The 44,826-nt window shown below is 40.2% G+C and carries 37 protein-coding genes and 1 pseudogene (1 of these 38 cut by a window edge); 23 read left to right on the top strand and 15 right to left on the bottom strand.

Annotation, left to right across the window (positions count from 1 at the left end):
* Nucleotides 1–517: pseudogene (locus tag V7K56_RS21835) on the bottom strand (hypothetical protein); the annotation flags it as partial.
* A gap of 453 nt (nucleotides 518–970) precedes the next feature.
* Here V7K56_RS21835 and V7K56_RS21830 point away from each other — a divergent pair.
* From V7K56_RS21830 to V7K56_RS21780, 11 genes are all read left to right on the top strand, one after another.
* Nucleotides 971–1,108 (top strand): hypothetical protein, encoded by a 138-nt coding sequence (locus tag V7K56_RS21830; protein ID WP_334913497.1) that lies wholly within the window; start codon nucleotides 971–973, stop codon nucleotides 1,106–1,108.
* Between the two features lie 223 nt (nucleotides 1,109–1,331).
* On the top strand, nucleotides 1,332–2,423 hold the full coding sequence (locus tag V7K56_RS21825; protein WP_334913495.1) for a DUF4350 domain-containing protein: 1,092 nt from the start codon (nucleotides 1,332–1,334) through the stop codon (nucleotides 2,421–2,423).
* Nucleotides 2,424–2,497: 74 nt separating this feature from the next.
* On the top strand, nucleotides 2,498–3,448 hold the full coding sequence (locus tag V7K56_RS21820) for an AAA family ATPase (RefSeq protein WP_334913493.1): 951 nt from the start codon (nucleotides 2,498–2,500) through the stop codon (nucleotides 3,446–3,448).
* A gap of 438 nt (nucleotides 3,449–3,886) precedes the next feature.
* Nucleotides 3,887–4,597, top strand: coding sequence for a response regulator transcription factor (locus V7K56_RS21815; RefSeq protein WP_334913491.1), 711 nt, complete (start codon nucleotides 3,887–3,889; stop codon nucleotides 4,595–4,597).
* Between the two features lie 172 nt (nucleotides 4,598–4,769).
* Nucleotides 4,770–6,662 carry a CHASE2 domain-containing protein gene (locus V7K56_RS21810; RefSeq protein WP_334913489.1) on the top strand — a complete coding sequence of 631 codons (1,893 nt, stop codon included), beginning with the start codon at nucleotides 4,770–4,772 and terminating at the stop codon, nucleotides 6,660–6,662.
* An 84-nt stretch (nucleotides 6,663–6,746) separates the two neighbouring features.
* Nucleotides 6,747–7,478: a DUF928 domain-containing protein gene (locus tag V7K56_RS21805; RefSeq protein WP_334913487.1), complete on the top strand. Its 732-nt coding sequence runs from the start codon at nucleotides 6,747–6,749 to the stop codon at nucleotides 7,476–7,478.
* A gap of 23 nt (nucleotides 7,479–7,501) precedes the next feature.
* Nucleotides 7,502–11,425, top strand: coding sequence for a two-partner secretion domain-containing protein (locus V7K56_RS21800; protein ID WP_334913485.1), 3,924 nt, complete (start codon nucleotides 7,502–7,504; stop codon nucleotides 11,423–11,425).
* Between the two features lie 747 nt (nucleotides 11,426–12,172).
* A complete protein-coding gene (gene pip / locus V7K56_RS21795) occupies nucleotides 12,173–13,111 on the top strand; it encodes a prolyl aminopeptidase (RefSeq protein ID WP_334913483.1) in 939 nt (312 codons plus the stop codon).
* A gap of 193 nt (nucleotides 13,112–13,304) precedes the next feature.
* Complete coding sequence (locus V7K56_RS21790) at nucleotides 13,305–14,120, top strand: class I SAM-dependent methyltransferase (protein WP_334913481.1); 816 nt, start codon at nucleotides 13,305–13,307, stop codon at nucleotides 14,118–14,120.
* 146 nt (nucleotides 14,121–14,266) lie between these two features.
* Nucleotides 14,267–14,893 (top strand): DUF4232 domain-containing protein, encoded by a 627-nt coding sequence (locus V7K56_RS21785; RefSeq protein WP_334913479.1) that lies wholly within the window; start codon nucleotides 14,267–14,269, stop codon nucleotides 14,891–14,893.
* A gap of 102 nt (nucleotides 14,894–14,995) precedes the next feature.
* Nucleotides 14,996–15,787 carry a GH25 family lysozyme gene (locus tag V7K56_RS21780; RefSeq protein WP_334913477.1) on the top strand — a complete coding sequence of 264 codons (792 nt, stop codon included), beginning with the start codon at nucleotides 14,996–14,998 and terminating at the stop codon, nucleotides 15,785–15,787.
* Nucleotides 15,788–15,882: 95 nt separating this feature from the next.
* Here V7K56_RS21780 and V7K56_RS21775 read toward each other — a convergent pair whose 3' ends face one another.
* The 5 genes from V7K56_RS21775 to dpdE form a co-directional block, all read right to left on the bottom strand.
* Nucleotides 15,883–16,323 carry an NUDIX hydrolase gene (locus V7K56_RS21775; protein ID WP_334913475.1) on the bottom strand — a complete coding sequence of 147 codons (441 nt, stop codon included), beginning with the start codon at nucleotides 16,321–16,323 and terminating at the stop codon, nucleotides 15,883–15,885.
* Between the two features lie 390 nt (nucleotides 16,324–16,713).
* Nucleotides 16,714–16,914: a hypothetical protein gene (locus V7K56_RS21770; RefSeq protein ID WP_334913473.1), complete on the bottom strand. Its 201-nt coding sequence runs from the start codon at nucleotides 16,912–16,914 to the stop codon at nucleotides 16,714–16,716.
* 91 nt (nucleotides 16,915–17,005) lie between these two features.
* A complete protein-coding gene (locus V7K56_RS21765) occupies nucleotides 17,006–17,602 on the bottom strand; it encodes a transposase (protein ID WP_334913471.1) in 597 nt (198 codons plus the stop codon).
* A complete protein-coding gene (locus tag V7K56_RS21760; RefSeq protein WP_334913469.1) occupies nucleotides 17,560–17,952 on the bottom strand; it encodes a helix-turn-helix domain-containing protein in 393 nt (130 codons plus the stop codon). Before V7K56_RS21760 ends, V7K56_RS21765 begins: the two co-directional genes overlap by 43 nt.
* Before the next feature lie 643 nt (nucleotides 17,953–18,595).
* Complete coding sequence (gene dpdE / locus V7K56_RS21755; RefSeq protein WP_334913467.1) at nucleotides 18,596–21,907, bottom strand: protein DpdE; 3,312 nt, start codon at nucleotides 21,905–21,907, stop codon at nucleotides 18,596–18,598.
* Nucleotides 21,908–22,404: 497 nt separating this feature from the next.
* Here dpdE and V7K56_RS21750 point away from each other — a divergent pair, with 497 nt between their 5' ends.
* The 9 genes from V7K56_RS21750 to V7K56_RS21710 all read left to right on the top strand — a co-directional run bounded on the left by V7K56_RS21750 (nucleotide 22,405) and on the right by V7K56_RS21710 (nucleotide 29,252).
* A complete protein-coding gene (locus V7K56_RS21750; RefSeq protein WP_334913465.1) occupies nucleotides 22,405–22,566 on the top strand; it encodes a hypothetical protein in 162 nt (53 codons plus the stop codon).
* Nucleotides 22,567–22,628: 62 nt separating this feature from the next.
* Nucleotides 22,629–22,883 (top strand): RNA-binding S4 domain-containing protein, encoded by a 255-nt coding sequence (locus V7K56_RS21745; protein ID WP_334913463.1) that lies wholly within the window; start codon nucleotides 22,629–22,631, stop codon nucleotides 22,881–22,883.
* A 47-nt stretch (nucleotides 22,884–22,930) separates the two neighbouring features.
* Nucleotides 22,931–23,347, top strand: a complete 417-nt coding sequence (arfB, locus tag V7K56_RS21740) for an alternative ribosome rescue aminoacyl-tRNA hydrolase ArfB (RefSeq protein WP_334913461.1) — start codon at nucleotides 22,931–22,933, stop codon at nucleotides 23,345–23,347.
* A gap of 49 nt (nucleotides 23,348–23,396) precedes the next feature.
* On the top strand, nucleotides 23,397–23,573 hold the full coding sequence (locus tag V7K56_RS21735) for a hypothetical protein (RefSeq protein ID WP_334913459.1): 177 nt from the start codon (nucleotides 23,397–23,399) through the stop codon (nucleotides 23,571–23,573).
* Nucleotides 23,574–24,259: 686 nt separating this feature from the next.
* Nucleotides 24,260–25,144, top strand: coding sequence for a lipid kinase (locus V7K56_RS21730; protein WP_334913457.1), 885 nt, complete (start codon nucleotides 24,260–24,262; stop codon nucleotides 25,142–25,144).
* Between the two features lie 115 nt (nucleotides 25,145–25,259).
* Nucleotides 25,260–25,865: an exopolysaccharide biosynthesis protein gene (locus tag V7K56_RS21725; RefSeq protein ID WP_334913455.1), complete on the top strand. Its 606-nt coding sequence runs from the start codon at nucleotides 25,260–25,262 to the stop codon at nucleotides 25,863–25,865.
* A 693-nt stretch (nucleotides 25,866–26,558) separates the two neighbouring features.
* Nucleotides 26,559–27,116, top strand: a complete 558-nt coding sequence (locus V7K56_RS21720) for a hypothetical protein (RefSeq protein ID WP_334913453.1) — start codon at nucleotides 26,559–26,561, stop codon at nucleotides 27,114–27,116.
* Between the two features lie 361 nt (nucleotides 27,117–27,477).
* Nucleotides 27,478–28,299, top strand: coding sequence for a hypothetical protein (locus V7K56_RS21715; RefSeq protein WP_334913450.1), 822 nt, complete (start codon nucleotides 27,478–27,480; stop codon nucleotides 28,297–28,299).
* A gap of 176 nt (nucleotides 28,300–28,475) precedes the next feature.
* Nucleotides 28,476–29,252: an SDR family NAD(P)-dependent oxidoreductase gene (locus tag V7K56_RS21710; RefSeq protein ID WP_334913448.1), complete on the top strand. Its 777-nt coding sequence runs from the start codon at nucleotides 28,476–28,478 to the stop codon at nucleotides 29,250–29,252.
* 129 nt (nucleotides 29,253–29,381) lie between these two features.
* Here V7K56_RS21710 and V7K56_RS21705 read toward each other — a convergent pair whose 3' ends face one another.
* Nucleotides 29,382–30,161: a photosystem II S4 domain protein gene (locus V7K56_RS21705; RefSeq protein WP_334913446.1), complete on the bottom strand. Its 780-nt coding sequence runs from the start codon at nucleotides 30,159–30,161 to the stop codon at nucleotides 29,382–29,384.
* A 500-nt stretch (nucleotides 30,162–30,661) separates the two neighbouring features.
* On the opposite strand from V7K56_RS21705, the gene V7K56_RS21700 reads away from it, so the two are divergent.
* Nucleotides 30,662–31,381 (top strand): HNH endonuclease, encoded by a 720-nt coding sequence (locus V7K56_RS21700; RefSeq protein WP_334913444.1) that lies wholly within the window; start codon nucleotides 30,662–30,664, stop codon nucleotides 31,379–31,381.
* A 150-nt stretch (nucleotides 31,382–31,531) separates the two neighbouring features.
* Here V7K56_RS21700 and V7K56_RS21695 read toward each other — a convergent pair whose 3' ends face one another.
* The 3 genes from V7K56_RS21695 to V7K56_RS21685 form a co-directional block, all read right to left on the bottom strand.
* Nucleotides 31,532–32,056, bottom strand: coding sequence for a GNAT family N-acetyltransferase (locus V7K56_RS21695; protein WP_334913442.1), 525 nt, complete (start codon nucleotides 32,054–32,056; stop codon nucleotides 31,532–31,534).
* 3 nt (nucleotides 32,057–32,059) lie between these two features.
* Nucleotides 32,060–32,566, bottom strand: a complete 507-nt coding sequence (locus V7K56_RS21690; RefSeq protein WP_334913440.1) for a hypothetical protein — start codon at nucleotides 32,564–32,566, stop codon at nucleotides 32,060–32,062.
* A 250-nt stretch (nucleotides 32,567–32,816) separates the two neighbouring features.
* Complete coding sequence (locus V7K56_RS21685; RefSeq protein ID WP_334913438.1) at nucleotides 32,817–33,194, bottom strand: hypothetical protein; 378 nt, start codon at nucleotides 33,192–33,194, stop codon at nucleotides 32,817–32,819.
* A 337-nt stretch (nucleotides 33,195–33,531) separates the two neighbouring features.
* Between V7K56_RS21685 and V7K56_RS37190 the strand changes: the two genes are divergently transcribed.
* Nucleotides 33,532–33,654 carry a hypothetical protein gene (locus tag V7K56_RS37190; RefSeq protein ID WP_442940136.1) on the top strand — a complete coding sequence of 41 codons (123 nt, stop codon included), beginning with the start codon at nucleotides 33,532–33,534 and terminating at the stop codon, nucleotides 33,652–33,654.
* Nucleotides 33,655–33,800: 146 nt separating this feature from the next.
* Here V7K56_RS37190 and V7K56_RS21680 read toward each other — a convergent pair whose 3' ends face one another.
* From V7K56_RS21680 to V7K56_RS21665, 4 genes are all read right to left on the bottom strand, one after another.
* Entirely contained in the window at nucleotides 33,801–36,089 is a 2,289-nt protein-coding gene (locus V7K56_RS21680; RefSeq protein ID WP_334913436.1) for a TolC family protein, read from the bottom strand.
* 103 nt (nucleotides 36,090–36,192) lie between these two features.
* Nucleotides 36,193–37,755, bottom strand: coding sequence for a circadian clock protein KaiC (kaiC, locus tag V7K56_RS21675; protein WP_334913434.1), 1,563 nt, complete (start codon nucleotides 37,753–37,755; stop codon nucleotides 36,193–36,195).
* A gap of 76 nt (nucleotides 37,756–37,831) precedes the next feature.
* On the bottom strand, nucleotides 37,832–38,146 hold the full coding sequence (kaiB, locus tag V7K56_RS21670) for a circadian clock protein KaiB (protein WP_334913505.1): 315 nt from the start codon (nucleotides 38,144–38,146) through the stop codon (nucleotides 37,832–37,834).
* Between the two features lie 173 nt (nucleotides 38,147–38,319).
* Nucleotides 38,320–38,901 (bottom strand): KaiA family protein, encoded by a 582-nt coding sequence (locus tag V7K56_RS21665; RefSeq protein ID WP_334913432.1) that lies wholly within the window; start codon nucleotides 38,899–38,901, stop codon nucleotides 38,320–38,322.
* A gap of 663 nt (nucleotides 38,902–39,564) precedes the next feature.
* Between V7K56_RS21665 and V7K56_RS21660 the strand changes: the two genes are divergently transcribed.
* Nucleotides 39,565–42,801 (top strand): ATP-binding response regulator, encoded by a 3,237-nt coding sequence (locus tag V7K56_RS21660; RefSeq protein ID WP_334913430.1) that lies wholly within the window; start codon nucleotides 39,565–39,567, stop codon nucleotides 42,799–42,801.
* Nucleotides 42,802–42,983: 182 nt separating this feature from the next.
* Here the strand turns inward: V7K56_RS21660 and V7K56_RS21655 are convergent, their stop codons facing one another.
* On the bottom strand, nucleotides 42,984–44,826 hold the 3' portion of the coding sequence (locus V7K56_RS21655; RefSeq protein WP_334913428.1) for an ArnT family glycosyltransferase. 131 nt of this gene lie beyond the right edge of the window; 1,843 of the gene's 1,974 nt are visible here — the last part of the coding sequence; its start codon lies off the right edge, out of view — the gene reads right to left on this strand; the stop codon is at nucleotides 42,984–42,986.

Below are 44,826 nucleotides of genomic sequence, written 5' to 3'. Positions count from 1 at the left end.
AGCGCCAACTCGCACCACCAGCACCAACGTTAGTGCAACCTTCGGCTTGCATTGCATCCTCTGAGACATTGTCAGGCTTGTAGAATCGCCAACGACCTTGATTATCCGGTCCTGACTCTGCTCTGAGTTCCCGTCTATATGCTCCATAACGAGAATCATCGTAGCGAGAATCACGACTACGGGAATCATTATCCACATCTACCTTAATTTTCTGACGAGGACAGCGCCAACTCGCACCACCAGCACCAACGTTAGTGCAACCTTCGGCTTGCATTGCATCCTCTGAGACATTGTCAGGCTTGTAGAATCGCCAACGATCTCGATCATCCGGCCCTGACTCTGCTCTGAGTTCCCGTGTTTGTGATATCAGAAAAGGAGTAGTAGTGGGTTTAATTTCTTGAGCCAAAACTGAAGAATCTTCCGTCTTAATGGAAGCAGTACTCAAGAGAATGCCACAAACAGCAAAAGTCGCTAATCGATGCAATCTACTTATCTTGGCGAAATTCAACATCAACATAAGTTACTCTGAATTGTTTTAAATATTATGCGATCTTCGAGTCAGGTAGAAGGCAAAGGGCAGTTTACAGAGAAGTGTCCTAGACAAGGGAAGGAAAAATTTTTAATCTATGCTTTTTTACTGTACATTGGACTGATTTGAAGAACACCAAATCTGCAATCTAGTGTTCCTCAATTAGAGAGGATCTCTAAATTGCTTCATGTTAGTAGTGCCCCAAAGAAAAAGCCTTTTGTCTTCTTCAAGAATTTCAATAATAATAGCAGTATGAGCTGCACTTTAGTTGAATTTTCTCAAAAATACAATTAGTGGGACTTAGACAAAAAGTAAGCCTAAAAAAGGCTCAAGTGTATATACAGAGAGACTTTGATATTGTTTAATCTCGTTTATTGATATATTTGGGTTTCAAGCTAGTATCAACTAGCTGTTTAACTTCTTTCTTAATGACCTCTTTGTTTGATTAAAGCGATCGCCTGTCATTTACCAATTGTCACTTGTCTTGGTGAGTTTATGCGGGTGCGTCATTCTTATGGTTTTTTGCAAGCGATCGCCATAACACAGACAATTGCAGATAATACCTCACAATATATTTAGATTGCAGTGCGATTAGCCGTAGATATTGATTGGCGATATTCAGTTCGTGAAGCCCTAAAACTCTCAAGCAACGTTCTGTTTGACAATCCCACCGCTACCCAAATATTTAGAAGCATTCATCAAACAGGTGATCGCTGCAAGAAACTAAAGCAAGTATATTTTGACTTTACCTAAAAAATAAGTAAGTATTAACAGTGATATTCAAAGGCAATGAAAGTCGAAAATGAAACGTCCAAATCGCCTTGCTTGGATAGGAGCGATCGCACTCGCTGCGGTCGTTTTACTTAGTCTGTTCGCGGCTCCCAATAATACTAAACTTAATGCTGGCTCTACTTATAACCGTAACTCTGATGGCTATGGAGCTTGGTACGCTTTTATGCAACAACAAGGAATTTCTATTAAGCGTTGGCAAAAGCCTTTTAGTGATATTCAGCCAGAGAACAGCCTAGTTACCTTGCTACAGGTAAACGGCTATCCCAGAGAGGCGACACTGGATAGTCAAGAGCAGGAATGGGTAGAAAAAGGGAATACTTTGGTAATTTTGGGTGCGAAGGCGCGGGTTACAAAAGCGGAGTTTAGTACTATGCAAAAATCTCCTGAAGGTGATATTAAAATTGATACACGTAGACGATATAAAAAAGCTAACTTTCAGCAAGTTAATTTAGGCGATCGCTTCGGTGCTGTTGTCTGGGAAAAAAATTACAAAAAAGGAAAGGTGATTTTTTCTACTACTCCTTATTTAGCTGCCAACGCCTACCAAGATTATTTAAGTAATTTCAAGTATTTAGCTAGTTTGGTTCCTGAAAAAAGTAACACAGTCTTTGTCGATGAATACATCCACGGCTATAAAGATGCCGATGTCAGGAAGAAAGAAAGCGAAGGAGATTTATCTAGTTTTATTGCTAAAACTCCTTTATTTACAATATTGATCCAGGTAGGTATCCTGCTATTAGTGCTAGTTTGGGCGCAGAATCGCCGCTTTGGTAAGCCAGTAGCTTTAGATACATCAGTTGTAGATAATAGCGAGGCATACATCCAAGCTTTAGCTGGAGTGTTGCAGAAAGCTGATACCACTGACTTTGTTGTTGAAATGGTGGGTAAACAAGAACAACTACAACTCCAAAAAGCCTTGGGATTAGGACAAGTACTTTTAGAACGTCAAGCCTTGATCGATTTCTGGATGGAAAAAACAGGCGCAAGTGCAGCAGAACTAGATGCAGTTTTGAAGCTACAATCTCGCAAACAACCCATCAGTGAACGAGACCTGTTAAGCTGGTTGGGGAAATGGCGAACCATTAGGGAAATTAAAAATTAAAAATTAAAAATTAAAAATTAATTTTTTGAAATTATTCATAGTATTTCTGAGTTGGTTATTTATCAATAAAAAATATGAGTGAAACACATCCTATCTTAATTCGTCTTGGTCAAGGTCTTAATCAAGTAATTGTCGGACAATCTAGTTTAATACAGCAACTTTTAGTAGCACTGCTAGCGGGTGGACACGTAATTTTAGAAGGAGTTCCCGGAACTGGTAAAACCCTATTAGTAAAAGTGTTAGCGCAGTTAATTCAAGGGGAGTTTCGCCGGATTCAATTAACACCAGATGTTTTACCTTCAGATATAACTGGTACAAATATTTTTGACTTGAATAGCCGCAATTTCACTTTGAAGAAAGGGCCAATATTTACTGAAGTATTGCTAGCGGACGAAATCAACCGTACTCCGCCCAAGACACAAGCAGCGCTGCTAGAAGCGATGGAAGAGATGCAGGTAACACTGGATGGTGAAAGTTTGCCTTTACCAGATTTATTTTGGGTAATTGCAACACAAAATCCCCTGGAATTTGAGGGTACTTATCCTTTACCAGAGGCACAGTTAGACAGATTTTTATTTAAGCTGGTGGTAGATTACCCCGATCAAGCTGCTGAAAAGCAAATGTTACTCAATCGTCAGGCGGGTTTTGCAGCACGACGTTTGGATATTAGCCGTTTGAAACCAATCGCAACAGTAGCCGACATTTTGCAAGCACGACAAGCAGTCAAAGAAGTTAAAGTATCAGAAGCGATCATTGATTATTTGTTGGCGTTGGTGACAATATCGCGTCAATATCCTGATTTGACTTTGGGTGCATCACCTCGCGCTACCGGTGCTTGGTTGCAGACATCTCAAGCCCTAGCGTGGTTAGCAGGAAGGGATTTTGTAACGCCAGATGATGTAAAAGCAGTTGCATCACCGTTGCTACGTCATCGTCTCATATTGAAACCAGAAGCGATGCTGGATGGTTTACAAATGGATGCGGTAATTGCGTCGGTAATTAATCAAGTACCAGTTCCGAGGTGAAAAAATTGAACCTCTTGCGTGAATGTAAAATTTGCCCACCCTGCGGGAAGCGAGCTACATCCCCCAACCCCTTCTCCTAATTTTGAGAGAAGGGGAGCCAATTTCAAAGTCTCTCTCCCAAGTTTGGGAGAGGGATTTAGGGTGAGGGCTAATTAGTTATAATTCCGAATCCAAAATCAGATCGCACCTCTAGATTTGCACTTTTCTGCATAGCTTGAAAATTCATCTCCAATTAAAATAAGCGCATACTTCAATGAGTTGGGGTTAAAAGATGCAAGATATGACCGAAAACGCTTTCGTATACAAGCCCCTGAATTTATGGGGATCATTAATTTTGAATTTTGAATTCGGAGCAAAGCGACGTGACTCTCAAGCTAAACGTCAAAGACGAAGGAAATTTTCATAAAGCTTAAGGAAACTTTGAATTTGGATGAAAATATGGTAGGAATAAATTTAAAAGAACATCAAGTTTTTGGATATTTACCAGTGGAAAAAAAACTGGGTATTCTTGTTGTAGATGACCACCAATTAATTTTAACTGGCACGCTCGATGTCTTAAGTAGACAGTATCCCGAAGCTGCTATTATTAAGGCTCAGACGGCAAAAGAGACACTTTTTCAACTTCAATATCATCACTTTGATCTGATTGTGATGGATTTATCAATTCCCGATGGCCAAGGGGAGACAGCAGAAATTGATACCGGAATTAAGCTGTTGCAAACTTTGCTCCAAGAATATCCCCATCAGAATTTCATGGTGCAAACTAGTTATGTGAAAGCGTTAATTCGGATCAAACACGAGATTGATAATCATCAAGCTGGATTTGCGATCGCAGATAAAGGATTACCTGAAGATGAAATGCTCATGCGGGTTAATTTGGCCCTTCATGGTGCAACTCACACCAAAGACATCAAAACGGGAATCGAACTCAAACCAGAATGGTTGGAGGTGTTGCGATTGGCTTTTGAAGAGAGTTTGACAGATAAAGCGATCGCTGATCGAATGTATAAATCAGAACGAGCAGTACGTACTTACTGGACGAAGATTCAGGATGTGTTGGGAGTGTATCCTGAAGACTGCAAGCAAAGTGGTAAGAATATGCGAATCCAAACCGAAATTCGTTCCCGTGATGAAGGTTTAATTGATTAATCCGGGAAAATTTAATTCGGGAAAAAACAAGATGATATTATGTCTGTTTGATTACTTATTAAACTCGAAAAACCCCAAAGAATTAAAGCTACGCTTTGTCTTATCAAATGAAGCATCTGGCGTGTGGGGGTGCAATGACTGTGAGCATTATAAATAATTATTCGGACATTATATGAGCAGGAGAATTTGGAATCGCATTCGCCAAGAATTTGGATTGTGGTTACAGGCTGCACCTCCTGGAATCATCGTACTGTTTATGGTGATATTGATACGTATAACTGGAGGAATGCAATCTTGGGAATGGATGCTTTTCGATAAAATGTTATGTCTGCGTCCGGGAGAAAAACTTGATGAACGTGTAGTAATTGTGGGTATTGATGAAAAGGATATTGAATGGATAAAGCAATATCCCATTCCAGATGAGAAGATTGCAGAGTTACTCACCAAGCTAGAAACTTATAAACCGCTAGCTATTGGGCTAGATATATTCAAAAACGTTCCTGTTGAACCTGGTGGTAAACAACTCGCGCAGGTGTTACAGCAGAATACTAATATTATCGGTATTCAAAAAATATTACCACCTGAACAAACTTCTCCACCCCAGAATTTGCCATCCGAACGAGTTGGGTTTGTCGATTTACCTAATGATGAAGATAGCAAAAATCGACGTTATTTGTTATTTACAACAGACCCTAATAATCCTGACAATATCAACGAAGATAAATATTCTTTAGCACTGCGGTTAGTTATTAAGTACTTCCAAGCGAAAGGAATTGAATCGGAAACAGGAAAAAATGACCCGAATACAATCAGATTTCGAGAAATTGAATTACCCCGAATCACCCATAATTTTGGCGGTTACGTTCATGTTAATGATGGCGGATTGTCAATTTTGATGAACTTCCGCAATACTTCCAAGCCTTTTCATGTTGTCTCGTTACGTCAGATTTTAAATGGAAAAGTAGATGCAGAGTTGCTGCGCGATCGCATTGTATTAGTTGGCAACCGCAACACAAGTACTGGCGATATTTTTTATACATCTGCATTGTCAAACTTAGAATTAAACGGTCAAATTTATGGCATTGAATATCACGCTCATGCGATCAGTCAAATTCTTAGTAATGTAATTGACAATCGTCCAATGTTGTATAGTTGGGGAGATATAGAAGAGTACGTATGGATCTTTATTTGGGGTTTTCTGCCGATTTTTCTCGGACGGCTTACTCAATCTGTTTGGACAAATCTATTTAGTGTTGGTGTAGCGGGAGTGAGTCTGTTTAGCTGCGGGTATGTGATGCTGTGGGTTTGGGGTATATGGATTCCGGTAGCACCTAGTTTGCTAATCTTAGGTGTGAATGGGCTTGGCTTGAGTGCTTTTGCGTTTTACCAGCATGATAAATTCTTGCGATCGCAAATTAACGAACGTCAAAATACAATTCAACACACTTTTACCGTAATTCATAATGGCCCTTTGCAAACTCTTGCTTATGGATTAAAGCATCTGCGTGCTAATGACATTCCCTCCGAACAACTGGTTGGGCAATTTGAAAAACTTGATCGCGAAATTCGGGACCTTGGCGAATTTCTCAAACTCGAAGCATTAACCACAGAAGAGAGTTTGCGTTTAGGTAGCGGATTAATACTCGAATTGAAACGACCTTTGCACGATTTATTATATGAAGTGTATTCAAGTACGTTAGAACGTAAAGATTTTGAACATTTTCAAACATTAAAAGTAAAAATTCGCAATTTTGAACCAATTGATGATAAATATTTAACTATAGAACACAAACGGGGAATATGTCTGTTTTTGGAAGAAGCTCTATGTAATGTTGGTAAACACGCTCAAGGAGTTAAGCGCGTTCAAGCATCGGGTGTTTATAGTACAACAAATAAATACAATTTATCTGTGAAAGATAACGGTTCGGGCATTAAATCAAAACTAGAAAATAAAGGCACAAAACATTTTAAAATGCTTGCTAAACAATTAGGAGGAGAGTTTCGCCGTGAATCGCTTTCTCCACGTGGAACTATATGCGAACTTAGTTGGACACCTATGAAGTAATTTTCAGAAAGAATAAGGCGTTAGTCGCCATAATTCTGAATTTTTCAAAACTTTTAAATAAGCATACTATCAACAGCATTTACCATGAGTCATCAACATTTAGTATTTTGGCAAAATAAGCATAGACTTACAAGCTTGGTTGTAGGAGCAGTTTTCCTGATAACCGCAGTTCCAGCATTTGCTCAGTTTAAACCACGCGATCGCAAACCAGCCAGCGGAAATACCCGTGGGGGTGGTTCGCGTGGATGTTCAACTAGCGGCATACCACTGACACAGCTTGCACCTCAGACATTTATCGGTAAAACTGCTTCTAAACGTCCAATGTTAGCTTGGTATATGTCAAGTTCCCAAAATGCGCGATTCCAACTGTATGAATTTGATTCAGCTAACACCGTTAAAAAAATTGGACAAGTTAAAGAAATACCCACAACAGTCGGGATTAACAAACTAAAACTTCCCCTCGAATACCCCGAACTCACAGTAGGTAAAACATATTTATGGCAAATTGCAATTGACTGCGAAAACGACACGATTATTAGACGTGCAGAATTTACCGTTATCAATCCTCAATCACTTACTAAAAATCGATTTACTAGCATTCCAGAAAGCATAAATTATTATGCTGAAAACGATTTGTGGTATGAAGCCCTAGAAGAAGCATTAAAAGCAACTGGTAATGGTAAACTGGGGCAAACTGGGGCAACTTTAGTTAAAGAACTTGCACAGTCCGAAATGCTTATCGGTGATCGTGTAGATCAAAAAAATATTCAGCAACGAATTGAATATCTCCAGAAAATTGCTAGCGAAAAAATATAGAAATAGCACGGAGAATAGAAATAGTGAAAACTTTGTGGTTTGCTGTCACAAGATGGCTGGGATGCGTGGGAGGTATTGCAATTTATACTCATCCTGCTTTTGCTCAGTTAACTCCCGATAATAGCCTGGGAAAGGAGCGATCGCAAGTCATTCCTATTAATACAAATAATGACTGCATTGAGGGCGGTGCGGCTCGTGGTGCTAACCTATTTCACAGTTTTCAAGATTTTAACGTAGGTGAGGGTCAAGGTGTTTATTTCGCAAATCCAGAGGGAATAACCAATATCTTTTCTCGCGTTACTGGTGGTAACTCATCAAATATTTTCGGGAGATTGGGAGTATTAGGTGGTGCGAATTTGTTTTTGCTCAATCCCAATGGCATTTTATTTGGTAAAAATGCCAGTTTAGATGTACAAGGTTCGTTTGTGGGCACAACAGCGAACGGAATTCAGTTTGGAAATCAGGGGGTTTTTAGTGCGACGAATCCCGAAGCGCCGCCATTGTTAACGATTAATCCTTCGGCGTTGTTGTTTAATCAAATTAATCAAAATGCATCGATTCAAAATAATTCTGTAGCATCAGCAGATATAGACCCAGCAGGCTTTAATGCAGTTGGTTTGCGCGTTCCCGATGGTAAGAGTTTGCTGCTTGTTGGCGGTAATGTCAGCATGGATGGCGGGCAATTAAATGCTTACGGTGGGAGAGTTGAGTTAGGAGGATTAGCGGAATCTGGAAATATAAATCTTCTCTTTGATGGAGATAATTTGAAGTTGGGATTTCCTGAGAACGTGACTCGTGCAGATGTATCACTGACCAATCAAGCGTTTGTGTATGTAGAAGCTGCTGGTGGAGGAGATATTGCAATCAATGCCCGAAATTTCGAGTTATTTGAAGGAAGTGAGCTTTCTGCTGGTATCGGGCGAGGTCTGGGAACTCCTGAAACTATCGCGGGGGATATTACCCTCAATGCAACAGGGGAAATCAAAGTTGCTGATTCCGGGAGTAAGATTAGCAATCTTGTGCGTGGAGATTCAAAAGGCAATAGCGGTAATATTTTCATAGATTCTGGCTCATTCTTATTACGAGACGGCGCTCGACTTAATGCCTCAACTTTTGGACAAGGGAATGCAGGGAATGTGACGGTGATTGCAAAAGATGTTGTTTCCCTTGTAGGTGGTGACATCTTCAATAATGTGGAATCTGGAAGTGTAGGTAATACTGAAAATATCGACATTACTACTGGTTCGCTTTTCGTAACTAATGGCGCTCAACTGCAAAGCCTTACTCTCGGACGAGGGAATGCAGGAAATATAACGATTCAAGCTAGGGATGCAGCCACTTTTGATGGAGTAGATAGTAATGGATTTCCTAGTGCTTCATTTAGTAGTGTAGGATCTGGTGCAGTAGGCAATGGTGGGAAGATTAATATCACTGCTAGTTCATTGTCCCTGACTAACAATGGGAAATTAGACGTTGGTGTAGACGGAGCTTTTGGCACAATTCCTGCTGGTCAAGGTAAAGGTGGTGCTGTAGATATCAATGTGCGTGATGCATTCACAATAGGAACAAATAGCGGAATCTTTGGGAGTTTGGGTACTGGTGCAATCGGGCGTGGTGGAGATATCAAGGTTGAAGCTGGAAATATTTTTGTAAAAGATGGCGGGGAAATAGTTTCTAATACTTTTGGTAAAGGTGATTCAGGTAATATTTCGATTACAGCCCGTGACGCAATTTCTCTAGATACTGCATCATATATTGTCAACAATGTCCAGAGTAGTGATGCTGTAGGTAATGCTGGGAATATCGATATTACTACTGGTTCGCTTTCCGTAACTAATGGCACTCAAATTAATTCCTTTACTCGCGGACAAGGTAATGCGGGAGATATCACAATTCAAGCGAAAGATGCAGTTACTTTTGATGGAGTCGGAAGCAATGGATTTTCCAGTGGTTCACTTAGCAATGTACAAGCTGGCGGGGTGGGCAATGGTGGGAAGATTAAGATCACTGCTGGTTCATTATCCCTGACTAATAATGGACAATTAGGGGTTGGTGTGGGCGAAGCTTTAGATACAATTCCTGCTGGTGAAGGTAAAGGTGGTACTGTAGATATCAATGTGCGTGATGCATTCACAATATCTGGAACAAATGGCGGAATCTTTGGGAGTTTGGGTACTGGTGCTGTAGGACGTGGTGGAGATATCAAAGTTGAAGCCGGAAATATTTTTATTAAAAATGATGGGCAAATAATTTCTAGCACCTTTGGTGAAGGTGATGCAGGCAAAATTTCCATCACAGCCCGTGACACAGTTTCTCTGTTTGGACAAGGCAGAAGTAGTATTCAAAATGACGTTGATTCTGGAGGAGTAGGCAATAGTGGAGGTATTAGCATCAACACAGGTTCATTATTTCTCAGTGATTTAGCTGTTATTACCTCAAATGTTGATGGACGCGGGAATTCTGGAGGAGTAAATATTATAGCCCGCAATTTAGTTTCTTTAGATGAAGCAGGTGAGCTTTCTCGCGCTGGACAACCTGGAACTTTGATTCTTAGCCGAGTTAATGATGGGGGTGAAGGCAATAGTGGTGACATTAACATCAAAACAGGCTCTTTACGTGCATCAAATTCTCAAATCACTACCAGCACACGGAGTAAAGGTAATTCCGGTAACGTAATTATAGAGGCACGAGATGAAGTAGCTTTGTTACGAAGCAGTGAGATTTTTACTGAAGTGACTTGTGCTTGCGAAACCGAAAGTGGCAAGGGAGGCGATGGCAGAGGAGGAGATATTAGGATTACGACAGGCTCCTTGCTGCTAAATGCTGGTTCTAACTTGCGTGCGGATACTGAAGCTAAAGGCAATGCAGGTAATATCATCATCAATGCGCGAGATAGCATTACATTTAGTGGTAGTTCTGAAGAATTTACTAGTGGTGCTTTTAGCCAAGTCGAGCCTGAAGGTGTTGGCCGAGGTGGCGATATCATCATCAATACAGGTAATCTATCTCTCTCTGGCGATCAAGAAATAAACACCAGAACTCAGGGACAAGGAGATGCGGGGAATATATTGATTAACGCAAACTCTATCTCTCTTGCAGGTTCTGATGTCTTCATTAGCAGTGGCGCTAGTCAAGACGAACGGCTGACAGGGACTTCAGGTAAAGGTGGAGATATTAACATCACCACAAATTCCCTACTTGTAACTGACGGGGCAAAGCTATCAGCTAACACGGAAATTCAAGATGCTGCTGGGAACATTAATATCAATGCATCCCGGCTTACCCTTGATAATCGAGGCTCTATAACTTCTGAATCGATCGCTGATGGCAATGGTGGTAATATTAAACTCAATCTCAGGGACTTTTTGCTGATGCGTCACGGTAGCCAAATTTCCACCACCGCAGGCAACGCACAAGCTGGTGGCAATGGCGGCAACATCAATATAGACTCAAAATTCATCGCCGCCAGCCCTGAAGAAAACTCTGACATCAGCGCGAATGCATACACTGGTTCCGGTGGAAAAGTCCAAATTAACTCGCAAGGGATCTTCGGTATCGAAGCGCGTCCAAAGCCAACCAAAAAAAGCGATATTACTGCAAGTTCTGAATTAGGTGTTTCAGGTATAACAAATATTAACGCACCCGATAACAGTTACATTCTAAACAGCTTCACTGGTGCATTTCCAAATGTCATTGACACCAATGCACTCATCGCCAATAGTTGCATTTCACGCAGTTCAAAACAAAAAGGTACATTCTTCATCACAGGTTCTGGTGCTTTACGTAATAGTCCGGGGGATGGATTAATTTCAATCTATTCTACAGGTGAAGTGCGTAATGTTGAAACAATATCGCAGACTTGGAAAAAAGGCGATGCAATAGTTGAACCACAAGGACTTTATCGACTTGCTGATGGACGCTTGGTACTCAGTCGAGAATGTCAGTGAAGCAATTTTTAAATGAAAGGGTAGTTAAACCTTGTCTATGTTGAGAACCGTAGTTTTTGCCCTCACCCTAAATCCCTCTCCTTACTTGGGCTACGGTGTACACACAAGTATGACCAGCATAGGTTTCAACTTTTCTAGTAGTTTCGTAGGGTGCGTTACAGCAGATTGCAAGTAAGTGAAGCAGCGCAGTCTTGGGGGTTTCCCCCATGAGCGACTGCTGAACCCGCAGGGTGAGGTACAAAATTCAGGACTGATTCATTAAGAGATAAAGAGTTTCTACCTCCTGCCCCCTGCCTCAAAATCTGTAACTTTGTACTTGATGCGAATGAAAACTGCTGTATGGAGACGCCGAAATAACAAATGCGTTCACCGAAATAACAAATGCGTTCGCCAAAATAACAAATGCGTTCGCCAAAATAACAAATGAGTTCGCCGAAATAACAAATGCGTTCGCCAAAATAACAAATGAGTTCGCCGAAATAACAAATGAGTTCGCCGAAATAACAAATGCATACGCCAAAATAACAAATGAGTTCACCGAAATAACAAATGCATACGCCAAAATAACAAATGCGTTGTAGCCCTACTTGGGAGAGGGACTTCTTTCCGGCTCCCCTTCTCCCAATATTGGGAGAAGGGGCTGGGGGATGAGGGTTTTTCTGTTCATACACCTGACATGAAGAGATTGAAGTTGTTTCACCAAGATATAGCGATCGCTATGACAACATTACTGATAAAATATGCAAAATGCGAGAACTTTACCCAGCGATCAAGCCTTACTTAGAAGGTAGTTTACAAGTTTCCGACCTTCATACTATCCATTTTGAAGAGTCAGGAAACCCGCAAGGTCAACCCATCGTTTTGCTGCATGGGGGTCCTGGTGGTGGATGTCCAGCTTTTTATCGGCAATATTTCCACCCAGAAAAATGGCGGTTAGTCATGTTTGACCAGCGCGGTTGTGGTCAAAGTACTCCCCATGCTGAATTACGAGAAAACACCACTTGGGATTTAGTCAGTGATATCGAAAAACTGCGCCAACATTTAGGTATAGAAAAGTGGGCGGTTTTCGGTGGTAGTTGGGGTAGCACTTTATCATTAGCCTACAGTCAAACCCATCCCTCTCAATGCACAGGATTAATTCTGCGTGGGATCTTCATGCTGAGGCAAAAAGAGTTGCGCTGGTTCTACCAAGAGGGTGCTAGCTATATTTTCCCTGATGCTTGGGAAGAATATCTCAAGCCGATTCCTGTAGATGAACGTAACGATCTGATCGCAGCATATTACAAACGTTTGACCAATCCAGATTTAGAAATTCAACTAACAGCAGCGCGTGCTTGGTCAATTTGGGAAGCTAGTACCAGTAGACTTTTCTTAGACCCAGAACTCATGCAAAAGTTTGGCGAGAGTGAATTTGCTTCCGCTTTCGCTCGGATTGAATGCCATTACTTTATGAATAAGGGATTTTTGGAAACAGAAGATCAATTACTCTTAAATGTAGACCGCATCCGCCATATTCCGGCTGTAATTGTTCAGGGACGCTATGATGTAGTCTGCCCAATGATATCAGCTTGGGAATTACATCGTGCTTGGCCAGAAGCCGAATTTATAGTGGTTCCTGATGCCGGACATTCAATGAGTGAACCAGGAATTTGCAGTGCTTTGATTGAAGCAACAGATAATATTTAATTCGGTTGAATACTTAGCTTGGGGGATAGGGAGTTTGCCAAAGAAGCGGATGTAAGACTAAACCCACGACAAGGCAATCCCAATTTTTTGAAGGTCTTGCAAATAATATCGCGACAATCGATATTGAATTGGTCTTTGATCCACGAGACTAAATAAAATGAAGTTAGTACTCAAAAGCTGATAAAAATAGCTTATGCAAGACTCTAAACAAGAAATAAATGCCAGAGCTTCTATAGATTTAGAACAGCGAAAGAATTGGTATTCTCCCGTAGCTGATATTTATTACAACGCCAGACCACAATATCCAAAGGAATTAATCGAGCGGTCTGTCGTTTTAGCCCAACTTGACTCAAATGCATCGATTCTTGAGGTCGGTTGTGGCCCAGGAAATGCGACGGTAGCTTTTGCTCAATTTGGTTTTTCAATGACGTGTATTGAGCCAAACCAGGATTTTTGTCGTTTGGCACAACGCAACTGTGCAACCTATCCAAACGTTGCAATCCACAACACCTCATTTGAGGAGTGGGAACTGGAAGCAAAACAGTTCAATGCTGTTCTATCTGCTAATGCCTTTCACTGGATACCGTCAGAAATTCGGTATGCCAAGGCAGCGAAGGCATTACACGACAACGGGTTTCTCATCCTGCTATGGAATCTGAGACCTGAACTGAAATATGAAGTTTACCAAGCGATCGAGGAAGTGTATCAAGTTTATGCTCCTTCACTTGTCCGGTATGAAGGTGCAGAAACTCAAGCGGAAATTTTGAGAGGGTTTGAACAAGACATTCTAGACTCTGGTTATTTTAAGGAGTTGGTGACTGAGCAAATCGCGTGTGAGGTGACGTACAGCATTGATGACTTTTTTAAGCTATTAAGTACCATGAGCAGACTGGAGCCAAAGGTGAAGGAGTTGCTATTTACAGGATTGCGGGAAAAGCTGAGGAACTTTGGAGACAGTGTACACCTCTCGTTTCTTTCTGCTGTTCACGTTGCCCGAAAAGATGGATAAGCTGTTGAATTCGTTATGTAATGAGGCAGCAAAACAAGTCATTGGAGCGGACGTACATAACCCTTGTGAAATTGGAAACTTATACTGTATATGAAGCATCAGTATAAGTAGTTCACTATAAAAAAAGAGATATGCGAATTCTATTTATGGAAAGCAGTCTGTTATTGCTCCTGACTGCGATAACAACTGGCTGTGTCGGTTCTTCCTCTGTTACCAAACAGACACAAGCCTTGCCAACAATCACTGAACAGCCGACGAAAGAAGCTGTGTTGACCTCAACACCTACACCGACTGAAAAAACTACAGAGAATTCTACCCCTGAAGCCACTACTACCACAAATCCGACGCGCTGTGAAACTAGCCAATTGTCAGTGCGCCGAGTCTCTGAAGATGCTGGCGTTGGGAATGTTGCAATTACTTACGCCTTTACTAATAACGGCTCATCCCCTTGCAACCTCTACGGTTATCCAGGATTAGGACTACTGGATGCAAAAGATCAACCTTTGCAGGAAATTAAAGTTATTCGTTCCCAGGACACTTACTTTTCGAGTAAGCAACTTCGACAACAAGTAACTCTAGCTCCTGGAAAACAAGCCTCATTTCAGATAGCATACAACCACATTAGTTCCCCAGAGAAAAACTGCCCAATGTCTAGTAAAATTCAAATCACACCTCCTAATGCTTACGAGCACTTTACCCTTACAGAACAAATCAAGCCTTGTACAGGCAAAGTTAGAGTGACTCCAGTACGAGCCACTAACACTCAACCCTAGTAACTTTCTGTAATTTACTCAAAAACCCAGAAAAAGCATAAATATAATCAAAGCCTCTGATAAGTTCAGGATTGTACTAATCAAAAAGGTTAAAAAAATTTTATGGAAGGAATTGATGTTGCCGATCAAGACGGCAGAGTAGATTGGACGGCAGTAAAAAACTCTGGTAAAACTTTTGCGTTTGTCAAAGCCACAGAAGGAGTTAGTATAAAAGATTCTGCTTTTGCTTATCACTGGCAAACCATGAAAGCTGTTGGTATTATTCGGGGTGCTTATCATTTTTTTCACCCTCATACATCTGACCCGGTTCAGCAAGCGAAGGAATTCTTAAAAACTTTGGGAAAATTAGAACCGGGAGACTTACCACCAGTCATAGATGTAGAGGTAACTGACAAAGTAAATAGTCAAACTGTAATTAGTGCAGCCAAACAGTGGTTGGCAGAGGTAGAAAAAGCCCTTCTACAACAAACAAAAAAACCAATTAAACCAATTATTTATACCTTCCCTAGTTTCTGGACAGAACTTGGTGATCCATATGATTTTGCTAATTATCCGTTATGGATTGCCCACTACGGAACTAGGAACCCAACGATTCCTGATGCTTGGCAGGGACAATATTTAATCCATCAATATGAAGGTGATATATCTGGTGTAACTGGTGTTAGTGGTCGAGCCGATTTGAATAGATTTAATGGATTGCAGCTTGGAGATTCTGGGCTAAGAGTAAAACAATTACAACAGCAATTAAAAGATATTGGATTATATACTGATGCCATTGATGGGCGTTTTTCTGAGTCAGTTAAGAATGCAATTATTAGTTTCCAAACATCTAAAAAATTGCAGGCTGATGGAATTGTTGGTATAAAAACTTGGGTAGCTTTACTATGGATTTAAGTAAGTAGGTGTGAATAAACAAAGGTTTGTAGTCAATGGCTCCAAACCTTTAATTAATTTTGTATTGTATAATATAGTTTAATTTACTGTGGCAATTACTTATATTGTAATGCACAAAATTGAGATTTTACCTGGAAAAAACCTTTAAGAATTCGTTTAAGTGAATTAAACTTAACCCGCCTGATAGCTTTATTCACTTCTACCCACTGCCGTTTTCTTTTAGTTGCTTCTGGATAATCTTCACTCAGCATATCAACTGATAGTAAATACATCTTGACACAGTAAATTTTGCCTTGTTTGCGGTACTTGTAAGTTCCCAGTTCATTTGCATCTACTTGCCCAATTATCCCTGCTTCTTCCCACGCCTCTTTAGCTGCTGAATCAGGCGGACTCATGCCATTAGGAATATCTCCTTTCGGAATCACCCAGTGTTGAAAGTCACGGGTTGTGATTAGCAAGATTTCGACTTTACCATTGTTCACTCTGTAAGGAATTACCCCAGACTGTATAAACACTTTACTGGCTTTTCGACTCATGTAATTTACATCCTGTACGTCCTAGCTTTTTTGTACAATGTTTACTTCAAAAATTCTAGAGCTGATATCGAATAAATTTTGGTTAATCTTAAGTTATGAAAAGGTTAAAAAATTGATTTTTACCTATAAGAGTTAATTATTCAAAAAATTTCCAGTATAAGTGTTTAAGCGGGTGATGATGGTTTTTATGCCGCAGTTACACTATTAGACAATGTTTGAAAATTCGTATTGTCAGTATAAAAAGTTTTAGATCCCCTTAAATCCCCCTAATAAAGCTATACATTAGTCATATCTTTACTTAACAACTGGAGTATAGACTAAGTAATGCAAAACTACCCAGCAGGGCTGAGTTAGTCAGAGACTTAGCAAAAATATGAATAATCTCCGACATTAAACAGCTACAGATGGTTCTTTACGCGGTGGTTTTGCTGTCTTTTTAACTATTGGAAATGGGTTTTTACGTAGACAAGTTTTCCCTGGTGTCCAACCCGGAGACTTTCTGCAAGGTTTGGGTGGACGGGTAGGAGTACCAATCACTGCTAAAACTCCTCTTATAGCTTGAGCAACTCGTCCAGGGGTCAATTTGTACAAAAATATGCATCAATGCTGCGTGCCAGGTTATAATCGTCCTGCTGAACTTGAAGCAATTTTTTATGACTTCTATTTACAGCAGTTACCGGTGTTATGAGGTACAGTAACAGCAATTAGTAAACCAGTTTTTTAAATGTTTAGGATTCATTAAGTTGAGTGCAACAGAAATGACTGTATCAACCATTTGTGTTGTAGTTGGAGCAAAACTGCGTAAAAAAGATTTGAGTTGTGACCACCATAATTCAATTGGATTAAAATCGGGAGAGTATGGGGACAAACAAATAACTTTTGCACCTACAGCTTCAATCATTGGTTGAATTGATGCTAGTTTATGAGCGGGTAAATTATCCATAACTACTACCGCTCCTGACCATAATTGAGGTACTAAAAACTTCTCAATAAATACATCAAAGGCTTTACTATCCATTGAGTTATTCATGGTCATTAATGCCAGAACTTTTTTAATACTAACTGCTCCAATTACTGTTACCTTCGACCCGCGATAAAATGGTTTTAGCTCATATACTCTTGTTCCCGGTTCTGAACGTGCATGAGTTCTTCCTAAACCCAGTATTACTCCTGTCTCATCTAAAAATATTAAGTTATCTGGATCTATATCTCTTACCTTTACCCAATATTCTGCTCTTAACTTTTGGACTCTTGGAGTTGCTGCTTGACTACTCCGCAATGTTTTTTTTTACGATTTAATCCCAATTTTTGTAAGCAGCGGCACATTCCAGTCCGACTCACCCAATTTCCAGTCTTAACTGCAAATAATTCACATAACTCTACTATTGTTGCATCATAATTCTCTACAACCAGTTCTCTTAACTCTGCTTCAGCATTTGTGAGATGACTAAAATGCGGCTTACCTCGCTTTATGGGTTCTAGATTTCCATCAACTTTTTGTTGCTTTACCAGCTTTTGGACTAGACTTTTGCTAACAGCAAATCTGATTGCCACTTGACGAATTGATATTTTTTCCTGAATATGTGCTGCAACTATTTTTTCTCGGAGATCGATTGAATATGCTTTCATGAAAAGATAATATTTTTCTTCTTACTAACTGTACCTCATAACAACGGGAAGTGCTGTATGTTGACCGTTTGTAAAGGCTAAGTAGAAAGTCATACCAAACTGTTTAAAACCTTCACTGTCAAGAGGGGCAGATGTGCCAGCCATGTAAGCAACAAAATTGGGGCTTAGAAGTGCCAAGGCTTGGTTAATATTTCGGCTGTCGAAAGCTTTATAGAACTTAAGAACGATATCTTTATTTTGTTCAGTTGGACTTATTTCTCTACACATACAGCCTGACAAATAGCTTATTTAATAATTTATCATCCTATTGTTGAGTAAACTGTACCAATTTAAAAAAATTGTACACGCTCAAAAAACTTTGAGCCATTCTTGTGAAAGAAAGATGAACTGCATTGGCTCACAAAAATATTGAAATCGCTCGGCTGTAGCAACCTAAGAAATCCCGCGCTGAATTTTATGATTTTAGGGCAATAGCTTGCATTTTTCCCTCTGCTGCAATTAGCTAGACAATGTTTGTTACAGCAATGTCATCAATAACACCAGAACAAAAATATCCCTGACTTTTTAAAAAAGTCGGGGATATCAAGCTCTCAATCTTTGGAAATTAAATAGGATTACCAAAGCTATTTAATTGCACACAATATCACTCAAATTGCACAAGCGATCGCCCCGATACAACAATAAAACCCACAGAATCAAGCTTCAGAAGCGGCTGACGAATTCCCTCTAGAATGGCTGCATTTAAAGCAGTTTCTATCTTCAACTCTTCAGCTAATGCATTATCCCAACTTTGCTGATTTAAACGTAGACGTAATTGTTCTACTCTATTGGCTAATTTCTTTTTAGCGACTTGAGCACAACTTTGACATAAATCAATAAAATCGGGACGATTGGAAAGTAATTCTGAAGAAGTGTTACGCACTTGATAGCAAAAATTTTGCCATTTACTAGGATCGACAAAATCGTCAATAATTCCTAAGCGCTCTTTTGCTAAGTTGTAATCTCGTCCTTGATTATTGTTTTTATCTTTATATGGACGTTGCAGAATACTTAAGAGCGCTTTATCCTCAACAACCCGTATTGGCTCTTTGCGACCATCAACATAGATAGTTTCTATAATTGGTGGAAATAGAGCATCAACACGTCGCTGCAAGTTTTTGAATTGAGAATTATCTAGTTTGTTATCTAGTAAAACTTGTTTGGCAATTCTTAAATTTGCCTCGACTACATAATTACATTGAAAACCGAACCACTCCTTTCCTTCTTTCGCATCCCAAGAAGCATCAGTGCGCCACATCGCAAAGGCTTCACCTCGGTCATCCCAGTTTACATAGTTCAAGAGTGTTTCGACAAATCCTTCCCCAACTCGAAAGAGTTTAATCCCAGTATTCTGGTTTGCCACTCTGCGATTATAAGTACCAAATTGGTCTAGATAACTCTCAGCAAAACGGTCTTTTAACTCATTTATCGGAACCAATGTCCGCGTTGTTGGTTGATAACGTCGCATCTCTGATGAATCTGGATTATTCAGTCCTTTAAATCCCAGCGCGTCACAAATCCAGCCTTCAATTGCTCGTTTCATTTCTAGATGACAAGCATCGTAATTATCTAGGTCTTGAAAATACTCGGTAGCAATTTCATCGTTGGCATCAATTTCATCTAGAGCATTTTGTTCGCTAATTTTGGCTATTTCCGCTTCAATTTGCTCTTGAATTGGTGAAACCATCTCTAACAATCCAGCTGCACCTGATTGAAACAAAACTGTTTCTAATTCTGCGAGTTTCTCATCGACATAAAACTGGAGACTGGCAATTGATTGTTGGAAAATACCAAACCCATCTTTTAATATTTTATACCAAGCATTGTGAGGGCTATCTTCCAAGTAAGGGCCAATCAAGGCACTAGATTGGATGCCAATTTTGCTGCCAATGCGGTCAAGTCTGCCAATTCTCTGTTCTAATTGATTAGGCGACCAAGGAAGGTCAAAATGGATTAACCAATCGGCAAACTGGAGGTTCCGTCCTTCTTCTCCAGAGCGATCGCATACTAAAATAAAGCAGTTTGGGTTATTCTTAAACCTATTTAAGCCTTCCTCAACTTTGTCTGGCGATTCTCCAAATTGATGGCTGGCTATTGTCTGGGCACCAAAGGTATTAGATAAATACCGGACAATTTCGCCACCAGTTTGCACAAAATTGGTAAATACAACAAATTTGGGCAGAATGTCGCCAGTAATTGGTCTCTTAATTCTCTGCTGTATTCTCGTGATGAATTCGTTTTGATTCTTCCGAACGTTTGCGGGAATTTTGAAGTATGTACCTAGCTGATTCAGCAGTACTGTTTTCAAATTTTCCGTCCGTTGTCCATCCTCTTGAGGTTGACGAACAATTTTTAGTAAAGATTGGAGAATTTCTTCTTCCCCTGAAAATTTGGGGGTTGTAGTTAATAGGCGAACATCATCTTCTTTAAACTCTTGGATGAGTTTAGCATGAGGTTTCGCAGTTAAACGCGCCGTAATTACCTGCTCTAAAATGCCTAACCAAGTCCCAGCAGCGAGAAATAACAGCAGAAAAATTCGCTGATATTGCTTTTCATTAGGAGCAACACTTTGCCATTGATTCAGGAGTTCGTGGATATCAAGCGATCGCTCGTCTAAATCATACTCTTCTTTTGGCGTAAAGTTGCGGTCAAATATCACATCTTCCACCGCAGCGCGACGGTTGCGAAGCATTCGCCGATGTAGTCGATAGATATCGCTAACATGGATGCGAATCGCTTGGATGATTTGCTCTTGCTTGGTAGAATTTGCTTGTAAACAATTTTCTAAATCATCCGCCAGCTTCAATAAATACTTATCCTCAACAAACAGGTTTCGTAGTTGCTGCAAGTTGCTTTTGAGAACCTCTGATTCTGCACCTTCTTTAAAAGAAAGCAGAAGTTTACCAACTTGTTGACGGCTTTCAACTTTGGTGCGGAAACTTGCTAAATCGCCCAGTTTATAGGTTGTCGGGTCGAGTAAGTGCAACATGGCCAGAAAATCCTGCTCGTGATTGAGAACCGGAGTGGCAGATAATAAAAGTAAGCGATCGCTTTTATGAGCCAGTTCTTTGCAAGTCTGAAACTGCTGGCGCACTGTTGCATCCTTAGAGGTCGCCATTGCCGCAATATGATGGGCTTCATCTAAAATTAAGCAACCTATCCTTGCTTTCAGGTTGATTTTATGGATATTTTCAACCGCCAGCACTGCTACCCGTTTGGGAAAATGGGAGATGTAAAACTTGTTTTCTAACTCAGTTTGCCATTGTTTGAGCAAATATTGCGGAACTATTACCACTGCACCTTTTTTCGGTTCATCGAGAAGAAATTGACGCAGAATCGCACCCGCTTCGATGGTTTTTCCAAGTCCCACCTCGTCTGCTAGCAAGTAGCGTTGAATTGGGTCTTCCAGTACCCGCCGCACTACTTCAACTTGGTGAGGATAAAGATTAATATTTGCCGAAATCAGTCCCGTCATCCCGCGACTCACAGCGCGTTGCTGAATCAAGGATTTCACGAAAGCCAATCTTTTATCGTGGAAATAGGGCGTTTCGTGACCCTTCATCGCCAGAGTTTGGATAGGGTCTGTGTTTGGGAGATTACAACGAACGTAAATGTCTTCTTCAAATGCGATCGCAGTTTTCTTATCTGGTAAATCAATTTGATACATTTCTGTATCATCATCCCAGATGAAAACTCTGCCAACTATCCATTTATCCTGAGTTTGGGACTTAATATAGCATCGAGCTTGGGGTTCCAGCTTGACTTGAGAAAGAGAATTTAAAGGTAAAGTTTTTTGGAGACGTTGCCCTATAGAGCAGAAATACTCAACGATTGCATTGGTATCAGATATTTCCGTAACTTTTCCGATACCCAAAGAGTTATTCTGGGACTGTACCAATAAACCAAGCTTAATCATAGATCCAGTCCCCTGAACATACTAAAAGAACCTTCCAGACTAGTTTTTAGCCCATATCTGGCAGTTTTGTCGATCAACATTATAGATAATAAACTGGTATTACAGTTTTTGTGAGAGCGATATCTACCACTGGCTATTCAGCCTCGCTCCACCACAGCCAACTATTAACAATTTAAAATTCAAAATTCAAAATTCAAAATCCAAGACATTTTGAGTTGGGGATTTAAACCCCGACTCAAAATATGCTACGACAAGACGTAGCGCAAAGTCTGAGTCGAGGTTTCCTCGGCTCAGAACTTTGTAAGAGAGGGGTCTTAAACCCCTGAATGTACGATAAAATTAGCAATTTTCAGGTAAATACACCACACAGTAGAGGTACAGCATTGCTGTGCTTCTACAACATATACGGTTCAATTAAATGAAAACTGGTGTAAATTTACATTTATCAGTAAAGTTTTTGCGTAAAAGCATAACGTTGTTAAGCGCAGGGCGACACAATGGCATTGTTTGCCGACGCATTGGCATTGTCAGCCGACACAATGGCATTGTCAGCCGACACAATGGCATTGTTTGCCGACGCATTGGCATTGCAGGGTATGACCAAATTTAATTTGCTACGAATTAATGAAATGCTGTACTTAACTGATTATGTGGTGTAACAGATTTACGCTTTGGCTTGAGAAGACCACGATACAATTAAGATTGTATATATTTATTTACTATGAAGAAAATTAGAGACAACACAATTAAGTTAAATCAATTTTTAAAGTTGATGGGTATAGTGCCAACTGGAGGTCAAGCCAAGCTGATGATTCAAGGTGGCGATGTCCAAGTAAACGGTATGCTAGAAACTCGACGAGGACGGCGACTAGTACCAGGCGATAAAGTAACAATCCAAGGACAGACTTTAGAAGTGAATTTGAACAACAATGAAGACCCAAATGTAATGATAGATTTAACAGAACAAACCGAGTAAAGAAAATTTATCCCAAAGTTACAAGTTTCTCTTTTGCTTTGTGAGTAATGCTGCAAATTTCCAACAAAGTTATCATCCCACAGACTGAGATTGAAATTACTGCGATTCGCTCCCAAGGAGCAGGAGGTCAAAATGTAAATAAGGTATCTACCGCGATCCACTTGCGCTTTGATATTGCAGCTTCATCATTACCCGATTATTATAAACAACAGCTTTTAAAGCTCAACGATCGACGCATTAATCAAGAAGGAGTAGTTGTAATTAAAGCTCAGGAACACCGAAGCCAAGAGAACAATCGTGAGTCAGCTTTGAAACGACTTCAAGAACTCATTCAAAGCGCAGTTGTCGTGACAATCAAACGCAAACCCACTAAACCAACTCGCAGTTCTCAAAGAAAGCGCCTTGACCACAAAAGTAAACGCGCACAGGTTAAATCTAACAGAAGGCAGGTGACAGATTGTTGATTTATCTGTTATTCGTAGAAAATGCACATATTATTCAATATCAAAAAAGATGAATAAAACATTACTAAATATATTGGTGTTTGCGCTTTTAATCTTGTTTATCATCTCTCCCTTTGCCGCCCTTGCTAGTTTAATGCTTGTAGTGTTAGTTGCGGCATTTTTATTTTTAATAGGGGACACGTTTCAAGCAATTATTGGTGGCGACACTGACCCGAAAAAGTCATAAAAGCAAAATTCAAAATAAAGATAGGGATTTCTACGAAAAAGCCGCTTCCAAAGCAATACTTCTTGGTTAAGGGGAAAAGGGGAAGGTGGGGGCCCCTCTAAGGATAAGGGACGGGGGAAAGGGGAAAGAAAAAACCTTTAACCCAAACCTAGTATCCTTTTTCCAAAACCCGATTCCGAATTAAAAATGCACAAAGCGAGAAGTATTGGCTTCTAAGGTGCGATCGCTTTAGCAGAGACAGTTTTCTATCTGTCACAGCAGGAATTAATATACAGCAGTTTTCTTTTGCATGAAGTACAAAGTTACGGGTTTTGAAGCAGGAGGCAGGAGACAGAAGGCAGGAGGTAGAAACTATTTTTATTTGATGTTGAGTCTTGCATTTTGTACCTCATTTACTTGCAAACTGCTGTATATAATAAATAATTTCCTTTTTTATAAATAAAAATACCTAAAATTCATTTATGTGGGGAGTAATAATTATATTTGCTGAAGATAAACACACTGAAGAATAGTAGGTTAAACTAAAGAAAAAGAAAAATTAAAAATTATTAGTCACAATATAATAAATATTAGGAAAACGAATTATTGATAACTTTCATAACAGTCTAAACATTTTTTATAGTCAACTTCAAGCAGAATACATAGATGCGGATAATTGGACATATCAACTACAAAAGGTACTACCCATGAGTTCCCGCGCACTGCTGTTAGTAAATCGTCATGCTCGCCAAGGGCAAAAGGGTCTGTCAGAAGCGATTCAATATCTAAAAACACTTGGCTTTGATTTAATTGAGGAGTCTACAGAAGATCCCAAACATCTTGCTGAAGTTATACTTCGCTATAAGCATCAAGTTGACTTGGTAATTATTGGCGGAGGAGATGGTACTCTAAATGCCGCAGTAGATGCTTTAATTGAGACTCAGTTACCTTTGGGAATCTTGCCTCTAGGAACTGCTAACGATTTAGCGAGAACTTTGGGAATCCCAAATTCCCTCAACGAAGCTTGCAAAATTATTGCAGATGGATATTTACACCACATCGACTTGGGTTGTGTGAATGACAAACACTTTTTTAACGTTGCCAGTATGGGATTGAGTGTAAAAATTACCGAACGACTTACCAAAGAAGTCAAGCGCCGTTGGGGAATATTTGCTTATGCTGCCACTGCATTGCAAGTGATTTTGGAAGCTAGACCTTTTACAGCGGAGATTGCGATCAACGGTGAATTAATTCGCGTCAAAACAGTGCAAATTGCTGTTGGTAACGGTCGCTATTACGGTGGTGGTATGGCAGTGGCTCACGATGCCACAATAGACGATCAAAGACTAGACCTTTATAGCTTGGAGATTGAACACTGGTGGCAGGTTATATTATTACTACCCGCAATGCGACGAGGGCGACATATACATTGGCAGACTGTACGCTCCCATCAAGGTCAAGCAATAGAGGTACATACTCGCAAACCTCACCCTATTAATACAGATGGTGAAATCACTACCTACACACCTGCTCATTTTCGCGTTATACCTAAAGCTATAGCTGTTTTTGTACCCCTAGAAAGCAGGAGTTAGGAGTCATCAATTTTAGATTTTCCTTCAATTCAAAATCTAAAACTGGCAGTGTTAGAAGTTATTCTCCCTCATCTCTCTTTACTACAAAGTGGGAACTCGCATCAACTCACACCAAATGCATCTGAGATTTTCTCAAGATATAAAGTCCCTGTTGCAACGCCTAGCTGAACAACCTCTAACTCTAGGTGATATTCTGACAGAAACCTCAGAACGGGGCTTTAGTCTAGTAATTACATTATTAGTTTTGCCTTTTTTATTTCCTATGCCACCGGGATTAACTGGCCCATTTGGTGGTGCTTGTTTACTGCTGTCAGTGCAAATGCTTTTAGGAAAGCGATCGCCTTGGCTACCAAAAAGAATCGCTAACTACAAATTTCCTCGTTCCTTCGCCCAGTTACTTTTGCAAAATTTGGGACGGCTTACCAAAGTTTTCCAGAAAATCGCCCGTCCTCGATTAGCAAAAATAGCTTATAATCCTTTAGTTTGGCGAATTAATGGATTTTGTATCTCTTTATTAACAGTATTACTAATATTACCAATTCCGTTTACAAATCCTATCCCTACTATCGGTATTTTACTTTTGACTGTTGCCACCATCGAATCTGACGGTTTATTAATTTGCATCAGCTACGGCATAACTGCCCTGATTACTTTGCTGTTTGGATTTATTGGTTATGCAGTGTGGTTAGCTCCTAGTTTGCTGCCATCGATATTGAAATAATAAAAGCCTCCAGCTTTTGGCTGAAGGCTGTAAATTCTTAAGGTGCATCTACCATTTATTAATCCGCTTTATTTATTGCCATATCCGGGAAAATTAGAATTTTAAGTAAATTTATTTTGTTTCTGGATAAAAAAGTATCAGCGATAAAAAAAAGCCTTCAACTAAAAGCTGAAGACTGTGATTTAATTAAGGTGCATCTACTATTTATATATCCGCTTTAGTTATTGCTGCATCAGGAAGAATTGAAAAAAATGGATGATTGTGGAATTGATTTCGTTAGCTACAACAGTAGTACTAGTACGCTACGGCGTAAATAGAGCAACCATTTAAAATCCTTAAAGAGCTTATTCCATAATACTTTTGACTTTTGACTTTTGACTTTTGAACGCCAGTTGCTTGGCTGTCAGCAGAGCCGGACGCCAGTCGCTCATGGGGAAACCCCCAAGACCGCGCTGGCTCCCCAACGCACTGGCTCCTTTTGACTTCCGCCTTGCGGTACTAGCCTCAATGAGGATCGCCTACGGTATTTGACTAGGTAATCATAGATTAACTTCACATTAATTTTACAATTATCCCCATTTTACTCTGAATACACAAAGTTTCTGTTAATATCTCTGATTTGATATCCGTAATAGTACGAATTTAGTTTATTAGTTGGGTATATGACTATGAAAGTTAGACACACCCAACTTGATGAAGCGATCGCAATTTCTATTAGCCCTTGCTAGTCTTAGTATTGTCGGGGGAAGCTTTTTTCTGAGAACAACTTTTAGCAGTACTAGTGAACCTAAAATTATAACTGATACATCACGCTATAAAGAAATTCGTAATCAACTATGGTCTGATAATGACCAAGTAAAACATTTTCCTAATGAGATTCCCCCTGATGCTAAAGACGTTCGTATTGCTTACTCTCCCCAAGTTTTGCAAGGAAGTAGTTTTTTTCAAATTAGGTTAAAAGAGCCACCAAAGAAGATAGAAAAATTACTTTCACAATATAAAAATATTGCCAAGCACAAATATAGAGGTGGTAACACAAACGACCACATAAATCAACCTAACGGTGTGCCGACAACTTTCTTCTACACTAGTGACTCTCATACAGAATCTTTTCCAGCTACTTATGAAATATTGGTATTAAATACAGATGACAAAGGTAGACCTGGCTTTAAGTGGAATCATGGAGATAGCTACGGCGTTGCTATTAATAGTTCCACCTCAGAAATTATCTATTGGTCTGAAAAATGGTAATTAGCAATTCAAAGTGAATTTGAATCGCCATGAGCAAAATCATTATTTAAAACATTCTACTTAATAGACTTCTTGGATAAATTAAAAGCCCTCATCCTAAATTGCGAAAAGGGGTTGGGGAATATACCAAGATCCCGTAGGCAAATTTTGCATTTGTGCAAGAGTCTAATAGAAAATACTTATATCTCACACAGAAATTTATTTTACTGGTACAGTTAGTAGTGTTGTATTTTATTCACACTATATTAAGTAATAAAGTAATAAAGGGTACCAGATGAAAGGTATAGTCAAGAATCTCCTTGATGAACGAATCAAATCGATGATTAGATCGTCCGACCTGTATCAAGTTTTATATAATAGAATGCATTCCAGAAAGCTAGCCCTTACAGGCAAAAGACTTGATATTTGTGCCAATGAAGTTGCTATCTATCTACTTCAATGTGGTAAAAAAAAATATGTATTACGTGATAAAGTTTGTCTTGAAATTGGAAGTGGATGGTTACTTACTCATTCGTTAGTATTTTACCTTCTTGGAGCAAAAAAGGTTTATGCAACGGATGTTTGTCCATTATTACAACCCGAAAACATTTTCAAAGCCGTGTGTAATTCTGTAGATTGGAGTATCTTAGATAGTCTATCTACATTTGAAGAGCGAGATATTATCCACTTACGTTTAAAAAAACTACTTTCATTAAAAAGCTTATCTGTAGAAGTCTTACAAGACTTGGGTATAGAATACATTGCTCCAATTAATTTGTCTGAACAAGTGCTGAATTATGACAAAATAGATTTTATATTCTCCAAATCTGTGTTGGAGCATGTCCCAGTTGATGATGTTGTGCCACTTTTAGAAAATCTTGTAAGTAGCCTCTCAGAGGATGGCTTCATGTTTCATCTCATTGATTTACTAGATCACAGAGATAGAAAAAAAAGACCATTTGAATTCTTTATTTATCAACAGGAAGCCTACTCGAGAGAATTACAATCAAGGTGGGGAAATCGAATTCGGCGAAGCCAATGGAAGCAGATATTTTCTAGCCTTAAGCATTTGGACTCTAAATTTGTATTTGAGTGGTCGCATAAGGACGCAGAATTACCAGAAAAAATCGACTCGTCTATTCAATATACAGATGAAGAAGATTTAAAAATCTCTCATCTTGGTATATTTGGAGAATTCATATAGTTGACAAAAGTTAAGTTTTAAGCAAGGATAAATTCTAAGTGAAGGCTTGCTCCACTCAGATTTCACTGTCCTAAGTGTTGCTTTTATCCTTTTGAATATATCACTTTGGGTAGTTAAAACTGATGGCTAATATAGCTAAAATTTATAAGTGATTAAAAACTATCTGAATATGTAGAATGCCAACTGCTTTAATTACTGGTGCCTCTAGTGGTATTGGTAAAGCCTTTGCTCAAGAACTAGCTGCACGCAAGACAAATCTTGTACTCGTTGCTCGTTCTGAAGACAAACTAAGCCAATTAGCGAAACAACTACAAGAACAACACAAAATTCAAGTAGACGTTATAGTAAAAGACCTCACAGAACCTAATGCAGCTGCTAGTGTATTTGAGACTACAAAAGCAAAGGGATTAACTATTGACTTATTAATCAACAATGCTGGTTTTGGTTGTTATGGTGATTTTGCTGAAGGGGATGGAGAAAAACAAGTTAAAATTGTACAATTAAACATTTTGGCATTGGTAGATTTAACCCACAAATTTCTACCATTGATGCGGCAACGTCGTTATGGAAGTATTATTAACGTATCCTCCATTACCGCATTTCAACCGATACCATACCTTTCTGTTTATGCTGCTAGCAAAGCTTTTATTCTCAGCTTTAGTGAAGCGTTATGGGCAGAAAATTATCAGTATGGTGTCCGTATTTTAGTCACTTGTCCAGGGCCCATAGAAACAAACTTTTTTGCAGAAGCTAATTTTCCTCCAGCACTGGCAAGCAGTACAGATAAGGTGTATTCTTCCCAAAAAGTGGTTTTGGAATCTTTAGAGGCTTTAGAAAAAGGCTATCCAACTGTTATTAGCTCTGATAGTAGTACTCAAATTAGAAGCAAATTATCTCGACTTGTACCGCGCAAACTTCTACTGAATATGTTAGCAAAACACTTTAAAGCTTAAGTATTAAGTATATATTTAGGAGTAGAGACGCAATTAATCGCGTCTGTACAAGTTCGGAGTTTGAATTTAGGGGTTTAGAGTTAAGAGTTAAATAAACTGGTGTATTCAAAACTCCTCACTCTTCACTTATTACATATACCTTGTTAATTGAACTCGGTAACGCTCTTTTTTTGTAACGGCTATTTCCCCAACTTCTAAACGTCCTTTAGAGCGAATGGCAATTAAGTCGCCTGATTTGACTTGAGAACTAGCTTGCGTAACTTCCTTCCAATTGACGCGGACATCACCAGCATCGATGAAATCAACCATTTTGCTGCGGGACATACCAAAACCAGCAGATGCGATCGCATCTAATCTTAAAGAAGCCTCCACAGTAGTTAATTCTTTTTTCTTGGGTTCCCGAACCTTTAATTCAGTTAGCTCAATCTGCTGAGTTTTTACAGGAACCGATCGCACCTGTTTGAGGCTCATTGACAAAAATTCCACCAACTCTGGTGTAACAATCGCTTGCGCTCCTCGTTCTCCTAAGACAATCACATCTCCCGTCTTTTCACGAACAATTCCTGTCCCCAACATTGCGCCTAAAAAGTCGCGGTAAGAGGCGGTATCAAATAGGAAATTACCAGCAATTTCCACAGCTACAAGGCTGACTTGAGATCGATCTAACGGAAGTTCTGAACGAGCGATCGCTATTCTTTGGCGTTCAGCTTGCGGATATCCACCCCACGCCACCAATTGCACTTCTGTTAATCGGTTAAATACCCGTTGAATTTCTGCCAATTCTGGGGGAGATAGAAAATCTGTCAAAACCACTTCCCAAGTTTTGATCGCTTGCTCTGCTTGGTCGATTACACGAGCTACACTATCTCGATTTTCAACACCTTTTAAAAGTTCTTCTCGTGGCAACATTCTTAAAAATTATGAGTTATGAATTGAGAATTAATCTGCTAAAACTATATTGATTCTAGCTTTAATTCTCATTTCAGCCATTAGTAACAAGTTAAGGCTGTAAGGCATCAGAAGCACTAGCACTATAGACGACTCATATCAAATTTGGTGCTATCACTTTTCGCAAGTCTACCACTAAAGGGAAACAACCTCTAAGGTACATCTCCACATGATGACGCACCACAGTTGCGGCTATTTTCTGGCTGACCAAGGACGACAGGGGTACTCAAGCGTATTTCGGACATACAAACATTCAACATACAGCCCGCTACACTGCTCAAAACTCAAAAGGTTTGAGTCTTTTGATTAGGACTGGTTAGCCAATAGATTAACGTCTTACTTGGATTGATACTTTATTCAGTATAAGCTCTGCTGTTTAAGTAAAAATTTTAACTTAAAATCCGAATAGTATATTTTTTAAGCAGTTTCTTCAATCAAGAATTATTACTAAATGAGGAAAAATGGATTATCAATTTATCCGTGGTCAAAGTTACAAAAGAAGAGATATTTATCGGATTATTAGCCTTCCAGAAGATACAAAAGGTGGTAATTGGGAGACAGGGTACAACAGGCGCAAACAAGATTATTTTATTTTTTGTAATATAGGTGTAGCTGGTACAACTGGTCACGACTATAACAATCACTTTCTAGGAAATGATTTAGTCTGGTTTGGGAAAAATGGCTCAAAAATCCAGCAGCCTACTATTCAAAATTTAATTCATCCCAAAGGTAAAATTTATATATTTAAAAGGTCAAGTAATAAAGAACCTTTTATATATTTAGGTTTAGGAAAAGCAAAATCATTTGAGGAAACTTCACCTGTTAAAATAATTTGGGAATTTATTGACAACAATGAATTTAATCCAATAAGCTTACCTGAAGAAGTAATAGAAACAGAGAAATACTTTGAAGGATCAATTGAGCAGATTGCAGTTAATGTTTATGAACGTAACCCCGATGCACGGCAAAAATGCATAAAACACTATGGTGGAATATGCCAAGTTTGTGGATTTAGTTTCGAGGAGGTATATGGAGTAATTGGTGAAGGTTATATCCACGTTCATCATTTAAAGCCATTATCAGAAATTGGTAAAAAGTATGAGCTTGATCCAATACAAGATTTGCGTCCAGTATGTGCTAATTGTCACGCAATGATTCAGATGATCTGCAAGACTTTATAAACGAACTGAGTCAGGCTTTTCGGTTGATAGATTCCTCAACTAGAGCATGGGAGATAATTGACGCGATCATCCATGAATGGCATGAGAGCGCCGTAGCGATAGACCCCAAGACCGCAGTGGCTCCCCCATGCCCCATTCCCCTCTTTAAAACTATCTTGATTCTAACTTTAATTCCCATTTCAGCAGATTTTCATCCCTAGCAATTTGTTGCATTCCCAGTTTTTCTAAAATGCGAATCGAGGCAACATGATCCTCTGGAGAATGAGCGATAATTCTCTTGAGTTCTGGCTGAGTAAAGGCAAAATCCACCAGTGCTTTCACTGCTTCAAAAGCAAATCCCTGCTGGCGATAAGCTGATAGGACTTCATAACCCATTTCTACAGTTCCTGTGCGATCGGGTTTGCCACCAAATCCCAAATCACCAATCAGGGTAGAATCAGCAACGTGAATCATTAGCCAGATACCCCAACCCAACTGGGAAGGATCATCTACTAGCATCTGAGCATACATTGGAAAAAAATCTAGCACTTCAGATGCATACCAATCATCAGGAACCCATACCCCCAAAAGCTTTTCTACTTGGGGTTTATTTCTTGTCACAACGGCTTGCGCCACCTCCAAAGAACAGGGAAGTAACTCAAGTCGCTGTGTCGTGATGTGTAAACTATGATTCATTCATTACACGGTACTTGTGTCGGCATAACCTTGGATATTTTCTGGATCAAACTGACGTAATATTTTGGTTGCTTGGCGAGTAAGAGTTTCAGAACCTTGAACGACAACCAAGTATTTACCCTCATCTAAGCGGTTGCGATAAGGTAAGGCATCACCGCCACCTACAAGTAAACCGACTCCGCCACCGACAAACACACCACCCATTGCACCACTAGCAGCACCCAGCAGTCCGCCAACAATGTGATTGCCAACTTCACCCGCCCAAGCAAAAGTATCTAAACCAGTAATGAGGCTGAATGTAAAACCTGCAAAAAAGCCAAATGGTATCAGCCAGGTTGCCATCTGTTTTGCTTGCTTTTTAGCTTGGTCTTTGGGGTCAATTAAGCCAAACTCGTCAGCTGTTTTATACCCCCTTCCCAAAATAGTGCTGTTAACGCCTTCTTTTTCTAAAGCTAAGTAAGCAGCTTCGGCTTGAATGCGGTCTGGTAATACGGCAACAAGGTAATTCATTGATTTTACAATTTGTCTAATAGAAGTTTTGCCTTAATTAACAGCGTATCAGTCGTGGTCAAATCATCTTGCATTGGGTAGGAGTTAGGAGTACAGACGCGATTAATCGCGTCTGTACAGGAGTTACTCCCCAACGCTAGCTCTTAAGGGGCTGTTTTTGTTAAGTCTGTGTTAAACTCAACTGCAAACTGCGTAGGCGTAGCCCGCCGCAGGCATCGTACAATTTAGCACAAATTAAATGTACATCCGATCACTTTAGCGAATCTAGTGGCTCACAAAAATTGTTTACGCCTTGCTTGAGGACATAAATCAAAACTGGTGTTGCCAAAATTTTCGGAAATGTCGGCATTGCTTTTAGATGTTCCATCATTTTTTGAAGTGAAGTATTAAGCAAATCTTCGCGATATTCTTGTTCGCAAATCACCACACGCCATTTTCTCGCCAAGGCATCTAACCACTCGGAATTTGCTCTTTCTGGTTCTTGTCCGGCTCGGATAGCTAGCGTCATCGCCGCATCTTCCAAATCTCCATCACAGTCTTCAATCAAATCCAGCGCTTCCATATCGCTGGGATCTTCTGCCAATTGAGAGCGAAACTGTGCAATTTCTTGAGATGTTACTTTAGTCATGAGTCTTTGACAAGGCCAGCGATGCCTACGGCGGTAAACTACGGACACTCAGTTATGCTACATCATTTCACAAAATTGCTGTTACAAATACGTTTTTCGGGGTGCTTTCAGAATCAAAAATCTGTCTTGGAAGGTTGAGTTACTGCCTTGCACGGGTCTTTCGGTTTGTTCGCTCTTAGCGTTTAGCAAGTGGTGACTGTTTTAAAGAAGCCCACGCACCCGGCGATATCTTGCTACAGACTTTCCGTAAAATCAAAAATTTTATACAGTCAGTAACAGATTTTACCAACAATACTTTTCTTTAGCTTTTAATAACTATTTGCAATAATTTCGTAATGTGAGTGGTGTCACATTTGCGGGAAATAATGACAATCGAGGTATTAGGTTTAGTTTGCGAGGGTTTGGAGCGCAGGCGTATTCAGGTAGTGTCCCTGTGTTGCGAGATGGCTTTAGGGTATAATTTCTTAATTGCGAATGGGCGAAAAAGCGAATTGGTATTAGTATATTAGTATTAGATGAAAAAATAAGCTAAAAGCCTCATTCTTCAATTTAATTATTGAAAAATGAGGCTTTTAAAATTTTTAATTGAGAAATAAATCAGCAGTATTAGCGGAATGCTCTGAGGGTAACAGACCGTTGTAACTGAGCTAAAGCGCGGTTATAATCCAAAATTGCTGTGACTCGATTACCTTCAGCTTGTGTAAGATCATTTTCAGAGTTAATGACATCAGTTTGAGTACCTACACCAGCTTGGAATCGCAAACGTGCTAAACGTAGAGCTTCCCTAGCTTGTTCTAAAGCGGTATTAGCGGTTTGAACATTCTCCAAACTAGATTGTTGGGTAGAGTAGGCTTGTTCTACCTGGAAGCGAATTTGATTGCGCTGTTCAGCAAATTGAGTTTCTGCGATCGCAATATTAGCTCTTTGCTGAGCTGCTCTTGCTCTTGCTGCTCCCCCATCATACAAATTTAGGGTTGCCTGAACTCCGAATGAATAACCATCAGTAGCGCTGACATTATCATTGAACTGGTCTAGCAGGTTGTAGCTAGCGACCAAACTAACTTGAGGACCCAGCTCCGCAAGGGCCTGCCTACGCTGTTGCTCATTGGTATTGCGTTGTGCCAACAACTGTTGCAGTTCCGGACGATTTTGATAAGCCAACACAATACTTTGTTCTAAGGTTGGGTTCCAAAGACCAGCTAATTGTACAGGGTCAGCCGCACTGATATTTATCGCCTGCGGCAAACTTATCCGAGTTGCTAATTGACGACGAGCAATTGTCTGCTGGGATCTAGCATTAGTTAAATTTTGTTGGGAATTTGCTAAATTTACCTGCGATCGCAACACATCAAACCGTGTACCAACCCCAGCTCGCTCTAACGCTTCTGCATCACGCAAACTAGCCTCAGAGTTCACTACAGCCGACTGACTAATGCGTACTTGTTCATCCGCTTGTTGCAGATTGTAGTAGTCAGTAGCTACATTCAAACGGATTGTCTCAGACTGAGTTTCTACAGCAAACTCATAGTAACGTACCTGTTCTTCAGCCGCTCTGATGGTAGCTTGCACTCTCCCAGAAGTATAAAGGTTATATGAAAGTTGTGCTTGACCAGAAAAAGATGTGCTGGGTTGATCTTGGTTAGATAATAAGCCATTTCGCCCATTTATTTCGTCCTGAAGCTGACTACCAGCAGACTGACTACGAGTCAAATCCGTGCTAACTCCCAGAGTGGGCAATAAAGCAGCTTGCGCTTCGTGTAGAGCCGCTCGATTGCGTTCTAGCTCCAATAAGGACACCTGTAGATCGTGATTGTTACGCTTTGCTAGCTCCAGAGCCTGTGTCAAAGTAATCGGCTGATTTCTCTGAAGTTGCACTTCCTCCGGTTTGGTGGGAAATTGCAGAGGATTTGAGTTAGGAATCAGGTTGTTTGGAATTTGCACCGACCCTGACGGTACAGGAGTTACAGTTGCTGGTACAGTAGCAGGTTGCACCGAACCCCCTGGTGCAGGAGTTACGGTTGTTGGCGTAGTGAGAGTTGGCGTTGAACCCTCTGGTACAGGAGTTACGGTTGTTGGCGTAGTAAAAGTTGGCGTCGAACCCTCTGGTACAGGAGTTACGGTTGTTGGTGCAGTGATTGGCGTTGAATCTGTCGGAATCGGGGTATTACTCTGAGCCAAGCGACCAATAGCATTTTGTTGTAAGCAGGTGCTTGAGGTTAATAGCAAATTAGCCAAGGAGTCAGTTTTGCTTTTGCTCAACTCCTGTGGACACCTCTGCGCTGACAACAGTTTTGCTGCTCCTGCACTTGTGACTGAAGTTTGTAAAAATGTTTGTAACTGAGTAACAGTCTTTTTCTTTTGAACCACTGGCTGCTGTACAGAAGACAGGGACAAAATTTCTTTTTGGACAGAAGGGGGTTTTGAAGTGTAGTTGGGAACTACTATCTTCTTTAATTTCTGCCAATATGCGCTTGAATTACTCTGTTTTTGGTTATTTTGAGCAGAACGGCTGATATCAAGCTCTTGGGAAGGATTAGAGGTAGGTGTCAAACTGAAAAATCTACCTTCATCTTTCTTAAGTTGTTGTTTTATTGGCACAACAGTATTTTCAGTCGTGAACACTGGAATACTGTTATTACTTAAAGGCTTTACACTAAGTTTAGAAAAACCCAAAGCAGGTACTAGGGTTGGAACACTAACATTTGCACTTTTAGGCAGTTGCCTATTTATGGTGTCCACAACCAAGCCTTGACCATCAGTAGAAGTCAAAACACTAGGAGAAGACGCCAGTTGTACCCCAGTTAGTTTCGCAGTACCAGCCCAAGCAGGCTGAGTTGTTAAGACCGCTGCCGTTACACCAGGTAAGAAGCTATAAAATAATTGCTGTCCTTTCACCGCATCCCTCACACGAAAATCAATCTAGCGGCAGAAAACCTTTCTTCACCACAGAATATAGCACGATACTAAACTTAGGAAAGAATATACTACGATACTAAATTTAGGGTTCGGAACTCTGTTTGTCTTCAAAACGCCTAACAATGCGAGAAAGTTCCGCCTTTTCATCGATACTAACGCGAGTAGGAGCACCGCTGATAATCCGTTCGTAGTTTCGGAAAGAATCTTTAATTTCGGGTCCATCAGCAGTAATATTATACTCACGAATGCCCTTATCATGCCAAGAGCCGCGCATTTTAAATACGTTAATTGCCCGCGACATATCTCCGCGAATTTCTACGTACTGTAACATCAGAATTGTATCGGTAATCGTGGAAATATGAGAGTCAGTAATCGAATGCGCTCCTAAAAATTGGTCGGTTGTGTTGGTGAAGAAACCAGTAATTTCTTCTTGTTTAGCATAACCTGTCACACCAATTACAAACTGCCGAAATGCATTATTCGTAACTCCTCTAGCTAGTGCTGATAGGGAATCAATAGCAATCCGAGTGGGTTTGAAAATAGCAATTTCTGATTTAATAATTTGTAAGTGGTCTTCTAAACCAGTTGATTCCGGATAGGTACAGATTATTTTAAGTAAACCTTGATGCTCTAATTCTTCAAAATCAATTCCCCAAGAATAAGCATTACGAGATAGTTGGGCGCGTGATTCTTCATAAGCAAATAATATTGCCTTTTCTCCATTAAGGCAGCCATCTTGAATAAACTTACTGACTAACAGGGTTTTGCCAGTACCTGTGGCTCCTGTTGCCAAAATAATTGAATCTTTAAAGAAACCACCACCGCACATTTCATCTAAGGTTTTAACACCAGAAGATACCCTGATATTAGAAGAACGTTGAGTCAAGCGCATTGCTCCCAGTGGGAAGATGTTAACTCCTTCATTAGTAATTGTGAAAGGATATTCGCCTTTCATGTGAGTTGTGCCGCGCAACTTGAGAATTTCAATTGTGCGACGGCGGCGTTCTCCTTCTAAAGCGTTGCGGACAATTACTACATTATCGGAAACAAATTCTTCTACTCCAAAAGAGGCAACAGGCCCATATTCTTCACTACGTTCAGTGGTAATTAGAGTGGTGACACTCAATAATTTGAGACGTGCTACCAGACGAAAAATCTCGCGTCGCACTATTCCCATCGCTTCATACTGCTGAAATACCGCTGTTATTGAGTCGATTGAAACTCGTTTAGCTTTGTATTTGCGGATGGCATATTGCAAGCGCTCAATGAGTGCAGAAAGGTCAAAATTTCCCACAATATCTTGACCTTCTGGATCGGGAGATGCATCAAGAATAAACAACTTACCTTCTTCAATTAAGCGGGGCAAGTTCCAACCAAAAACATGAGCATTTTTAATAATATCACTAGGTGATTCTTCAAAGGTTACAAATACTCCTGCTTCATCAAAATAAGTAATACCGTTATAGAGAAACTGAAGAGAAAATAAAGTTTTGCCTGTGCCGGATGTGCCGCTGATCAAGGTAGTTCTACCAATTGGTAAACCACCATGACTAATATCGTCAAACCCTTCGATCATCGTCCGAATTTTTTTTATACCCCCAATTTTTGGTGGTTGTTTTGGTTCTAGTTGCTCGTTTTCATTCATTGCTTGATAACAAAAGGGTATTGAAATCTATTTTTTTATTACTAAAACTTGTACTTAATTTTTTCTGATTAAAATTTTATTCTTCTAAATCTTCTTCACTTAGTTCTTCATAGAGCAAATCTAATCCAATCAACACTCTTTCTCTATCTGAAAGATCCCCAATAATTTTGCGAACGGGTGGAGGTAAAATTTTAGATAATGTTGGCGTTGCCAATATTTTATCTTCTTCTGCCAGTTGCGGACTTTTCAATACATCAATCACTTTTAAAGCATAAACACCTTCAAACTCTTGCTCTAAAATATCTTTGAGTATTTTTAATGCCCGGACTGAATTTGGAGTATTTCCTGCTACGTAAAGCTTAAGTACGTAGGTTTTTCTGGCTTTAATCATATACTTAATAACTGTCATGAGCATAAAAATAACAAGATGCATTCGCCCTACAGCCCTTCTCCTAAAGGAGACGCTACGCGAACGGGCATCCTACGGCAGGTGTTGGTGCGCTATCGTACATTGGGAGTAACTAGCAGCTTGTTCCAAGTGGAATATACAGCGATAAACTTAATTTATTTACAAATCGAACTCCTATAGGCTTCGCACAGGTGAGCCAGGATATCTATCAATGTTAGGCGGTAATCAAGTAACGTTTCATTGCTCCTTCCTTCTAATTTTAGCTGGTTAGAAAATTCTTCAATTATCTCCATGTGAATTTCGATTATTTGGGGCACAGGAATATTAGCATAAAATATAGTATTGATATATTTATCAATTTTCTCTTTGAGTGTTTTCTCTGTAGTAAAATAATTTATAAGAATCAAGCTATAATCTAATTTAAGCTGTCTTAATAATTCTTGTCTTTCTTCTGGAGTCATCTCCTGAAAATGCTGTTGACTTTTTTGCATCTGACTGGCAAATACATAAACGTATTTGCTAGTGTATGCCCAACTTGGATTTAGTTGCGACCAATTTGGTAAATAGTTGATTTTTGCAGATGTGGTTGCAGCAATAGGTAGGTAGCCAAATTGAGTAATAATTGCGTCCATCAATTTACCCACCCACGTACTCAAACCTTTTAGGTTGGCTAAGTCAACTGGATTATTTAAGCATTTGTTAACATTAGATTGCAGAATCAATATCGGTAATAACATTTATTCTTGAATATATCTCCTTGATCGCCCTGACCAAGAAACGCGGGTTGATAAGTTTGATTAAGGCTTGTAGGGAAATACTGAGTGTGCAGTAAACTGGTGATTTTACCCCAAAATAACGCTCTATTTGAGCAGATAGTGCTACGCACTTAGCCCTGTTGTGGAGCAACCAACTGGTAGAACTTAGTAGATCTTTGATGATCAGGTATCCGTCGGCATAGCAAGACACAATAATTAACTCATGATTTACATATCTATGTATATAAATAGATAGATTTGTTTATTTTGCTCCTTGATAAGATACTTAAACGAACTTAAAGGATTGTCGCATTCCAAATCATTATAATTCCTCAAGGTTCTAAAGCGAATCTTTGGGGCCATAATTGTTTTAGCCGTCGCTATCGATGAGGAGTTTAAATACCAGTAAGACACTGGGGAGGCTGGCTAGTTACTAGAAATTAGAAACGTCGCCTCTGGGAAAAATGCACTCGTTCGCAATTCCCGTATCCGTTAGAGGAAATCCTGTTGTTTTAATGGCGTTGAAATAACCAGAGTTGTGTTTATATTGAGTCTTCTTAGAGATATGACTTCAGGCGAAAAGACCATCAACTAACAGATGGAAATGCCAGAGGGTTCCACAGGAAGAATGACCCCCAAATCCCTATGTTAATGCTAGATTACCCGCTTTATGACTTTCAAGCAACCGTACCTAGCTGCCCCCAAACAAGTTCTCTGGCAGTGGTGTTGGAGATTTTTGAGCAAGAGCAGTGCGATCGCTTGGTAGTAGTGAATCAACAGCAATGCCCCATCGGATTGCTGTATTCTGCCCGTTTAATCCCAAAATTATTAGCCCAAAGTGACGATAAAAATCTAAATTTACACCAATCGCTTTCTACCTGGGGTCAGGGTCTAATTGAGCCAATACAGACAATATCAGTTTCGGAGCGTGTAGAGCGATTAAGCTTGCGCTGGTGCGATTCACAAGTCGAAAAACCTCAAAATCTAGATTGGGCGCTGATTGACTTGGATGGTCGATATTTGGGGCTATTGGATAGTTCACGCCTGTTGCGATCGCTAGCTCAAGAACGTATGGCTGGCTTACAAAGGTCTAGCGAGTATCGTCATGAGTATGATGGTGCGCCAAATGAACCCAAGTCGTTAAGACACCAGCCACTGGTACACTTGCTAGAAAGACTGCCTTGGGCTTTAATGTTGCAAACGGGTACTGGCGAGGTGGTAGCGCGAAATCCCGCCTGGTGGCAGCAATTAGGAACCTTAAAAGATCCAGAAAAAGTTAGGCAACAGGTAGAAGCAATACTTGTCCCGAAACGCTCCGAAATAGCAGAATATGTCACCCAACCAGCAATCAAGGTTCATCCCAATGGTAGGGAGAATGAGTATGGTGGTGAAGAAGAACTGATTAAGCAAGAAGTACCAGGTGATGCTGTATACAGCCGATGCTATTTAGATAGTCAAGTGGGTACTTGTACCTGCGTTGTCGAAGTACAAAATGGTCAAGAGCAAATCTGGCAGTTTGCCAAAATTCCCTTAGATAGTCCTGAGTTTAAAGTTATCAGTGCCGAAGAGGAGATTGCACTCAGCACTGATTTGTGGTTGATTTTAGCTACTGATGTCACTGAACAGCAGCAACTTTGTAAAGAACTAGCAGCGAAGAATGCCGATTTAATTCAACTAAATCGGTTAAAAGACGAGTTTTTAGCTTGTATTAGTCATGAACTCAAAACTCCCCTAACTGCCGTTTTGGGATTATCGCGCTTGCTAGTGGATCAGCAGTTGGGAGAACTTAACGAGCGTCAAGCCCGTTATGCAGGACTGATTCATCAAAGCGGACGCCACCTAATGAGTGTAGTAAATGACATTTTAGATTTGACCCGGATGGAGACGGGACAAATGGATTTGACGCTGACTCAGGTGAAAATCAGTACTGTGTGCGATCGCGCCCTATCGGAAGCCAAAGCTATCCACACTCAAACCACTAAAGCGACATCTGCCCCGCCACCTGCAAATACTCGTCCATCTGCTCCCCAATTCTGTCTTTCCATTGAACTAGGTTTAGATCAGATGGTGGCAGACGAATTGCGCTTACGCCAAATGCTAGTACACCTACTTTCCAACGCCTTTAAATTCACCGAAATATCTGGTGAAATTGGGCTGCGGGTAAGTCGTTGGGAAGGATGGATTGCCTTTACAGTTTGGGATACAGGCATTGGCATTCCTGAACACCAGCAACACTTAATCTTTCAAAAATTCCAACAACTAGAAAATCCCCTCACCCGCCAATTTGAAGGCACTGGTTTGGGGCTGGTATTAACTCGCGCCTTGGCTCGCCTCCACGGAGGAGATGTCAGCTTCTTATCGCGTGAAGGTAAAGGTAGCCAGTTTACACTACTTCTGCCGCCCAGTCCCCCGAAAACAAACTTCTCGGAACCAGATATGGGAATCAGAGAAGACGAGGAGACAGGATACCAACCGACACGGGAAAACTCCGCAGCCGCTCGTCAGCATCCTAGTACGCCCACACAGCATCATCCTGCTAGTTCGCAACGGTTGGTTTTGGTAGTCGAGGCAGTAGCTCGATATATTGAAGACTTGACCGAACAACTCAAAAGTTTAGGATATCGGGTAGTGATTGCGCGATCGGGGACAGAAGCAGTCGAAAAAGCGCGGCGCTTGCAACCAATAGCGATATTTTTAAATCCGTTGCTACCCCTGCTATCAGGCTGGGATGTACTGACTTTACTAAAATCTGACACTGCAACCCGTCATATATCTGTAATTGTGACAGCGACGGCAGCCGAAAAGGAGCAAGCATTTGCTAACCGAGCCGATGGTTTTTTGAGTTTGCCAGTAGAGCATCAGGTATTAGCACCAGTTTTAGAAAAATTATGTACTGCACAAGTAGTTCCGCAGATAGGGTTAAATAATAGTGTAATTGTCCCAACTAAAACCCCACTGCGAATTCTCAGGTTGGTGAATCCCCAGTTAGAATCGGTCAATCCTCACACTTCACTTCGAGAACATCGAGTGATTGAAGTAGATGACCTAGATCAGGCAGAACTTTTGGCGCGGGTATGGCAGTTTGATGTGATTTTGCTAGATGTCGAAAGTACTATCGCCCAAATTTATTTGCAACAATTAATTGGACATCCGCGTTTAGCAGCTATACCACTGGTTACTTGCGATGTTGCAACTACCTTAGTTGCTTCTAAAATACCAGGGCTATCTGTATTTCCTTACTTAACACCAATTGCTAAAGATAACAGCAGTCGCACTGAGAAAACAGATGCTTTACTATCAGTACTGGAAATTGCTTCTGGTATTTGCTGCCCTCCTAACATCTTAGTAGTGGATTTAACAATGCTACGGGATTTACCCCAGGTAAGACGTAAGCCAGCTAAGGGTTATCAGACAGAAAAAAATTGCTCAATTAGTAGTGAAACTGCTGAACGGGGATCTGAATGGTTCCAAGCTTTAATTCAATACCTCCAAACAGCAGGCTTCAAAGCGGCGATGAGTCCTTGTTGGGCAGAAGTGTTGCAACAAATTCGCCACGAAAGCGTTGACTTACTGCTAATTTGTTTAGGAGAAACCTCTATCCACAAAGATGTACTCAAAGCACTGAAAAAATTAGGAGATTCGCCTTTGAAGTTGCCACCAATTTTGGTATTAAATCAGCGATTTAATCGCTCAGAAACCAGTTTCCCGGATGGAGTAGCTGATCAGGAAATTAACCAGCAGAAGAAGAATGGTTTGGAATCGATAGAAACTGTTGTTGGTGCGATCGCTACCCAAATATTACCGCGATCAATATCAATGGAAGACCTCTTAAACCAGATCAATCAAGCTTTAGCTGTCAATGGTTACAATGACAAATGTTAATGGGGTCAACCCCTTCTCTGCGAGACGCTACGCGAACGGGGAATTCAAAATTCAAAATTCAAAATTCAAAATTAATAATCCCCATAAATAAATTTAGGGGCTTGTATCCTTTTGTTCTTCGGTCATTGATCATTGGTCATTAGTTATTCTCAAAGGACAAATGACTAATGACTAATGACAATTTATGATATGTCTATTTTTTGATTTTTCATTTTCTTAAAAGGAACTCGAACCAAGTTATAAGCACCCTTGGTCGATAAATTCTTGTAATCATCTGGCTGTAAGTCCATTTGTAAAAACTTTTTCTGTTCGGCTAACAGTAGCACTGAGGGAGGTTTTAGTCCTTTGGCAGCCTGGTTTTTAATATGCTCTACAGCCTCTTGGGGAAATTTTAAATAATTTACGTGGATGTGGCTGTAAAATACCACACTAGGCTTTTTGAAGCCAAGCATGATCAATTCTTCATTTGGTTGTTTTGCTTCTAGAATGACCGCAGACAATTCCCTTAAGGGTAATTGACGTTCTTGATCGATAAAGAACGAAGCAGGCGTTAAGACAAAAATTATAAACGCCACAAACCCGATTAAATTAATACTGATAATGTAGTTCCAGCGGCGACTCAATAATAAACCCGCAACCAAAACAGCACAAACTAGCCAAATTATACCCGCGATTAATGGTAAACCAGATTGTTGAATTAGTTCGTGAAAGTTACTGATCGCTGGATCGGTACCTAATATGTGGGTTATATTGAGCAGTGCTGTTGCCAGAACTGATAAAAATACTAGATTCACCCAACCACTCATTCGCAGCAAAGACGTAGAGATGGACGGAGTAGAAGAGGGGGAAACAGGAATTGTTTGCCGTGTCTCCGTATCTGAAAAAAGGTCGCTCCACAACAGGGCTACCAGGATTGCTGCTGCTGGCATTAAAGGCAATACGTAGCTAGGGAGTTTAGTAACGGCAATGGTAAAAAAGGCAAAGACGCAAGCAAACCAGAACCAGGCAAATAAACCAAATTGCTGAAAACGTTCAAGGGATCGCCAATGCGATCGCTGCCAAAACCTTAGTCTAATTATAGAAGCTGGTAAATACACTGAATATGGTGCAAAACCCAACAGCACGACTAAAAAGTAAAAATACCAAGGTGCTGAGTGACCATTAACCACTTCTGTAAAGCGTTCCAGGTTGTGATAACCAAAAAAGGAGTTAATGTAATTCCAGCCATTGCGCCAAATTACTAAAGCATACCAGGGCACTGACAAAGCGATAATTATCAGTATACCTACGAGAAGGTGCATTTCTCGCGACACCTCTCGCACTTTACCCACGTAAAGCAAAAAAGCAGCAACAATTAGCCCCGGTAAAACAATTCCCACTGGCCCTTTGGTCAAAATTGCGCCAGCAATCAGCACATAAAAAGCTAAGTACCATTTGTTATGGAATAGGGGAGCCACTGCGGTCTTGGGGTCTCCCCAAGTGGAGCAAGTGGCGTCATGCGGCATGGGCATTGAATCTTCAATTTTGAATTTTGAATTTTGAATTTTGAATTTTGAATTGATTTCTCCCCTGCTCCCTTCCTTCTCTGCATACCCTAGAAAGAAACATAACAAAGCCGATGCCATGCATCCGGTAAGCAGCATATCAGAGACACCTGTTCTCGCCCAAATAATAGTTTCGGGATTGAGTGCCATGAGCGCTGCTGCTGTAAAAGATATTAAGTAGCGGCGAGTCGGACGTGAAACTTGTTCTAATTTGTCTTGTTTAGCCAGATACCACTGGATGGTGTAAAAAGCTAAACAAACTAAGCCGAATGCTGCGATCGCCGAAGGAAGGCGTACTGCCCACTCATTCACGCCAATTATGTGATATGCGATCGCCTGACACCAGTAAATTAAAGCAGGTTTATCGAAACGAGTGTCACCATTAAAAAATGGGGTAATCCAATCACCTGTAACGAACATCTGGCGGGAAGCTTCGGCAAAGAGCGGCTCTGTCTCATCAATCAAGCCTGTGTTACCCAAA

The sequence above is a fragment of the Nostoc sp. genome (genome assembly GCF_036917535.1).
Classification (GTDB): domain Bacteria; phylum Cyanobacteriota; class Cyanobacteriia; order Cyanobacteriales; family Nostocaceae; genus Nostoc.
This window is presented reverse-complemented; position numbering and strand designations above follow the sequence as displayed.

What these genes read in the sequence shown, in the direction of transcription:
- V7K56_RS21820 (WP_334913493.1), top strand. Translation starts at nt 2,498, where the DNA reads ATGAGTGAAACACATCCTATCTTAATTCGTCTTGGTCAAGGTCTTAAT.
- V7K56_RS21790 (WP_334913481.1), top strand. Translation starts at nt 13,305, where the DNA reads ATGCAAGACTCTAAACAAGAAATAAATGCCAGAGCTTCTATAGATTTA.
- V7K56_RS21780 (WP_334913477.1), top strand. Translation starts at nt 14,996, where the DNA reads ATGGAAGGAATTGATGTTGCCGATCAAGACGGCAGAGTAGATTGGACG.
- V7K56_RS21760 (WP_334913469.1), bottom strand. Translation starts at nt 17,952, where the DNA reads ATGAAAGCATATTCAATCGATCTCCGAGAAAAAATAGTTGCAGCACAT.
- V7K56_RS21695 (WP_334913442.1), bottom strand. Translation starts at nt 32,056, where the DNA reads ATGAATCATAGTTTACACATCACGACACAGCGACTTGAGTTACTTCCC.
- V7K56_RS21745 (WP_334913463.1), top strand. Translation starts at nt 22,629, where the DNA reads ATGAAGAAAATTAGAGACAACACAATTAAGTTAAATCAATTTTTAAAG.
- arfB (WP_334913461.1), top strand. Translation starts at nt 22,931, where the DNA reads ATGCTGCAAATTTCCAACAAAGTTATCATCCCACAGACTGAGATTGAA.
- pip (WP_334913483.1), top strand. Translation starts at nt 12,173, where the DNA reads ATGCGAGAACTTTACCCAGCGATCAAGCCTTACTTAGAAGGTAGTTTA.
- dpdE (WP_334913467.1), bottom strand. Translation starts at nt 21,907, where the DNA reads ATGATTAAGCTTGGTTTATTGGTACAGTCCCAGAATAACTCTTTGGGT.
- V7K56_RS21805 (WP_334913487.1), top strand. Translation starts at nt 6,747, where the DNA reads ATGAGTCATCAACATTTAGTATTTTGGCAAAATAAGCATAGACTTACA.
- V7K56_RS21660 (WP_334913430.1), top strand. Translation starts at nt 39,565, where the DNA reads ATGTTAATGCTAGATTACCCGCTTTATGACTTTCAAGCAACCGTACCT.
- V7K56_RS21700 (WP_334913444.1), top strand. Translation starts at nt 30,662, where the DNA reads ATGGATTATCAATTTATCCGTGGTCAAAGTTACAAAAGAAGAGATATT.
- V7K56_RS21715 (WP_334913450.1), top strand. Translation starts at nt 27,478, where the DNA reads ATGCATTCCAGAAAGCTAGCCCTTACAGGCAAAAGACTTGATATTTGT.
- V7K56_RS21710 (WP_334913448.1), top strand. Translation starts at nt 28,476, where the DNA reads ATGCCAACTGCTTTAATTACTGGTGCCTCTAGTGGTATTGGTAAAGCC.
- V7K56_RS21825 (WP_334913495.1), top strand. Translation starts at nt 1,332, where the DNA reads ATGAAACGTCCAAATCGCCTTGCTTGGATAGGAGCGATCGCACTCGCT.
- V7K56_RS21690 (WP_334913440.1), bottom strand. Translation starts at nt 32,566, where the DNA reads ATGAATTACCTTGTTGCCGTATTACCAGACCGCATTCAAGCCGAAGCT.
- V7K56_RS21735 (WP_334913459.1), top strand. Translation starts at nt 23,397, where the DNA reads ATGAATAAAACATTACTAAATATATTGGTGTTTGCGCTTTTAATCTTG.
- V7K56_RS21810 (WP_334913489.1), top strand. Translation starts at nt 4,770, where the DNA reads ATGAGCAGGAGAATTTGGAATCGCATTCGCCAAGAATTTGGATTGTGG.
- V7K56_RS21750 (WP_334913465.1), top strand. Translation starts at nt 22,405, where the DNA reads ATGGCATTGTTTGCCGACGCATTGGCATTGTCAGCCGACACAATGGCA.
- V7K56_RS21720 (WP_334913453.1), top strand. Translation starts at nt 26,559, where the DNA reads ATGAAGCGATCGCAATTTCTATTAGCCCTTGCTAGTCTTAGTATTGTC.
- V7K56_RS21815 (WP_334913491.1), top strand. Translation starts at nt 3,887, where the DNA reads ATGGTAGGAATAAATTTAAAAGAACATCAAGTTTTTGGATATTTACCA.
- V7K56_RS21775 (WP_334913475.1), bottom strand. Translation starts at nt 16,323, where the DNA reads ATGAGTCGAAAAGCCAGTAAAGTGTTTATACAGTCTGGGGTAATTCCT.
- V7K56_RS21665 (WP_334913432.1), bottom strand. Translation starts at nt 38,901, where the DNA reads ATGTTATTACCGATATTGATTCTGCAATCTAATGTTAACAAATGCTTA.
- V7K56_RS21725 (WP_334913455.1), top strand. Translation starts at nt 25,260, where the DNA reads ATGCATCTGAGATTTTCTCAAGATATAAAGTCCCTGTTGCAACGCCTA.
- V7K56_RS21685 (WP_334913438.1), bottom strand. Translation starts at nt 33,194, where the DNA reads ATGACTAAAGTAACATCTCAAGAAATTGCACAGTTTCGCTCTCAATTG.
- kaiB (WP_334913505.1), bottom strand. Translation starts at nt 38,146, where the DNA reads ATGATTAAAGCCAGAAAAACCTACGTACTTAAGCTTTACGTAGCAGGA.
- V7K56_RS21705 (WP_334913446.1), bottom strand. Translation starts at nt 30,161, where the DNA reads ATGTTGCCACGAGAAGAACTTTTAAAAGGTGTTGAAAATCGAGATAGT.
- V7K56_RS21730 (WP_334913457.1), top strand. Translation starts at nt 24,260, where the DNA reads ATGAGTTCCCGCGCACTGCTGTTAGTAAATCGTCATGCTCGCCAAGGG.
- V7K56_RS21785 (WP_334913479.1), top strand. Translation starts at nt 14,267, where the DNA reads ATGGAAAGCAGTCTGTTATTGCTCCTGACTGCGATAACAACTGGCTGT.
- kaiC (WP_334913434.1), bottom strand. Translation starts at nt 37,755, where the DNA reads ATGAATGAAAACGAGCAACTAGAACCAAAACAACCACCAAAAATTGGG.